We start from the raw sequence: 51256 nt of genomic DNA on the forward strand, positions 1-51256 counted from the left end.
TTTATCAGAACATTTATATACTAATTTCATATAGCTTTCTCTAGCTCTTTTAGAATTTTTGCTGAACATCCCCATTATAAAGCCATCATCAACAAGTTCATAGGGGTCATGTCTTAAGCCTAGATATATTGAAAGGCTTGAGAATTCATATTTCTCCGGGCATTTTTCATAACCCTTTATATCACAAGGGTTGTTGTGAACATATGCTGATAAGGCATAGAGATATATTTCACTCTTTACCATTTTGCTTTTAAATCTGTCTTGAAAAAGATGTCCATGTCTTTTATGTCTATGATTGAAATATTGTGCATAGGAGAAATTTATGCTATGCATTATTCTTGAAATATCTGCTCCATTTGCATCTATTATCAGATGTAGATGGTTATCCATAAGGCAGTAGCCATATACTCTGAATTCATAGGTTTTTTGATATTTTTTGACCAAAGCTAAATAATTAAGCTTATCCTCATTATCCTTAAACAAATCAACTTCGCTTATACTCCTTGCCATTACGTGAAAAATGGCGTCTTCTTTTTTCTGCCTTGCGATTCTTGGCATAAAAACATCTCCCTTCGAAGTTTATTTTAAAGTTAGTATTTCCTTTGAAAGGAGATGTTATTCATTGATTTTGAACAACACTTATATGTCCCATGTTAAAAAATTTACATTTTTTAAAGATCCATATGACTTGCCTATAGAAATATATGAAAAATAAAAAAGCCTATCAATTTATCAAATAACTCACAATATAGCAGGCAGCCATGTTACTTATACTAGATTAACCTTTTTCTTTTACATACAATTCTATAAACATTTAAATATATAATCTATGTATATATAGACAATTTATAAAATTGTTTGTAAAATATACTTAAGATTATTTATTGAGAGGAGTTGGCCTTATGGAATCAAATAATAACGAATTATTTTGGAACACTGCCATAGAGGAAATTGAGAAGGGTTATGTTGAATCGGAGAAAGAATACATATGCATAGTTTGTGGAGAACATTTTGAAAAAGGACGAATTTTTGATATAGATTCAAAATTGTATGATGCAAAGAGAGCTGCAGAGCTGCATATAGAAAAAAATCATGGAAATATGCTTGAATATTTATTAGGTCTTAATTCTACCTTCACTGGGATTTCAGATGTACAAAGAGAAATTATAACCCTGATGTTTAAAGGATTTTCAGACAAAGAAATAGCATTAAAACTTGGTGTTGCACAATCAACCATAAGAAATCACCGTTATAAGTTAAGAGAAAAGGAAAAACAAGCCAAATTGTTCCTGACAATAATGAAGTTGCTTACTGATTCAACAAATAGGAAGATTACAAAATTGGATAAGGAAGAAATTTCTGATTTTCATATAACCGCAAAATCTATAGACGATAGATATAACATTACTGATAAGGAGAAGACTGAGACAATTAAGACTTATATGGAGGAAAATGGTGCTTTAAAGGCTTATCCTGCAAAAGAAAAGAAGAAGATAATTATATTAAATGAAATTTGTAAAAACTTCACTAAAGGAAAGACTTATTCTGAAAAGGAAATAAACAGGATATTAAAAAGAATTTATGTTGATTATGTTACAATCAGAAGAGCACTAGTTGAGTATGGATTCATTGACAGGACAAATGATGGAAGCAAATATTGGGTTAAAGAATAAATAATATTTTTCTAAGTCTTTTACAGTAAAATAGCAGTCCAATGTCCTAGCTACAAATAATCCTCTACTCTCTTACCAGAATTATAGTTATATGCTATAATGAGAAATCGAATGAAAATTAATCTTATATTTATTGTCAGAGGGAGGATAAATTGTGAAAATCTCAAAGAAAGATGCACTTATGTGGTTTGAATTTTTTTCAATGCTACCTGAAGATGAAGAAATTATGACAAAACAACAGGAAATCATTTACGCTACCTTTGCACAAATCGAGGCAGCTGTAGATTATAGACATGATAAGTTAAAGTCAGAAATTAAAAATTTAAAAACTCTTGATAATAGAACTTATTTTGTTGGAAATGAAAATAAGTTTTCTAAAGGATGTCGTTCCTGCTTGTCTGGAACTGGTTTAGGTGCAATAAGAAAAACAAATAAATGTAATTTAAAATGTAAGTTTTGTTATAACTATGGACAGTTTGAAGACATGCCTCCAGTTGGAGAAGGCTTATGGGAAATTGGGGGTACAAAATTTTACGAAAAAGATATTGACTTACTTTTATCAATTCAAAAGAAACCTACTGGTATTGCCTATGTTTATTTAGAGCCATTTATGGAGATTGAAAAATACTATTCTGTTATAAAAAAATTCAGTGATGCAGGGATTCATCAGCATTTATACACCAATGGTACTCTAGCTACTGAAGAGACGTTAATGGCACTAGGTGAAGCTGGTCTTGATGAAATACGTTTTAATTTAGGTGCTTCTGATTGTTCAGACAAAGTTATTGAAAATATTAGAATAGCAAAAAAATATATTAAAAGTGTAGGAATAGAAACACCAATGACGCCTGAGTTTTTTGAAGGGTTTTTTAATAAAAAACAAACTATATTAGACACAAAGCTTGATTTTATAAACTGTGCTGAATTACATTTAAATGAGAATAATATATATAATTATTATGGTGAAAATATGTATATTTCCCGATGTGGCTATATATCTCCAGTTTGGAGCAGGGAACTGACTTTAAAGTTTATGCAGATAGCTGATGATGAGAACTGGGATTTAGCAGTCCATGACTGTTCTAACTATACAAAATTTGCCAGAGGTTTGAATTTAGGCAGCAAAGAAGGCAAATGGTTTGGCTCCAGTAATTATACATGTGAGTTTTCAAGAATTCCATATGATGTGTTTTTACCAATACTTCGTGATGAAAATTTCAAATTTTTAAGTGAAGAAGAATTACCTGTAGGATATAAACCTGGTGAGCTTATTTTCTAAACGCTTGCAGCCATATCTCTTATAACTTTTAAAAAAGAGATATGCATGGCTCTCATATCGCTTATGAAGGGGGTTTAATAGTGAATAATATTAAAATTGTTCCATCAGAATTAGAAGGACATATTAGTATCCCGCCATCAAAAAGTATAACTCATAGAGCTATTATCTGTGCAGGATTAAGTAATGGTAAAAGCCATATTGAAAATATAATTTTCTCTGAGGATATATCAGCAACACTTGAAGGAATGTCATCCTTTGGAATTAAATATGAAAAATTTAAGGAAGACAGAGATAGATATAGTTTAATTATTGAGGGGAAAACTCCTTTAAGAGCTTTAAGCACAACTATCGATTGCCGTGAATCTGGCTCTACACTCAGGTTTCTTATTCCAATTGCCTGTATACTAGGCAAAGAGATTACATTCACAGGAAAGGGAAAATTGATTGAAAGACCTTTAGATGAATATTATAAGATATTTGATAAGCAGAATATACCATACAAAAATTTAAAAGGTAACCTTCCTTTAAGGATATGTGGAAAACTTAAAGGAGATACATTCAGTTTAAGGGGCGATGTCAGCTCTCAATTTATTTCTGGACTGATGTTTGCACTGCCGCTTTTAAAGGAAGATTCAAAAATTATCATTTCAACTGATTTAGAATCAAAGGGGTATGTTGATTTAACCATTGATGTTTTGAATAGTTTTGGGATTAAAATTCAAAATAACGATTATCGAGAATTTTTTATTGAAGGAAACCAAAAATACATTCCTCAAACTTACAAAGTTGAGGGGGATTTTTCACAGGCTTCCTTTTGGCTTGTTGCAGGTCTGCTTGGAAATAAGATCACGTGCACAGATATAAATGTTTCTTCTTTGCAGGGAGATAAAGTTATATTGGACATCATAAAAAACATGGGTGGAAATGTAGAAATAAGTGAAACAGGTATAATAGCAAAAAAATCAAAAACCAAGGGCACCATTATTGATGTTTCACAATGTCCTGATTTAGTGCCAATACTTGCGACATTAGCCTCTTTAAGCCAAGGAACCACAAGGATTATTAATGCAGCAAGGGTGCGTATTAAAGAATCTGACAGGTTAAAGGCAATTTCTACAGAACTTAACAAGCTAGGTGCAGAGATAACAGAACTGGAGGATGGGCTTATCATCAAGGGTAAAGAATTCTTAAATGGTGGTGAAGTTGATAGTTGGAAGGACCATAGAATTGCAATGGCACTGGCGGTTTCATCCATAAGATGTTTAAATCCAGTTATCATAAAAGACAGCAGCTGCGTTTCAAAATCATATCCAGGATTTTGGGATGATTTTAGAGCTTTGGGTGGTAAATTTAACAACTAAAAAGTGATATGGAATCCATATCACTTTTTATTGCTGATTATTCACGTACTCTGTCCCTGTCTGACATTTTGCTTGCAGTGTAGATAAGATATAGTCCGCTAATTCCTACCAAGGTGTATATGATTCTGCTTAGCCAACTTCCTACCCCAAATAATGTATCAACCAGATTGAAATTGAATAAACCGATAAGTCCCCAGTTTAGAGCTCCTATTATAGTTAGAGTAATAGCAGTCCAGTCTAAGCCGTCTAGTCTTCTCATAATTTAAACCTCCTCAAAGATAATAAATTAATATTGGTTTCATAGTTAATATGTGCTATTTTTTTGAGTTTATACATTTAGAATAAAAAAAGCACACCATTTGGTGTGCAGGTGTAGAAACAGTTGCCGTAACTTCTTAACGGCCATAGATACTATGAGTATTTACTTTACTTTTAAACTTTATTCACTATTTTCCAAAAGTCTTTTTAACTTCCTTAAGCATTTTTCTGATAGGCAGATTATATGGACATCTTTTTTCACATATTCCACATTCTCTGCAATCTCCAGCAAAGGCTTTCATTCCATTATATCTTTCTATTGCCCATTCCTTTAAATCATAATTATCGTAATAAGCTTTTAGTAAGAAATTAAATCCAATATCCAATCCCTGTGGGCATGGAGCACAATATCCACATCTTCTACAGAAGGTCTGCCCCATTTCCTCAGCTATTTTTCTACACAATTGTTTCTCTTCTTCTGTAAGTGATTCTTCCCCCATTACTGCTTCAGCATTTTCTTTTACCTCATCAAAATTTGCCATGCCTGGAATTATCACCGACACATTTTTGTTTTGAAGTATATATCTCATTGCTAAAGAACCATCTGTTAAAGCTCCACCTGCCATAGGTTTCATGGCAATAACACCAATATCTTTACTAGCAGCCAATTGAAAAAGTTCTTCCGCCTGATTTTCTATTATATTGTATGGGTACATAATCGTTTCAAAAAACTCGCTTTCTATTGCAACTTTCAAAGTATCCAGTGAATGTGCTGTTATACCAATATGACCAATCTTACCTTCCTTTTTAGCCTTTAATAATGCTTCTAGTGCACCATCTTCAGCAATAACTTGTTTATATGTTTCCATCTCTTTGACATTATGTATCTGATATAAATCTATATAATCCGTTTGAAGATTATTAAGACTTATTTCTATATCCTTTTCCATTGCTTCCTTTGATCTTGCCATAGATTTTGTTGCAATTATCCATTTATCCCTTTTTCCTTTTAATGCCTCACCAATATATTCTTCACTTACTGTGTAACCCCTTGCAGTATCAATAAAATTTATACCCATTTCTTCAGCAAAATTTATTACCTTTATAGCCTCTTCTTTTGATATTTTCTGTATTGGAATACCTCCAAAGCCTACAGCAGAAACCATTAAATTTGTTTTTCCAAGTCTTCTTAATATCATCTTTATTCCCCCGTAATCAAATTTTAGCAGAACTTATATATGAAAATAAAATGGCATATACTTCCTAACATTATAAATATATGAAATATTTCGTGAAATCCAAACCATTTTGGAATAAAATTAGGCTTTTTCAGAATGTATATAATTCCACCGGTAGTATAAAATACCCCACCTACAACAAGCCATAATACTGCTGTAAGTGATGAAGCCTTTATCAAGGGAACTATGGCTATAACAACTAACCAGCCCATTATTATATATATGGTGGTATATATCCATCTTGGAATATTCATAAAAAACATTTTGCATACTATTCCTGTAATAGCTAAAAACCATATAACAGATAACATTATATAACCAATTTTACCCCTTAAAAGTATAAGGCATATCGGCGTGTATGTACCAGCTATAAGCACATAGATCATGCTGTGGTCAAGCTTACGCAAAACCTTTATCACCTCGTCAGGAGCATTAACTATATGATACACTGAACTTGCAGTGTATAACATAATTAAGCTAGCCCCAAAAATAGAAAATGAAACTATTTCCCAAACATCTCTTCTTTCAATAGCTGTAAAGAGCATTACTACAAGTGCAATAACAGATACAACAGCTCCAATTAAATGACTAAGACCACTTCCTGGATCTCTAAACCCCTTTGCTAACATATACATCCCCCCTGTTGTACTTTATAAAGTACATTGTTTAAGAATATTATACACTTCTGGTTTTATTTTGTTTAGACTTATTGGCTTTAATTTATCAGTTGTAAAACCATTTACAGTATATCCCTCTACCAGAAGTTCGTCAAATCTGAAAACCCTATATCCAAATTTTATTTTTACCCTTGAGAGTTCCATAATATATGTTTCAACGGTTATTTCATCATCATATTTTGCCGGACTTTTATATTTGCACCCCACTTCTAATATTGGAAGCCAAATTCCCTCCTCCTCCAACTGTCTGTAAGTAAAACCTAGACTTCTCAGAAATTCAGTCCTACCAATATCAAACCATATAATATAATTGGAATGATAAACAATACCCATTCTGTCCGTTTCTTCATATCTAACTCTGAAACTAAATTTATAACTGTACAAAGTATCATCTCCTTTATAAGCATTATTATAACAAACTTTAGTTAAAAATGCTTTAAATAATAAAAAGGAAGCCGATATGACTTCCTTAATTATAAGAAATTAAACATTTGCCTTTCCGCTATATACCATGCCATTGTTGGTATCCATTGTTATTAATGTTCCTGTTCTTATTATGCTTGTAGCTCCTTCTGCTCCAACAATTACAGGTATACCCATACTCATACATTCAACAGCAATATGAGATGCTAATCCACCCTCTTCAGTAATTACACCACTAGCTCTGTCTAATACAATATGCATATGTTCTTTTTCTATATTTTTAATAACAAGAATATCTCCTTCGTTCATATCCTTTTCAAGTTTTGAAGCATCCTTTATTACACAGGCATTACCATAAGTAGATAAGCCCATTCCTTTTCCCTTTACAAGAACATCTCCAACTATATGAACCTTCATAAGATTAGTTGTTCCAGTAAAACCAACTGGAACACCAGCAGCGATTACAACTAGCTCTCCCTTATTCACATAACCCTTTTCAAGGGCAACGTTAACTGACTTTTCCATAACCTCATCAGCTGAAACCATTCTTTCTGCTATAATTGGGTAAACTCCCCAGACTATCGAAAGTTTTCTAGCAGTTTTTTCTGATGGTGTTACTGCTATTATAGGTGCCTGTGGTCTATATTTAGAAATTTTCTTTGCTGAATATCCAGATTGAGTTGCTGTTATTATAGCTGAAACATTGAGTTCCATAGCCGTTGTAACTGCAGCAAGGCTTATTGCATCTGGAACATTAGGAACGTGGTGCCTTTTTCTTTTAGCAAGTATTGACTCATAATTAAGTGCAGTTTCAGCTTTTTCAGCTATCCTAGCCATTGTTGCAACTGCCTCAACTGGATATTTACCATTTGCAGTTTCGCCGCTTAGCATTATGGCGTCTGTTCCATCGAAAATAGCATTTGCAACATCGCTTGCCTCTGCTCTTGTAGGTCTTGGATTTCTCATCATTGAATCAAGCATTTGAGTAGCTGTTATTACTGGTTTTCCAGCTTTATTACATTTTTCAATTATCTTTTTCTGAACTAATGGTACCACTTCAGTTGGAATTTCAACTCCAAGATCACCTCTGGCAACCATTATACCATCAGAATGCTTGATTATTTCATCCAGATTATCAACACCCTCTTGATTCTCTATTTTAGAAACTATCTGTATTCCATCTCCACCATTTTTTTCAAGAACTTTTCTTATTGCAATAACGTCACTTGCCTTTCTTACAAATGATGCTGCAATAATATCTATTCCCTGCTCAATACCAAATTTAATATCTGCTATATCCTTTTCTGTCAGAGCTGGAAGATTAATTTTAACGTTTGGAACATTTACACCCTTATGATTGCTTACAGGTCCTCCATTTTGAACTCTACAGTAGATATCCTGTCCTTCAATCTTTTCAACTTTAAGCCCAATTAATCCATCATCTATTAGAATTGTATCCCCTGGAACAACATCTTCATGAAGCTTGTCATATGACACTGAACATATTGTGTTATCCCCATCTACTTGTCTTGTTGTAATGATAAACTGTTGTCCCTCTACAAGTTCAACCTTACCCTCTTTAAAATTTCCTGTTCTTATTTCTGGCCCCTTTGTATCAAGAACAATTGCAATTGGTTTTTGCATTTCTTCTCTTAACTTCTTTATAACCTTGATTCTCTCCCCATGTTCTTCATGAGTTCCATGGGAAAAATTAAGTCTTGCTGCATTTAATCCATTTTCTATTAGTTTTTTTAACACTTCTTCATTTTGACTTGTTGGACCTATAGTACAAACTATCTTTGTCTTTCTCATAATTCCACCTCATTAATATGATAATATTTTTGCCAGCTCATAAAGTTCTCTATTTGACTCTCTCTTCATAGCCAAAGCTTCATTGATATCGATATCAACAATTTTATTATCTTTTATTCCCACAACTCTTTGGCTTTTACCTTCACATAGAAGCTCAACTGCCCTTGCTCCCAGTCTTGAAGCTAATACCCTGTCAAATGCACTTGGACTTCCTCCTCTTTGGATATGTCCAAGGACTGTTGCCCTTGTGTCTATTCCTGTTACATCCTGAATTTTCTTTGCCATCTCCTCTGCTCCACCAACGCCTTCAGCAAGAAGAATTAAGTTGTGAAGCTTTCCTCTGACTTTACCTTCTATTATAGTCTTGCACAATTCATCAAAATTATAATCCTCCTCAGGGATTATTATACTTTCAGATCCTCCTGCAAGACCTGTATATAAAGCTATATCACCACATCTTCTTCCCATAACTTCAACAATGCTTACCCTTTCATGTGATGTTGAAGTATCCCTAAGTTTATTGATTGCATCTAAAACTGTATTCTGTGCAGTGTCAAATCCAATTGTATAATCTGTATAAGCTAAATCGTTGTCTATTGTTCCTGGGATTCCTATTGTCTTTAACCCAAATTCCTGAGAAAGTTTTTGTGCACCAGTAAATGAGCCATCCCCACCTATAACAACTAAACCCTCAATTCCAAAAACCTTCAATACATTGTAAGCTTTTTTTCTACCTTCTTCTGTTCTAAACTCTTCACTTCTTGCAGTTTTAAGTATAGTTCCTCCTCTTTGAATGATATCCGATACAGTGGCTCTGTTCATATCGTATATCTCTCCATTTATAAGACCGTTATACCCTCTCTGTATTCCCATAACCCTAAGTCCCTTGTGAATTCCCATTCTCACAACTGCTCTGATTGCTGCGTTCATTCCTGGAGCATCTCCACCACTTGTTAAAACACCAATTGTCCTCATGATTACACCCTCCTTGTCCATAGGGACTTTATTTGTCCCACCTTTAAACTAAAGAACCCTATAATCTTTATTTTTTATGTAATTATTAGTATGTAATTGAAGTTAATATTATACAAGCATCATCAACTTCTGATTGTGGAACCAAAATTTCAAAAATCCCCTGACCATTTTTCCCTTTTCCTATTTGTCTCACCTTTACTAATAGTCCCTGCTCAGTTAATGCATTATATATTTTGTCTTTTTCTTCAGAGTTTTGAGCAACATGTATAACAGTCCACATTTAGTGCAGGCCTCCTTGTATATTCTAGAAATAATTTTATGAAATTTCAGAATAAAAATCAACACAAAAGGACAATTTTAACTAAAATTTATATTTTAATTACTAATTTTATCATAAAAATAAGAGTGTTTAAAGTATATAATTAATGTGAAGACAGGATTACCCTATCTTCACATTTTCAATACCTATCTTGTTACTTAATTCTGTTATTAATTCTTCAGAAATATTAACCCACAAATCCCTTGAAGCCAGCAGTTTTTTGTTGGACTTAGCCATAAATAGATAAACAGGGCAGCTGCCGCTATGATTTTTTAATATCGTTTTAATTTCTTCCTGCATCTGCGCTTTTTCATCTAAAATCCTTATAAATAGTTTTTTGACCTTAACTTCGTTTATCTTCCCGTCCTTAGTTCTTTTTCTTAAAGGTTCTATTTCTTCAACAATTACCTTTGGCTGTTCTTCTTCCCTTATACTTATTCTTCCTTTTACTAAAATAATATTATCTTCTACTACGAAGCCTTTAAACCTATCATGAACCTTTGGAAAAAGTAAAAGCTCAATATTTCCATACATATCCTCCAGGTTTACAAAGGACATTATTTCGTTTTTCCTTGTGGATTTTATATTTATACCTGAAATTATTCCACCAATAATAACTTTTTGACCATCTTCAACCTTATATTCAACTCCAGCTCCTTCATCATGTTCAATATTAACTATTTCAGAAATTTTATAATTAGTTAGTGCTTCTATCTCATCCTCATATTCGTCAAGAGGATGTCCACTTATATAAAGCCCTAACATTTCTTTTTCCATAGCTAACAGATATTTTTTGTCAAATTCCTTTATATCCGGAAAGTCATCTTTTTGTATTATTGGTGCTGTTTCAATACCAAATAATGATAATTGGCCATCAATATTTTTCTTTCTATTGTTAGAAACCGAATCCATTATCTTATCATAAACTGCCATAAGCTGTGACCTTTTAAAGCCGAGGGAATCGAAGGCTCCTGATTTTATCATACTTTCAACAGCCCTTTTATTAACCTCTGACAAATTCACTCTTTCACAAAAATCAGTAAAACCAGTAAATGAACCTTTATTTTCCCTTTCCTTTATTATAGAAAGTATTGCAGCCTTTCCAACATTTTTAATAGCAGCTAAACCAAATCTTATTTTATTATCTATAACAGAGAAATTTACATAACTTTCATTTATGTCTGGTGGCAATACTTCTATTCCCATTTTTCTGCAGGCATGAATATAAAAAGCTACTTTATCGTTACTTCCCATTACGCTAGTTAAAAGTGCTGCCATATACTCAACAGGATAGTGCTTTTTTAAATATGCCGTTTGGTATGCGACAACTGCATAAGCTGCTGCATGGGATTTATTAAAGGCATAACTTGCAAAATCCATCATTAAGTCAAAGAGTTTATTGGCAACCTCAGCACTTACACCATTTCTTACAGCTCCCGGAACAATTACATTACCATTTTCATCCTCTAATCCATAAATAAAATTCTTTCTCTCCTGCTCCATTACTGAATGTTTTTTCTTGGACATAGCCCTTCTTACAAGGTCAGATCTTCCAAGTGAGTAACCTGCTATATTTCTTACTATCTCCATTACTTGTTCCTGATAGACCATAACTCCATAGGTTACATCAAGTATTGGCTTTAGTTTTTCATCTAGATATTCAATATTTTCTGGATTGTTCTTATTCTTTATATAGGTAGGAATCTGATCCATTGGACCTGGTCTATACAAGGATATCCCTGCTATAATATCTTCTAAATCAGAAGGTTTTAACTCCTTCATAAAGTTCGTCATCCCAGTTGATTCAATTTGAAAAACACCTTCTGTATGTCCCTGGCTTATCATTTCATAAACCCTTTTGTCATCATAATCTATATTATCTAAATCTAGTTTAATCCCTCTGTTCTTATTTATCAAATCAACTGCATCTCTAAGCACAGTAAGTGTTCTAAGACCCAAAAAGTCCATTTTTAAAAGTCCAAGTTCCTCCAGGGTTCCCATTGGAAACTGTGTAACTATTGTTTCTTCGTTTTTAGATACCGGCACATACTCTGTTATTGGTGCTGATGATATAACTACACCAGCTGCATGGGTAGAGGAATGTCTTGGAAGACCTTCAAGGGATTTTGAAATATCTATTAAGTATTTAACCCTCTCATTTTCTTCATATTCTCTTTTCAGCTCTGGATTCATCTCAATGGCTTTGCTTATAGTCATATTAAGTTCCATTGGAATCATCTTTGCAATAACATCAACCTCAGCATAAGGATAATTAAGGGCTCTACCAACATCTCTTATTACCGCCCTTGCCGCCATCGTTCCAAAGGTTACAATTTGTGCAACTCTATCCTTTCCATACTTAGATACAACATAATCGATTACTTCCTGTCTTCTTTCATAACAAAAGTCAGAATCTATATCAGGCATAGAAACTCTTTCAGGATTTAAGAAACGCTCAAATAATAGACTATATTTCAATGGATCTAGTTTTGTTATATTTAGTGTGTAAGCAACGATAGAACCTGCCCCTGACCCTCTTCCTGGACCTGTAATGATGCCATTTTCATTGGCATATCTTATAAAATCCCATACAATGAGAAAATAATCAACATATCCCATTTTTTCTATAACAGAAAGTTCATAGTTTAATCTATCTATTGCTTTTTGGCTTGGTGTACCGTATTTTTTATAGAGCCCTTCAAAGCATAGCTTTCTTAAGTATTCCTTTGAAGTCATGCCCTCAGGAGTTTCAAACTTTGGAAGTTTTGTAACGTTAAATTCAAAATCTACATTACATTGTTCTGCAATTTTAACAGTATTCTCAATTGCAGTTGGTGAAAACTTAAATAAATCCTTCATTTCTTCAGGAGATTTTAAATAAAATTCATCCCCAGGAAACTTCATTCTTTCAGCATCATCCACTGTTTTTCCAGTCTGAATGCAAAGTAATATCTCATGGGCATTAGCATCCTCTTGTTTTACATAGTGAACATCATTTGTAGCAACAAGGGGTATACCTGTTTCCTCCGATAATTTCAAAAGTTCCTTATTTACCCTTCTCTGCTCCTCCATTCCATGGTCTTGAAGCTCAAGATAAAAATTTTCATCTCCAAATATATCACGGTATTTTATTGCTTTTTCCTTTGCTTTTTCATAACTGCCATTTAAAAGTAAACTTTGAATTTCACCTCCAAGACAAGCACTTAAAGCAATTAAATCACCTGCATTTTCCTTTAAAAGTTCATCATCCACCCTTGGTTTATAATAAAAACCATCCACAAAGGCCTTTGAAACTATTTTCATGAGTTTTTTATAGCCTTCGTTGTTTTTGGCTAATAGAACAAGATGATAATTTTCACCATCTATACCAGATTCTTTTTTATAAAGGCTTCTTGGTGCAACGTATACTTCACAACCGATTATTGGCTTTATCCCCTCTTCTTTACATACCTTATAAAAATCTATGACACCAAACATTACACCATGGTCAGTTATTGCTAAAGCATCCATACCAAGTTCTTTTGCTCTTTTTACAAGATTTTTTATTCTTCCTGACCCATCAAGGAGACTATATTCTGTATGGACATGAAGATGAACAAAATCTGCCAACTTTTCACCTACTTTCTTAAAAGTTTCGCACTTAAAATAGCTTTACCAATAAGTTCTTTATCTTCATTAGATATCATTTCTATTTCTACCTTTGAAAAATTTCTTCCCATATGAATAATTTCAGTATTTATTGTAATATCTGCATCCACCTGAGCAGGGTTAGTATAGAAAACAGAAAATGAGTCTACTGCGACGTTTAAGTGATTTTTTTGTCTTAAAGCAAAGGTACCAACCGTTGACATCACTAAGGTCAATGCATTCCAGCTGGCTGTTCCAATTATATTAAGCATTTCTGTTAATATCTTACCAGTAAAAACCGCTCCTTTTTCAGTAATTGAATATGTGAAATTCTTTAAAACCATCTCATCTATTGTTTCACCAACCTGTGGCTGCCTGCTTACATACTGAAGAGCTTTAATAACATCCTGACGGCTTACAACTCCAATCAATTTTTTATTGTCAACTACAGGAATAAGTTCAATTCCTTCCCATACCATTATGTGAGCTACGTAAGCAATTGATGTCTTGGGTGTTACAACAATTGGATCCTTAGTCATATATTTTCCAACTAAGGAATCCTCTGAAACATCTCCTGTTATATCCTTTAAAGTTATAATTCCAACTAATTTATCATTATCATCAAGGACAGGAAATTTACCATGTCTTGTTTTTCTCATAACGTCCTTCAGTTCCGATATCTTGTTGTTAACCCTTACAAATGAGGTTTCTTCCTTCATTATATCTTCAACAAGTATTATATCTTTTTTAATTAAATTCTCAGAAATAGCTTTATTTATCATTGTAGCCGTTGTAAATGTATCATAAGTACAGGATATTAAAGGTAGCCTTTTTTCATTTGCTAATGCCCTTATCTCATCGCTGCAGGTGAAACCGCCAGTAATAAGAACAGCACATTCATTTTCAAGGGCAAGTTTTTGTACTTCTTCTCTATTTCCAACAATTAAAAGATTTCCTGGGGCTATATATTTATCCATTACATCAATTGTCATTGCACCTATTATCAATTGATTTAATGTTTTATGCAGTCCGTCCTTTCCTCCTAATATGGAACCATCTACTATGTTTACAACCTCGGCAAATGTCAGATTTTCTATGTTTCTTTTTTCAACCTTTTCAATCCTTACTGTTCCAACCCTGGGGATTGTACTAACCAAACCTATATTTTCTGCATCCTTTATGGCTCTATAAGCAGTACCATCGCTTACCTTCAATTCATTGGCAATGGATCTAACAGAAATTTTACTTCCAACCTTTAGAGTTTGAATATATTTTATTATTTCTTCATGCTTTGACATCCTCTCAACTCCTTATCGTTACATAACATAATACAATCCACTTTACTCCCCACTATAAAATATCTGAATAATGAAATTTATTTATATCTTAATTACATATCCTATTATAGCAAAAAAAGCGGGCTGTTTTAATACCCGCTATCCCTTAATTCTTCTGCAATTTTTTCAATCTTTCTCAATCTATGATTAACACCTGATTTACCAATTGGAGGATTAAGCATTTCACCAAGTTCTTTAAGTGAAACATCTGCATAGTTAACCCTAAGTTCAGCAATTTCCCGTAGGTTTGGAGGAAGCTTTCTTAGCCCCACCTTTTGCTGTATAAATTTAATTGATTCAATCTGTCTTACAGCTGCGTCAACTGTTTTATTCAAATTGGCAGTTTCACAATTTACTAACCTGTTTACGTTGTTCCTTACTTCCTTATATATTCTTACGTTCTCTAAATCCAAAAGTGCTGAATGTGCTCCTATGATATTTAAAAGGTCAATTATTTGCTCCCCTTCCTTAAGATAAACAACATAGCTGTTTTTTCTTTGAATTACCTTTGAATTCAATCCAAAAGAATTTATAAGCTTCATCAGTTCCTCTGCATGTTCAATGGTGTTTGTAACAAATTCCATATGGTATGTTTTTTCAGGATTGCTTATGGAACCTCCTCCTAAAAATGCTCCCCTGATGTATGACCTTTTGCAGCAATTTTTTTTAATTAAATCATTATGGATCTTGTTATTAAAACCAATCTTGCCGTCTTGATATTCTTTTAAGATACCTGCTTTAATCAATATTTTTTTCGCTCCCATTTCACTTGTTATAACAAGTATATATATATTGTTTTTCTTAAGGGAGTTATTTTTTTTCACAAGTATATCTGTATGAACGTTAAAGACATTCTTCAATAGAGTAAATGCCCTTCTTGCAATTGCCGGATTTTCAGTTGATATTCTAAAACTGATTCCCTGCTTTCCGTTTAAATGAATAGTGCCACTCATCCTCATTATTGCAGAGATTTCCGCTAACTGGCAACATTCCTTTTCTTCAGTAATTCTACATATTTCATTCTTAGCTACAGCTGAAAATGACACTATTTCACCTCCCGCTTTTTATCCTTTATTCTTTCAGATAAATAATAATAATCAAGTATCTTTCTCCTATTATATGGATAAAAATATTTTAAAATTAAAGTCATTATAGTAACTGATAATTTTTTCGTATTGTGGCGTAAAAGATTATTTTTTATATGAATCAAATCCTCTGTTATTATTTTTATATTCCTTGGAATATTTTCTTCATCAATTTCAACCATATTCTGACCATCATTTTTATATATCTCATAGTATTTTTCAGGTATCTCTCCATTATTAGCTATTATAAAGTCCACCAATGTATCTCCACAATGTTTTTTTATTACATTTAAATGATCAGATAATCTGAAACCATCTGTTTCTCCTGGTTGTGTCATTATATTTGATATATATATTTTAATTGCAGAGGATTCCTTAATTCTGTTTGTTATTTCTTTTATAACTAGATTAGGAAGTATACTTGTATAAAGACTTCCTGGGCCAATGACAATACAGTCTGCATTATCTATTGCATACAGTGCTTCTTCAATTGGAGCTGCGTTATCTGGTTCTAAATAAACCCTTTTAATTTTCGATTTATTTTCCAGACTCATAACAGGTATATTGGATTCTCCCTTAATTATGTTCCCATTCTCCAGCTCTGCACACAGAGTAACGTCTTCTAAGGTTACTGGAACAACCTTACCCTTTACTGCAAGTACCTCACTCATTTTTTTTATTGCTTCCTCAAAATTAGAAGAAATTCCAGACATGGCGGCTATAAACAGATTCCCAAAACTCTGTCCCTTTAAATTTCCTTCTGAAAATCTATACTGCATCAGCTCCTCCATAACTGGTTCAGTATGAGCTAAAGCAACCAGGCAGTTTCTTATATCTCCTGGTGGCAACATCCCTAAAGTTTCCCTGAGCTTTCCAGAACCACCACCATCATCAGCAACTGTAACTATTGCTGTAATATTTGATGTGTATTCCTTCAGACCTCTCAGCATTGTGGAAAGACCTGTTCCACCACCAATAACCACAACCCTTGGACCTCTTATTAAAAGCCTTTGTTCATATAATAAGTCCCCAATTCTTTGTCTATTTGTACTGGAAGTATTGTTTGTACCAGATACTAATGTTAGTATACTCTGAAATCCAAGCTTTAATGACCCATACATCAGAGCAATTCCAACAAAAACCATATAAATCAGCATAAATGTATATGCTCCAAACACAGGTCCTCTAAAAAGAAGTTTAGATACTCCTAAAACAAAAACAGAAAGCCCCAAAGCACCCATTACAAGCCAGCGTTTTATTCGTATCCCTGGCTTAAACCAATCAAGAAAATTCATCATTTACCATCCCCTATAACATCCTGTGAAATATCTCTGTGACTAATTATTACTGTATGCCCTTTATCCTTTAAATGTTCATACACTAAATTCGCCATGACAACAGATCTATGTCTTCCTCCAGTACATCCTATTGCAATTACTAACTGAGATTTTCCTTCCTTAATATAGTTGGGAATCAGAAAGTCCATCAAATCCTTTATTCTAGTTATAAATTCGTTTGATTCAGGCCATTTTAAAACATATTCCTTTACAGGCTGCTCGTTACCTGAATGTTTCTTCAGTTCTTCTACATAATATGGATTTGGCAGAAACCTTACATCAAAGACAAGGTCTGCATCAATAGGAATTCCATATTTAAAGCCAAAGGACATAACCGTTATTACTATATTGTCTGTTGTTCCATCTGATGCATAAATTCGCTGAATTTCTGCCTTAAGCTGTCTTGTTGAAAGATTAGAGGTATCTATTATGTGATCAGCCTTTTCTTTGACTTCCGATAATTTTTTTCTTTCTTCTAAAATCCCGTTTATTATCCTTCCATTGTTGGCAAGCGGATGATTTCTTCTTGATTCTTTATACCTTTTAACTAATACATCATCTGAAGCATCAAGGAATAAAATCTCATAACTGTATCCCATGCCGCTTAAAATTTTTAAGCTTTTAAACAAATCATTAAAAAATTTACCTCCTCTTATATCTACAACTAATGCGATTTTCTGAATTTTACCATCAGTCTGCATAGTCACTTCTGCAAATTTTGGTATTAATGCTGGAGGTAAATTATCTATACAAAAATACCCTATGTCTTCTAGACAGCGTATTGCCTGGGTTTTACCAGCCCCTGACAACCCTGTGACAATTACGAACTTCATACTATCCTCTACCCCCTTCTTTTATGGCATTTATTATTCTATCAACAGGCAATCCTGCCTTTTCTGCAGTTTTTATTCCTTCTTTAAAATCCCCAACTCTATCCGGTGTGTGGGCATCACTATCTATCACAAAATTAACATCCTCTACCATTGCTATTTTAACATATTCAGCAGTCAAATATCCATGGCTTGAGTTAATTTCAAGGGCTGTTCCCTTTTTTGCAGCAGCTTGGCAAGTCTTTTGGTATCAATAGAGACCTTTGCACCAGGGTGGGTTATTATATCAATGTTGTGCTTTTCAATAGCCTTTATCATTGCCTCAGTATTTGTTTCCCTGCATTTATTTCTAAGTGACGGAAAACATTTAGCTAAATAGTTTCTCACAAACAACATATATCCATCCCTTAGAGTCTTTGGTTTTGCACCGTTGTGAAAGCCAACTAATAATATATCAAGTAATTTCATATCCTCAGCTTCTACATCAATATCACCCTCACAGCTTATCAGGTTTCCTTCAACTCCAAGGAGTATTTCTATCTCAGGATATTTTACTTTTAAATCATCTATTTCCTTTCTCATCTTCTTTAGATTTTCCCTCTTTACTCCGTAGGTTAAGTGCCCAGGTCCATGATCAGATATTACTATTTTTTTTAGACCTTTTTTAATTGCTGCCTTTACATTTTCTTCTATTGTACCTTTACCATGGCTATAAACAGTATGTGTATGAAAGTCTCCGTATAATTTCATAATTTATTACTCCTCTGAATTACATATTACTTTTACTTTATCCTAAAATATACCATACTACTTAAATTCCTTCAACCAAAAACAATTTTTTGAAAGATGCTACAAACCTTTATGCATTTGTATCTCTATTTTTACTTATCTGCAAATAAATAACAGTTAAAATATATTCAATTAGAATTATACAATTTACTAACTTTTTTTGATATAATATAACTTAATTATATAAAATCTAAATTTTCATTAATAATTTTTTAATAAATTTGTCATAATAAGAATAGTGTTTTACGATAGTGTAATATACTGCAATAGATATATACCTAATTTTCTATAATTTTCGACTAATATCAACATTTTCTATTGCAAAGTTGTAATTATCATGATATTATCTTTATATCACTTCACAGTATTGAATTTGTAAGAATACTGAAATTATTGTTAAAGGAGGATGCAAAATGAATAAGAATCTTAAAGACTGTATCGTTATAGGTTTCGCTCTGTTTGCTATGTTCTTTGGAGCTGGTAACTTAATATTTCCACCATATCTTGGTAAGCTGTTTGGAACTAACTGGTCAATAGCAATTATAGGATTTTTAATAACTGGTGTTGGTCTGCCACTTTCAGGAATTATAGCATCAGCAAAGCTTTCTGCTGGAATTGAAGCTATGGCTGGAAAAATCAATAAGAAATTCGCACTAATAATGACTACTGCACTTATAATTACACTTGGACCACTTGTAGCTATTCCAAGAACAGCAGCTACAACATTTGAATTAAGCGTTAAGCCATATATGCCAAACGTTGATTCACTTATACCAATAGTTATATATATGTTAATCAACTTAGCTTTTGTAATTAAGCCATCATCAATTATAGATACTATCGGTAAATTTTTAACTCCTGCACTTTTAGCACTTTTAACATTTATCATAGTGAAGGGAATTATATCACCGATAGCGCCAGTTGAACCTACAACTACTGCAGATGTATTCTCAACATCATTACTTCAGGGATATCAAACAATGGATGCCCTTGGTTCAGTAATATTTGCTTCAATTATAATCAGTTCAGCAATGGCTAAGGGTTATACTAAGAAAGAAGATATTATGAAGGTTACAATTAAATCAGGTATAATCGCAGTAGGTGGACTTGCTTTCGTTTACGGCGGATTAATGTACCTTGGTGCACAGACTGTTAAAGCTTTCCCTGATGGTTTAGCACTTACTGAACTTGTTACTAGAATTTCAAGAAGTGTTGCTGGAAACTTTGGTAGTGCAGCCCTTTCAGGTGCAGTTGCACTTGCTTGTATGACAACATCTATAGGTCTTACAGCAACAGCTGCAGAATTCTTTGACAGAGCAACTAATGGTAAGCTTTCATACAAGGTTAATTCAATAATCATAACAATAGTAAGTATATTCCTTGCAAAGATGGGTGTTGGATCAATCATCAAGTTTGCTGGCCCAATCCTTGGAATACTTTACCCACCAATAATAACTCTTATATTCTTAACACTTGCAAGCAAAATTGTTAAGAACATTAAGGTTTACTCAGCAGCAACAATTGTAGCTCTACTTGTTGCAGTACTTGACACATTAGCTCATTCAACAGTGGCATTCTTACCACTTGCTGATAAAGGATTTGCTTGGTTAGTACCAACTGTAGCTGTATTTATACTAGTTTCACTAGTAACTAAGAAGGAAGATCTTCCAATTACAGAAGAAGAATTAAAGGCTGCTTAATTATAAAAATGAAAGGTAGATGAGGTTATCATCTACCTTTTGTTATTATTCCTTTAACAGGTTTTCAAGTTCATTTATGAATCTTTCATTCTGATCCATTGTCCCAACGCTTACCCTGAGCCAATTATTCATTCCAAATAAATGTCCAGGTCTTACTATAACACCTTTTCTTAAGAGTTTATTAAATACATCTTTATCGTCTCTTCCTACATTCACCATTACAAAGTTTGCCTGACTTATTATGTATTCTAATCCTAATCTGTCAAACTCTCTATAAAAATACTCTCTGCCTGTGGTATTGGTTTCAACCGCTTTCTTTAAGAAGTCCTTATCCTTTAATGCTGTTATTGCTGCTGCTTGAGCTATAAGATTTGTGTCAAATGGTCCTAAGATAGAATTAATGTATTTTGTGATTTCTTCATTGGCTATTCCATAACCAACCCTTAAACCTGCCAGACCATAAGCCTTTGAGAATGTTCTTAGAATTATCATATTTGGATATTTATCAATTAATGGAAGTGTCTGTGGATATTCTTCGTCTGTAACATATTCATAATAGGCCTCATCCATAACTATTATAACGTCCTCTGGTATTCTATCTAAAACACTGAAAAGCTCTGATTTTGTCACCATTGCACCTGTTGGATTGTTAGGTGTGCAGAACCAGATGATTCTGGTTTTTTCATTTATTGCATTAACCATAGCCTCAACATCAAGCCTGTGATTTTTCATTGGTATCTTAACAGTCTTTGCCCCCATAATCTGGGCACTATCTTCATATCTCTGGAATGAAACTCCTCCCATTATAATTTCATCTCCAGGATCTAAAAACAAGTTACATATTACCCTTATTAAAAGGTCAGAACCTGTTCCGCAGAAAATCCTTTTTGTGTCTACCCCTAGATGTTCAGACAATGCTCTTTTAAGTTCAAAGTTTGATGCATCAGGATAAAGGTTTATTTCCTCTGCTGCCTCCATCATTACTTTTTTAACCTTTTCAGAACAACCTAAAGGATTTTCGTTAGATGCTAATTTAATGACATCAGTTAGCCCTAGTTCCCTTTTAACTTCACTAATAGGTTTACCTGCCTGATACATATTCAGCCCTTTAATAGCCTCTCTTATTTTCACTAAAATCCCCCCTATTCGTATTAATATTTAATTTCTACATAAATTAACAAATTCCTTTTTAATTTGTTTCAATTTTTCAAACATTCTTTTTATTTTGTCTTTTCAATATATTAATTTTTTATTAGAAATATTCCAAAAAAAATAGATGTGGGTTACTCCACACCTATTATCTTAACCTCAGGTTCAAGCTCAACGTTAAACTTTTCTTTTACAACAGATTGAACCTTTTTTATTAAATTTAGTATGTCTGAAGCAGAAGCATTATCATAGTTTATGATAAAACCTGCATGTTTTTCAGAAACCATAGCACCTCCATAGGAAGCACCCTTTAATCCAGCATCTTCAATTAACTTACCTGCATAATATCCCGTTGGTCTTTTAAATGTACTACCTGCACTTGGGTAATTCAGTGGCTGTTTTGCTACCCTTCTGCCATTTAAATCATCCATTAATAACTTTATTTCCTCAGGATTTCCCTCCTGCAATCTAAATACTGCTTCAACAACAATATAATCTTTATCATGGATAACACTGTGTCTGTAACTTAAATTAAGCTGTTCATTGCTCAATATGATTATGTTTCCACCCTTATCTAAGACAGTAGCAGATTCTATTATATCCTTTATCTCTCCACCATATGCCCCTGCATTCATAGCAACTGCCCCTCCAACAGTACCTGGTATACCTGAGGCAAACTCCATACCTTTTAAGGAGTTTCTATATGCTTCAAAGGCTGCCTTGGATAAGAAGGCCCCTGCTTTAGCAGTTAATTTGTTACCTTCAATGGTTATATCATTTAATGATGTCAGCTTTATTATTACTCCTCTGTATCCACCATCTTTAACTATCAGATTACTTCCATTTCCCATTATAAAGTAAGGGGTATTGTTTATATTACACAGCCTGATAATATTAGAAATTTCAGATATTGTTTCTGGAGTAACAAGTATATCAGCAGGTCCACCCACTTTGAATGACGTATGGTTTTTCATAGGTTCATCATATCTAATTAGATTACTGCCAACTATGCTCTCTAGTTCTTGCTTTATTTTGTCTAAATTCATATATTCATCTCCCTATGATTACTAGCAAATTAATACGTTTTATTTGATTTCACTTTAAACAATTACAGTATATATATAAATAATGCATAAATCAAGAAAATTGTTACCCTAAAAACTCCCCTGTTAAACTAAATTATCTTTCCTGAAGCTTCCCCTTGCTTTTTAAATAATCCTTTAATCTGTTCTCATCTGTGTTTATTATGTAATTTTCATTAAAGCCAACAGATTCCAACATTTTTAAAGCATTTTGAAATTCACCTACATGATAACAAATATGAGCATCGCTTCCTAAAGTAATCATATTATTTAATTCAGCAGCTTTTTCAGCTATTCTAGTGCAGTTTTCAAAACTTCCTGGCCTTGAAAAACCTAAGGAGCTGTTGTTAATTTCTATGAGAACATTATATTCCTTTGCTGCCTTTAAAACTTCCTTAACATCAATTTCAAAGGCTGGATTTCCTGGATGGGCTATAATATCTACATATTTATTTTTCATTGCCCCTATCAAAGCATTTGTATTATCCTTTTTACTGCCTGGAGTTATACACACATCATGTAAACTTGCCACAACTATATCCAAATTCCTTAGTCTTCCTTCATTTAAGTCTATTTTACCATTGAAATCCAATATATTTACTTCCGCTCCCTTTAAAACTTCAACTCCGTGTATTATATCTGGTATAACCTTAAGATTCCCAAAGTGAAAAATATGAGGTCCTCCTGGCATAGCTGGCCCATGATCTGTCATTGCAATCAATTTTATTCCCTTTTCAGATGCTTCAAAACAATTTTCTATCAATGTACTATACGCATGCCCGCTTGCAATTGTGTGGGTATGTGTATCAACAACCATTTTTTTCATAACATCACCTCTAAAACTTAATGCTTTTAATTATTTTCATCCCTGAAAAACTCGTATACTGCCTTTGCTGATGCCTCGTTCATCCCATCAACTGCTTTAAGGTCATCAATTGTTGCTTTTTTAATTTCTTCAATACTGCCAAAATGTTTCATAAGTGCAATTCTTCTTGTTTTTCCTATCCCCTTTATTTCATCTAATACTGATGCTACACTTCCCTTATCCCTTAAGCTTCTATGATAAGTTATTGCAAATCTGTGTACTTCATCCTGTATTCTAGTAATAAGCTTAAAGGCATTGGATTCTTTATACATTGAAATTTCTTCACCATTGTAAATAAGTCCTCTGGTTCTATGCTTACCGTCCTTAACCATTCCACAAACAGGTATATTCAGCCCTAGTTCATTTAATACTCTCTTTGCAGCTGTAACCTGTCCCTCACCACCATCTATCATTATAAGATCTGGCATTTGTGCAAACTTTCCTTCTGCTAGTATTCCTTCATCAATTTCTTTTCTCTCTTGGATTCCTCTTTTATATCTTCTTGATATGATTTCCTCCATACTTGCATAATCATTTGGTCCTTTAACAGTTTTTATTTTAAACCTTCTATAATCTTTATTTTTAGGTTTACCACTTTCAAAAACAATCATAGAACCAACCGGATCTGTTCCCTGAATATTTGATATATCAAATGCTTCAATTCTGAAGGGTAAATCATCTAATCCTAAAATAAATTGGAGCTCCTTTATGGAATCCTCAGTCATTTCCTTTTCCCTTAAAAATTTATATTTCATCTGTTCTAGTGCCGCCTCTGCGTTCTTCTTTGCCATTTCTATCAATTTCGCCTTATCGCCGCGTTTAGGTACCTTTATATGTACCTTGCTGCCTTTTTTGTCTGAAAGATATGATTCAATTATACTTATCTCTGATATTTCATCCTGAAGAATAATATCCCTTGGTATAAAATCTCTATCTGAGTAGAATTGCATAATAAATTGAGATAATATTTCTTCCTCCACATCATCAACATCAAAATAGAAATTCTCTCTTCCTAAAAGTTTTCCTCCTCTTATGAAAAATACTTCTATGCAGATACCATCATCACCCTTTATATATGCTATTACATCTTCATCATCCAGGGCCGATGATATTATCTTTTGTTTCTCTGATATTTTTTCTATTGATAGTATTTCGTCCCTAATCTCTGCCGCCCTTTCAAAGTCAAGTTTCTCTGAAGCCTTAATCATTCTGGTTTTTAACTCACTTACAAGTTCCTCATGTTTTCCTGAAAGAAACAGCATAATATTCTTTATTATTTCCATGTAAACTTCTTTATCCACATTACCCTGACATGGTGCTAGACATCTGTTAATGTGATAATTTAGACATGGCCTATCTATTGTTTTGCCATAGGCAACTGTTTTCTTACAATCCCTTATTTTAAATAGTTTTTTTATTATACCTATTGTTTCCCTTACTGCTGAAACGTCAGTATATGGACCAAAATATTTAGCTCCGTCTTTTACATGTTTTCTTGTAACCATAACCCTTGGATATTCTTCATTTATTGTCACTTTAATATATGGATAATGTTTATCGTCCTTTAAAAGAATATTATATCTTGGCTTATTCTTTTTTATCAGATTACATTCAAGAATCAGCGCCTCCAATTCACTGTCGGTGATAATATATTCAAATTCAGAGATATGGCTTACCATGGCTCTGACCTTTGGGGAGTGATTTTTAGAATTTTGAAAGTACTGTCTCACTCTATTTTTAAGAGAAACTGCTTTACCAATATAAATTATTTCTCCCTTTGAGTCTTTCATAATATATACACCTGGATTATCCGGCAGCTTTTTTAATGCATCTTGTAAATCAAACATATTAAACCTCCAAGTTACATTTGATATTTATATCACCTATTTTAGCCCTGTTATTATTATGGGAAGTCTAAAAGTCAGGTATATTAGTCCCAGTGCCATAATAAGACCTTCTATCAGGTTTCCCCAACCTGAACCAACTGTGAATGTCAATGGCATCTTATATTTTTTCTTTTTAAATGGATAAAATAGAGGAATGCCCCTTGATGTAAACATATCTGCAAATAAATGTAATCCATAGCCTATGGCAAAGGGTATTACGCACTCTTTAAAATTATATATTACAGCTGCATATCCGAATATACTTAGAAAGCTCAATAAACCTGAAAGACTGTGGGTTATTCCGTTTCTATGGGAGGAAATACCTATTAAAACTAAAAAAACTCCCAGTGCCTTTAAATATGCAAGGTTAAAATAAAAATAATTTACTAAAAATATAAAAACACCAAGTGTTATATATATGGTAACCTTCACTGGTTTATTTTTAACAGGAAGAATATATTTATTAATTATACTTTTAGGATGATCTATATCTGGAAGTATAGAGGCCAGAGCACATACCCCAAGTACTGGTAATGACAATTTTACTGGTAAATACTCAGATAATATTACAGTAGCCATAACCCCTATACCAAAATGGGTCTTGCCTGTCATAATAATTCTCCTTTATGTTAACTTTATATATAGTATATACCAGCATTTTTTGTCGAACAAGTGTTTGTCAGAAATTCATATAAAAATAACAATAATTTGAATTAACAATAAAAAGAAACAAGCCCATGTGTCTAGATTGAATTAACAACTTTGGGCTTATTCTTTTTATTATATTTTTATCAAAGCGTTGCAATATTATTTTGATGTATTGTGGAAATAAGCTCTTAATATCTGCCTGGTTATATCAGCAGCTTTTCCTCCACCTATACCACCATTTTCAACAATCACCGCAATTGCAATTTTTTTCTCATTTGATTTTGCAAATGAAACAAACCAAGAATGTGGCTCCTTCCCTTCAGCATTTTCTGCTGAACCTGTTTTGCCACCTACCGTTATGCCTTTAAGCTTAACTTTTTTCCCTGTACCCTTCTCAACAGTAGATATCATGTATTCTTGAATTTTTGCTGCCACACTGGCATCTAAGGCATTTTTCAGGACTGAAGGTTCTGTTTCATAGACAGTTACCCCATATCTATCCTTTACCCTTTTAACGATATAAGGTTTCATAATTTTTCCATCGTTGGCTATTGCAGAGGCAACTAGTGCCATATGAATTGGATTTGTACTTACGTCATGCTGTCCAATTGCATCCTGAGCTATTAAGGATTTATTGTTTTCATCCTCAACTTTTATTTTTCCTGTTTTAACATTAAAAACAGGAAACTCATCCCTTGTTTCGATGCTTTTATTGAACATAAAGTTCTCTGCTGTTCTAACCAGATTAGTTGAACCTAGTTCCATTCCTATTGTTCCAAAAGTGTAGTTGCAAGAAACCATAAATGCCCTTTTAATGTCAATGCTGCCATGGGACAAATTGTTATGATCTGTTAAGATATAATTTCCAATTTTTAATTTTCCAGTACAATTAAATTTTCTGTCTTCGATATCAGGTATGTTTTCTAAAGCAGCTGTTGTTGTAATTATCTTAAAGGTTGAACCTGGAGGATAAAAACCTTGAACAGCTCTATTTAGTAATGGAACATCCTCCGTATCCTGATTATATTTTTGAAATTTTTCACTGTTATCCTCCCCAATAAACTGAGGATTAAAGGATGGTTTGGATACCATTACAAGTATTTCTCCTGTTTCAGGATCAATTGCTACTGCAGCTCCCTTGTTATTTCCAAAGGCATTATATGCTGCTTTTTGAAGCTTTGAATCTATTGTTAAATAGACATCGTTTCCTCTTTTGTCATCCTTTTGTAAAGTCTCCCTTAATGATTTGAAAATTGTTCCTAAGATATTATAACCCTCTGATTTTCCTTGTAATAAGCTGTTATATGCCTTTTCTACACCTGTTTTTCCAAAGGCATAGCTGTTATAACCTGTAACGTGCGCAAAAACATATGGATTATTATATATCCTTTTTTGTTTTTCTTGGCTGATTCTCTTGCTGTATACTATTTTTTCTCCATCTCTATCTACAATAGAGCCTCTTAATATCTCAGCTTCCTCAATTCTTAATCTCCTGTTTGAAGGATCTCCAACAATTTTGTTAGCTGTATTTGTGTAAAAATAAGTAAGATAAACAATTATACTAAAAAAACATAGAGAGAAAAAAATAACCAGGATTTTAATATTTCTAACAAGATTTTTATCATCCATTTGCTCTATACCCCTCCTCAGATATTTTTTGCAGAACTCCAAGGGAAGCAAAATTAAGTAGCATTGAACTTCCACCATAACTTACAAATGGCAAGGTTATCCCTGTGAGGGGTATCATTTTAATTACCCCCCCTATTATAACAAAAACCTGAAATGCTATCATACTTGAAATACCAACTGCTACTAATCTTGAGTAGTTATCCTTTGCATATATGGCTGTTCTCAGGCCTCTATATACCAGAATGAGATAAAGTAGTATTATAGCCATTGCACCAAGGAGCCCAAATTCTTCACATATTGCTGCAAAAATAAAATCGTTGTGGGCTTCTGGAATAAATTCAGGATGACCAAGTCCTAAGCCAGTGCCAAAAAGTCCTCCCTCAGCAATAGCAAACAAGGACTGACAAATCTGATGCCCCCAATCAAATTTATATTTCCATGGATTAAGCCAAATGAAAATTCTTTTTCTGACATGGGAAAAAAGAAAATAGCTTATAACTCCGCCTCCTGCAAAGCTTGTTATCCCAAGTAATATATACTTAATATCAGATGTTCCTATATAAAGCATTGTTATAAAAATTCCAAAGAATATTAAACATCCACCTAAATCCTTTTCAATAACTAAAAACCCTATAGCAATGAAAACTGGCAAAGCTACTTTAAATGCATCCTTTAAATCCTTGATTTTTTCAATGGAGCCAGCAAGATAAAATATTAAAAAAAGCTTTGCTATTTCTGAAGGCTGCATGGAAAAACTTCCAATTCTTATCCAGTTTTTTGAGCCCTTAATCTCTGATCCAATCAATAACGTTGAAGCTAAAAGTATTATTGAAATTATTATGTAAAAATTATAGTATTTATGAAACTTTTGAATATCCGGTAAAAACACAACCAGAAAAATAAATACTGCAATTCCTATAGTAAACCAGGTTATTTGTTTTATTGCCAATGATGTATCAAGTCTATAAATCATTACAAGTCCAAACTGTGCAAGAAAGGCAGATATTATAAGTAAATATTTATCTCCTTCAGGAAAAAAATGCTTAATTATAAAATTACTATAAGCTATAAGTATACATGAAGATAAACCAAATAATATTGGGCCAAAGTCTAGAAGCTTTATAGAACCACTTATGGATAAAGACAAAATTGTAAACATTATTAATATTACTGCATAGATTCCCTTTAAGACTGATTTTTCTGTATTACCCATATTATCCCCTCTTAACCTATTACTTTAAAAGTTATTCTTCCTATCTCAATTATGTCACCAATAAATATTTCTTCAGCTTCCTTTAACTTAAAGCCGTTTCTAAGAGTACCGTTTGTACTGTTAAGGTCCTGAATAATAAGTTCCTCATTGTCCAAAACTATTCTGGCATGATGTCCAGATACGAATGGATCGTCTAAAATCACATGGTTGTCTTCATTTCTTCCTATATTGGTTATTGGATGAATTGGGTATACACTTCCCCTTGAAATTTTTATATTCTCTGGAGCATCTATAACTTCAAGGGCATAATTTAACTCCAGACTCTTTTCCTTTCTGGTCTTACCTCCCTTTATTCCCTTTAAATCCATGTACATTATTCTTATTATCCTAAAAAGCACAAAATATATAAGACCAATAACCACAAATCTCATAACAAGAGAAATTTGCTTTATCATATAATCACCCTTTTTTATAAAATCATTATTATTATACCATAAAGATGAAATTGTTGGATATTCACTGAAGCAGGGTTAATATTAATTTAAAAATCTATCTATAATTATGAAAATAGTTTGTGGTTTAAAAGTAATATTTATAAAAAAAGACTGTGGCATCAGCAACTAGAAAATGCTAATTCCACAGCCCTTCATTTTTTAAGCTAAACCTAATGCAATTTCAATCATATTTGTGAAAGTATTTTGTCTTTCCTGTGCTGTTGTTAACTCTCCAGTAATTATATGGTCACTAACTGTCAGAATTGTTAAAGCATCAACCTTATACTTAGCAGCAAGAGTATAAAGTGCAGTAGTTTCCATTTCAATTGCCAGTGTTCCATACTTTGACCATATTTTCCATGAATTCGGATCATCATGATAGAAAGTATCTTCAGTTAAGACATTTCCAACCTTAACATCTAAGCCCTTTTCCTGTGCAATATCGTATGCTTTCTTTAAGAGCTTAAAACTGGCAGTTGGTGCATAATCCATTCCATTAAATCTCAGTTTATTTACACTTGAACTTGTAGATGCACTCATTGCGAATATTATATCTCTAACCTTAATATCCTCCTGAATAGCTCCACATGTTCCAATACGTATTAAATTTTTAACACCATAGCTCTCTATTAACTCATTAACATATATTGATATCGATGGCACTCCCATACCTGTACCTTGAACTGATACTCTTTTTCCTTTATATGTACCAGTAAATCCATACATACCTCTTACTTCGTTATAGCAAATTACATCTTCTAAGAAATTCTCTGCTATAAATTTTGCTCTAAGAGGATCTCCTGGTAGAAGAATTGTTTCTGCAATCTGTCCTTCCTTTGCTCCAATATGTACACTCATTGTAACCCTCCTTACTTCTTTTTTATAATTATATCATCTTTAGCAAATATAACAACTTTAAAGCTAACAAATGCATACACTTAATGTATATATACAACATAAAACTCCAAATAAAAAACTATTTATTTGCTCAAATAGTAAATGTCCCTTATGTTATGCATTTAGCGTGTTGCTAAACTCATTGTTTGAAGCTACGATATGCTTATAAGCCTTTAAGTCACTATGAACTTCTGTCTTAAATGGATTACGTCTATATTTAAATATCTTGTAATAATGGTAAATAAATACTGCTACGTTTGAAGCTAAGGAAAGGGTACTAACTACCCATAAAGCTGTTTCATTGTGTGATGATTTAACAGCAAACATTGAAGTATCCACAAATGATGGGAAACACATAACAAACATCATCCAAGTAGCCAGAGTTTGTGCACGATGTTGAAGCCAAGCACCTTTTTTTATAAAAAATGCAGAAATTGTACATGAAATTAATAGTGCTGCACCAGCATAGAATGCATGATCTGAAACACAATTGTAAACATAGGCAAAATTCCATAAATCATAAGCAATAATCCAGAACCATAGCATATCAGGCCAAATCATATCTTTATTTTTATCTCTGCTTATAAAAATACCCATCCAACCTGAAATAGTTATGATATTCAATATACCTGCAATACCATTCATAATATTCCATGGTCCACCAACCATTACAACTCCATCAACCAATCCATTTAAATTGCTACATTGAAAATCGCGAATAACAGCCTCAGTAATATTAAGTGCTAATATAAATGCTGGAAATGCCAACATAAACTTGTTGGTACTTAATTTCTTAATATAACGAATAGCCATAAATCCAAGACATCCAGCAAGGGCTGAGTAAACCTTTGCCCAATGAAACCATGTTCCAACACTTGAGCCAGGTCCTGCTGTTTTCCTCCAAACTGTAAAGGTAAGAATTATTGGAAGAACTAAAAATATGGCAATCGAAAACCCTTTACTCCTTCTTGCCATTTCATTTACAAGCATCAGCCCTCCTAAAACTACAAACCACATTAATACAGAATACCAAGGAATTGATTCAAATAAAAACATACATATCCCCCTTAACTTAGTTTTTATTGTCTTTAACATGTTTAAAGACAATTGATATATTAACAATTTACTGCTTATAGGAATATATGTCAATATTTTATCATTATTACAAATATGTTATATCATTACTGTTTTTTTACTTATCTTCAACTGTTCTTTATCTTCAGCTCCATGGAAAATAATAAACCTTACCCCAATATTTCATGAACTATTGTTGACCGTCCCTAAAAAAACATCTCATTTCAAGTATTTTCTTTTAAATTGAAGTTTACTATGAAATGAGATGTTATTTATTTTTATAATTTTAATTATATGTCCCTAATAAATTCCTACAGCCTCGAATGCTGCTTTTACTGCATTTGCCTCTACACTATTGACTCCGTAAAGGTCTACTGCTGATTGTATTAATGCTTCTTTAGCTGCCTTAAAGTCTGAGGATTGGGTCAAATAATTTACTAAGGCTCTATAATAGATTTGTTCTGTTTTTTCTATTGTCATGCCACTGGATGTAGCAATTAAATAGCAGGCTTTATTTGGGATGCCACAATTTGTATGAACACCACCATTATCTGAAGTTGTATAATTATAGTCATTCATATGGGCAGGATCTCCATATTTTGTTGGATCCTGAAGACTTCTAAGTGCATCATTGGCTATTTTAGGAGTCCATACATCCTCTCCCATTTCCCAATCAAATTTGTTCTTTTGGGCGAAATACTCTATAAATGTTCCAAAACAATCAGAGAAAGATTCATTTAAAGCTCCTGATTGATCTTTGTATATAAGATCAGCTTCATATTCGTCTACACCATGTGTCATTTCATGTGCGATAATATCAAGTCCACCTGATAATGCAAGTGAATTTACTCCATCACCATCACCATAAACCATTTGACTTCCGTTCCAGAAAGCATTAACATAATTTCTTGAATAATGAACAGTTGATTTTATTGTCATATTTCCGTTATCTATTCCATTCCTTCCAAATTTAGTTTTATAATAATCATACACGACTCCTGCATAATAATGTGCATCAACTGCAGCTGGGTCATTTATAATTTGAGATAATGAATAAACAATTGAGCCTGGAAGCCTTGTTGCATTATTTGCTGTATAGGTCGTAATAACCGCACTTCTAGTTAAATCATTCGTTTGGTATTGTGTTTCTGTTTTATTCCTTATTTTAACTGTAACTTTATCAAGATTTAAAGTTTTTGTGTCTCCAAGAACCCCTATTCCACTTCCTGTAACAGAAACTGTCCTGATTTTATTATATTTCTCTACTACCTCACCATTTAATGCATTAATAAAAATAAACCAATCTCCAGGAACAGGGCTTAAAAAGTTAATTCTGATTAGATATACAGGGATATATTCTTCATTTAATTCATACAAAAATAATTTAGGAACTAAATTGTCACTAAGATCTGTATTTAAACTTTCAGAATCAAAATTGACTTGGGCAATAGCAATTGCCACAGCATCTTTTTCCTTAATAAATTCCTTATTTCTCTTAAACTGTTTTGCCTTTACGTCAAAATTACCATTTACAGCATAAACCTCGTCTTTATTGTTGTAATGTATAATATATTCTTTACCATATACTGGGATTCCATCAACAACTTGCTGAAGTTTGACATGTGTATACCCTAGATTATCATTTTTACTATTCTTAAAAACAAGCTCTTTTTCCGCATCCTCAACATTAAATTCCTTCTTATAATCTTTAAAGAATTTTGCTATTCCCTTTATGTCTTTAGAGTATTTTCCCATATTTTTTACTAAAAAATTGTGGTTTGATTTTGCAGCACTAGAAGTTACTGGTATACAGACAATAAATGCAGTCACTAAAAATGTCAAAAATACTGACAAAAATCTTTTCATAATCCCCCTCCTTTTAAATGGTTAATTTTAACATAATATATTTTTACTATTTTAGAAGCACAAATATTCCATTAAATTGGCACTCATATAACTTATAATATATATATTATCGGTGTGTTTTTGCTGCCAGTTATTATGTGATATAATTATATTTAACACAATTTCAAATATTTGCTTTTATATTTATGAGGAGGGTACATATGAAACGTGAAGAAGCACTTATTTTATTAAAGGAACATGTTAAAACAGACCGTGTCTTAAGACACTCCCTTGCTGTTGAAGCTGCTATGAGAGCCTATGCTAAAAAGTTTGGAGAAGACGAGAATTATTGGGGATTATTAGGATTACTTCACGATATTGATTTTGAAAAATACCCTGATGAACATCCATATCATGCACCAGAACTCTTAAAACCTGCAGGTTTTGATGAAATTTTTATAACAACTATTTTATCCCATGCTTCAGCTTCTGAATTTCCTAGAGATACAAAAGAAAAGCTGTGTCTACATGCTGTTGATGAAATGGCAAGCTTTATTATCGCTGTTGCTTTAATGCGTCCAACCAAACTCGAAGGTTTAGATGCTAAATCAGTTAAGAAAAAAATGAAGGATAAGGCTTTTGCTAAAGCTGTAAACCGTGAAGAATTAACAGCATCAGCAGAAGCACTGGGAGTGGACTTTGCCGAGCATGTTGAAACTATTGTAAATGGTCTTATTGAACATGAAGCCCTGCTGCAGAAAGAAGGTTATAGCTTATTAGACTGATTGTTTTCATAAATAGTCAGCCATATCATATACAAAATATTGTATGTGATATGGCTGACATTTTCTATTTAAACAACTCTTCTAATTCTTCCTGGCTCATCGTTGATAAGATTACATCTGTGCTGTTATCTTCATCCAGTACATTTTTAATTATTTCCTTCTTTTTCTCCTGAAGTTCAAATATCTTTTCTTCTATTGTACCCTGGGCTAAAAGTTTAATTACTTCTACTGTTTTTCTTTGTCCAATTCTATGTGCTCTGTCAACTGCCTGCTGTTCTGCTGCAGGGTTCCACCATGGATCAAAGTGTATTACAACATCTGCACCTGTCAGGTTCAGGCCCGTACCTCCAGCCTTTAAGGATATTAAAAATACACTACCAGTTCCCTGATTAAAACTGTTTACCATTTCTATTCTCTTTTCTGATGGTGTCTGTCCATCAAGATACATGTATGAAATTTTATTTTTCTTAAAACGGATTTCTATATTTTTAAGAACAGATGTAAATTGAGAAAACAACAATATTCTATGTCCTGATTCTATGCTTTCCTCTAGTAATTCATCTAGTGCCAGCATTTTTCCACTTTCACCTTCATAGTTTTCAAGAAAACTTGAAGGATCACAGCATATCTGTCTTAATCTTGTCAGAAGTGATAATATTTTAATCTTACTTTTATTAAATCCATTGTTTTTTATTTCTTCATCAATTTCTTCCTTTGCTGAAGCTAAATATGCTGCATAAAGTTTTTTCTGTTCTTCTGTCATTTCAACAACTATTTTATGTTCAATTTTCGGAGGAAGTTCCTTTACAACTTCCCTCTTGAATCTTCTTAAAATAAAGGGTTTTATATGTTTATTCAGCTCCTCCAATGCTTCTTTACTTTTGTTTTTTGCAATAGGTGTTTCATATTGCTTTACAAATTTTCCATGTGACATTAAATACCCTGGCATTATAAAGTCAAATATTGACCATAACTCTGTAAGTGAATTTTCAATTGGAGTTCCTGTTAATGCAAATCTTCCCCTTGCCTTTATGTCTTTTACAGATTGGGCATTTAATGATGCTGGATTTTTTATCTGCTGAGCTTCATCCAATATGCAATAACTGAATTCAATATCCTTATATTCATCTATATCCCTTCTTATTAAAGGGTAGGATGTAATTACCATATCTGCTTCTTCTATTTCCTTTAAGAGACTTTCCCTTTCTTTTTTATTTCCGGATATAACAACTGCCTTCAGGTTAGGAGAAAATTTTTCCACCTCGTTTTTCCAGTTATAAACAAGGGACGTTGGTGCAACTATCAATGCTGGCTTTTTATTTTCTCCCTGTTCTTCTACCTCTGACGCTAAAAAAGCTATTGTCTGAAGTGTCTTTCCAAGTCCCATTTCATCAGCCAATATTCCTCCAAATCCACATGCTGACAAGGTCTTAAACCATTTAAAACCTGTTTTCTGATAACTTCTTAATATACCCTCAAGGTGCTTAGGAACTTCAAAGTCAGCATCTTTAATATCTTTTACTGTATTAACCAGTTCTTTAAATTTTTTATTCCTCTCAACATAAAGCATTTCATTTTGAACTATACTTTGATCCAAGTACATTGCATTATATTTTGAAAGAAGAACCTTATCCTTTTCAAGTTCAGAATCTTTAATATCGAGATAGCTAATAAGGTCTGCTACATCATTTAATTCCTTAGTATCAAGCTGAATAAAGCCTCCATCCTTCAATCTGTAATATTTTCTTTTTTCCTTTACAGCCTTAAATATATCCTTTAATTCTCTGTTATCTACACCCTCTATTTTAAAGCTGAACTCAAGTAAATCATTTTCATTTAATCTGACACTTGATTTAAAACTTGATTTTGTATATATTTTTATATTTTTAAACTCATCTGAATAATAAACCTCTCCAAGTTCCTGAAGCTTTGGCATTCCCTCTGATAAAAACTTTATCATTTTTTCAGTATCCTTTAAAATGTATTTATCATCATAGACTTCAAATCCAAAGCTCCTATAAATACTATTTACTTGTATTTCACCCTCAGCATCCCTTACTAATATACGTCCTGATGCATCATTTGAAGAATCTTTAAATGGGTTTACACTTATATCTCCATATATAAATTCTACCTTTGAAGACATACCTTCATCATACTTATCAAAATAAAATTTCAGCTTTAAGGGTTGCTGATAAAAATTTTTCTCCAGTTTTTTATCAATTGAAACTGCCTTTCCAATCTTTTTAAGGTTAGGTATTACATAGGATGCAACCTGATTCATAAGACTTTTATCAAAAGTTATTGCCCTCTCCTTTGATTCTACTAAGGCATTATAAATTGGTAAATAAAGTTTTATCTGTTCATCAGATGGCTTGTATATCTTATTTTCAAAGAAAAAGTAATCCCCATTCTTTGTAAGAGGTACAGGAATGTTATCTTCCTGCTCTAATAAAATCTCCTCTTTTTTCCTTTTTAAATTAAATTTTAAGGGTATATCATCATTGATAATGTAAGTATCTGTTGCCTGTTGATTTCCAACTTTTACACTACTTATCTGTCTGCCTGCCATAAGCTCAAAAACCCTTTTAAACTGTCTTTGTGATAGGTATATTTTCTTGCCATCAAAAAATTTACTCATGTTGTAATTAAAATCCCCAATCCTCATGGCGGATTCATATATCTCCAATAGTACCCCTATAATCTTTTTATCACTGTCATTAAATACATGTTTGTCAGTATCAAAGGTAAAACCCTTACCAAATTCAATTGATTTATTGAAATTAATATCACTTAAAAATGATTTCATATTCTTAACAACGTACATTTTATTTGTTCCTATTTTAAGTTCAAGAGCTGCTACTCTTTCATAACCAAATTGAAAATCAAAATAAAACTCTAATTTTACTTCTTCCTTTACAGAATTATCATCAATGTAGCTTGTTTTTATCTGTTCTATAATTTCAAGTCCTTTTTGTTTTGTCATGGAATAATTTTGATTTTCACTGTCTCTGTATATCTCTAAAAATTTGAAAATGACAGCTACTATATGCTTACAGATGGGATAAGAGTAAGAAACGCTGAAATAAGCTGGACATTCACAGTTGTGTTCAAGAATACCTTTTTTTTCGCTTATTACAAGTTCTACAGTATATGAATCAAAAAAAGAAGAAGACTCAACTTCTGCCCCAACATAAAATATATTATCCTCTTCATCATATTCAATATCAATTATGTTAACCATACCTTCTTTATATATGCTGTAACCCTTTCTGTATGCAGCTTCTCCGGAAGCCCTTCTTATATCTAAATCATTGAGTTTAATCACGCAAAACACTCCAATATAGTAAATTTTATCTTATTTTTACACAAAAAATTTAATACACAGCTAACATTATATCACTATCACTTTCATTTTTACAATTCTGCCCACCATATGGATTTGTATTCATTTTGTTTGGAAATTTATGATATTTACAAATGGACTTCAAAAATTCTGATTGTCCAAATACTGTTAACTTTGCATCCTTTTATATTAAATTAAACATTCTCATTCCTATCAAAATAATAGCCGAGTCAGCTAAAATATGGACTATCCATGAGTTTATGAAGTTATTTGATTTCGTATTAAGCCAATTGAAAATAATTGCTACTCCAATAAGTCCTGATAAAGCTAACAATATAAGTTCAATATTAAACCATGTCTTAAATATAGCTATATGGTATAAACCAAATAAAACTGCAGAAAATACATATGCTGTTTTCTTGTATCCCTGCTCGTATAGGTTTAAAAATATATATCCTCTAAAAAAGAATTCTTCTAAAAATGAGTTTCCAATGGTTATATACAGCCCAACAAATATAAAGTTTCCTGGTGTTATTTTTGACTTACTCTGAAGTTCTGATGCTATACTATTTAGATCTATGTAATTTCTCAAAATCAAAAATGCTCCAAAAACAATTAAAAAAGAAACTACTCCAAACAATAACCCTAACTTAAAGTTATTAATATCCATCTTTTTAAGATTTAAAGCTTCTCTTAATGATTTCTTTTTAATGAATTTAATATATAATATCGGTACTAATGTAAACAATAAAACCTTAGTTAACGTCTTTGTTAAATAATCAACCATCATTATCTGTTCAACAAAATACAACAATGCACATACTGCTAATGAACTTAAAAATATATATTTCTTCTCCATAACATTCCCTCCATCACATATGTAGTCTATTAAATGTTCTCTAATGGTTCTTAATTTTTTTATAGTTAAATATCAAAACTCCAATTACCATTTTATCATTTTAGCTTTCTTTGAATGGGGATGTTATTTATTTGTTTATAACACTACTTATATGTCCCTCATCACTTATTCATTGGTTTGTAACACTACTTATATGTCCCATATGATGATATGTCCCATGTGATGATCAAGCGAAATGATCAAATGATGTCATAATTAAATATAAGCAACTCATTTATTTCTCCTCTTCCACTCCCTTTACTATTAATATTTCTTGTTGCTTTTACCCTCACTATATTATAACCTTTATAAATATCTTCGAAAAAATTATCATTTTGATCTACATTTTTAGGATCGGAATTACTCAGCATAAAACAAGCACCTTTTTTATCAACTACCATTCTTGCCCAATTTGCAAGTCTCTTTTGACTTTCATCATCAAAAGGTATTTTTGAATAATCCGTAAAACTTGACGTTTCATTCAATGGTCTATATGGAGGATCTATATATAAAAATGAATTCTCATCTACATAATTAGTTATATTTTCAAAATCCCCTATTAATAATTTTGCTTTTTTTAAAGCATAATTAACTGCTAATAAATTATCCTTATCACATATAGCTGCCTTTTTCCTTTTCCCAAATGGAACATTATACTCTCCTTTTTTATTTTGTCTATATAAACCGTTGAAACATGTTTTATTTAAAAATATCATTTTTGCTGCATGACCAATCCACTCATTCGAAAATACATTATAATTTAATGTTTTCTTTTCCAAATTAAATAATTCCCTCTGCCCATAATACACTTCTTCTTTCTTTATCATATCCCCTTCTAAATATGTGCTCTCTAATATTTCCAGTTGTTCAATTAGCTCTTTAACATTATTTTGAACAACATAATATGTTAATATAAGCTCTTCGTTTATATCATTTAAAATTATTTCTTCGAAATTATATTGGGATTGCAAATAGAAAAAAACTGCTCCCCCACCTAAAAAAGGTTCAATATATCTTTTTACGTTACCTTTTAATAATTTTTGTGGATAATAATTTTGGAATTGGTCTAATAGCTGACTTTTACCTCCTGCCCACTTTAAAAATGGTTTCGCTTTTAAATCTAACAATTCTATTCCTCCTAATGTATCTGCTGTATTCGTTTTTTTGTTAATTCCAAATACACTTCTTCAATATCTATTCCTATAAAGTTTCTTTTATTTTCTACTGCAACAACTCCAGTAGTTCCCGAACCACAAAATGGATCTAATATCATGTCCCCTTCATCAGTAGATGCCATTATACATCTAAATAGTAGTTGCTTTGGTTTTTGTGTTGGGTGTGCACCAAAAGTTTTTTCCCTTTTAGGAGTAGTTGGTATTTCCCAAACACTTCTCATTTGTTTCCCACCATTAAATTCTTTAATAAAATCGTAGTTAAACTTATGCCTTGCATTTTTTGATTTCTTTACCCATATCAAAACTTCATGGCTTGCAGTAAAACATCTGCGACTCATATTGGGAGCTGCATTGGGCTTAAACCAAACTATTTCATTTATGATATGATAACCTAGCTCCATCAATGCAAATGCAATCGTGTGAATAATATGATATGTTCCCGATATCCATATAGAACCAGTATCTTTTAATACCCTATCACATGCCTCTAACCATTTTCTATTAAAATTATAATCATTTTCAAAACCGCCTGAACGGTCCCATTCGCCCTTATTTACACATGCAAATTTTCCTGATTTACATGTTATTCCATCATTGCTTAGTCTATATGGTGGATCTGCAAATATCATATCTACACTTTTTTCATTTAAATCCATTAATTTTTCAATGCAATTACCTAATATCAATTCTACATTTTCATCTTTATAAAACTGCATACGCTAACATCCTTTGTTTTTTATATACTTCTTCAATTTTATCACAAATATTATGCTATAAAAATCATTATTTTTGGAATACAAACAAATACTCATGGGCAATAAGATAAAAATTATTTTTTATGCTAATTTCTTTCCAATATTCTGTTTTTCTGCAATTATGTTGTTCTTTTATAATTATCTCCTTTAGTTTAAAGCTTTGATTTAAAAATTTATTCAGTGTTTCATAACCTAAAGGTTTAATGTACCCGTTTTTTCTTATATCTCCAATCAATAAAGCACAATATTTTCCCTTTTTTAATACCCTATAACATTCACTTGCTACTTTTACAATTTCATTTAAAAATTTGTCATACTCTAACAAAGATATATCTTCTTCTATATCTTCACTATATTTAATTGCATTACTATATGGGGGATGTGTACAAATTAAATCAATTGAGCTATCTTTTATATCATATAAATTTCTTGCATCCCTTTTCAATAAAATAGTTTTACTTTTTGATTGAATGCATTTTGTTCTTTCCCATGCCATTTTAAGTGCAACTTCATTTACATCACAACCGACACCTATTCTGTTAAGTAATCTACACTCTATTAAAGTAGTGCCACTACCTGCAAACTGATCAAGAACAACGTCATTCTCCTTTGAATATCTTAATATTATATTTCTAGGTACATATGGGCTCCAATTACCAGGATAATCACCTTTATGTGTATAATAATTACCTCTGTCCTTAAAACTCCATATTGTTGTAGTTTCTAGCTTGAAATTATCTAACATAAATACTCTCCCTTCTTAAACTATTGAAAGTTTATCCAAACTTAGAATTATTAAACATAAAATTTTAAATATTAAAAGGATAAAAATATTATTTGTAGAATATATAACTATGTATTAAATACCTTCAGGAGGATTTTTATGGAAAACACTAAAGTTTTAGTTTACAATAAATCAGAAACTACATTTTCATTCTTAATTGATACTCTAAAAGATTCCATTAAAAGCTGGGATTATTTCGTTGATTGGAAAAAAGTAAAAAACAATATTAGAGATATAGAAATTGAACTAAATATTTTAAACTATTTAATTGGAAAAGAAAATATTAAAGAGGAGCTTACATATCTTTTAAACAAACATCCTGAAGTAATTAAAGCATTTCCTTATTTATTGGCTAGCAGAGAAAACAAATTTAAAATTTTATCTTTAGATAAAAACGATAAATTTGATTATAAAATTTTCGATTTCAATAAAAAACATTTTGATTCCAAAGATATCGAAAACATCATAACTTTTATAGAAAATACCCAACTGATAAATATATTCATGGATAAAAACATAAAAAGTTTGGTTGACTATGTATTTGGTGTAGAAGTTGGCTTAGATAGTAATGGTAGAAAAAACCGTTCAGGTACTGCTATGGAAAATATCGTCGAACACTTTATTCAAAGAATCTGTTCTAAGAACAATTATCAATATATAAAACAAGCTACTGTGACAAAAATAAAGGAAAAATGGAACTTTAATGTAACTGTGGACAAATTAGAAAGAAGATTTGATTTTGCAATTAATACAGGCAGCAAACTATTTTTAATAGAAACTAATTACTATAGTGGTGGTGGTTCTAAACTAAAAGCAACAGCTGGTGAATACAAAACCTTATTTGATTTGTTAGAACATGACGGACATGAATTTATATGGATAACTGATGGTAAAGGTTGGCTAACTGCTAAAAGACCATTAGAGGAAACTTTTAACCACAATAGATATATTTTAAATTTAAAAATGATAGAACTTGGCGTTCTAGAAAATATTTTAAAGGATTGTAAATAAATCTGTTTATCTTATGGTGAGTATCTCATTAAAGACGAATCCGTCTCTGCGACCTAGTGCTAAATTAATCAATCAGACTCCTATCCCAAAAGTACCACAACAAAGCATATCTGCAAATATAACAATAATGGTCTGAACTGCTCAATTCATTTCAGACCATTATTGTTATATTTTATCTTTATAAATTGTATTTATCTTATACTCATTCTACTAAAATTAAATAACTAAAACCTATAATATCAAATCGACCTTACCTACCGCTATTTCCTTAAAATCACCTTATCTTGTCTTTTTCTCGTGTCTGCCAGTGTATTTGCTATTTGGTTTTACCAAGGTAAGCTTCTTTGATGCTTTCGTCTGCCAGAAGGTCCTGACCCGTTCCTTGCTTTGTTATTGTACCTGTTTCCAAGACATATGCCCAGTCAGCTGCCTTTAGTGCCATATTGGCATTTTGTTCAATCAGAAGAACAGTGATACCTTCCTTATTAATAGTCCTTATAATATCAAATATTCCCTGTACAACAATTGGTGCAAGTCCAAGGGATGGCTCATCCATCATAATGAGCTTAGGGCGGCTCATCAATGCTCTTCCAACTGCCAGCATCTGCTGCTCTCCTCCTGACAAAGTCCCTGCAAGCTGCCATGAACGCTCCTTTAACCTTGGAAAAAGTTCATATACATGGTCAATGTCTCTTTGAATGTTGTCCTTACGGAGATATGCACCGATTTTGAGATTTTCCAAGACAGTGAGATTTGGAAATACACGTCGTCCTTCAGGAACCAGTGTAATGCCCTGTGAAACTATATAATCAGGCTGTTTCCCTGTTATATCCTTTCCCTGAAAGGTTATTTTTGCCCGTTTAGGCTTAACAATTCCAGCAACAGTACGAAGGGTAGTACTTTTCCCTGCTCCATTTGCACCTATTAAGGTTACAATTTTCCCCTCCTCAACATGAATTGAGATATTTTTTACAGCTTCAATCCCTCCATAGTTAACAACAAGATTCTCAATTTTTAAAATATCACTCATCTCCGCTCACCCCCAGATATGCTTCTATTACACGGGGATTGTTCTGAATTTCTGCTGGAATACCTGTTGCAATCTCCTTACCAAAATCAATTACATATATGCGGTCAGAAATATCCATAACAAGATTCATATGATGTTCAATCAAAAATACCGTAAGTTTAAAATCATCCTTTATTCTTCTGATAAACTGAGTAAGCTCCATCGTTTCCTGAGGATTCATCCCCGCAGCCGGCTCATCTAAAAGAAGAAGCTCAGGACTTGTGGCAAGGGCCCTAGCAATTTCAAGTCTTCTTTGTTTTCCATAGGGCAATGAGCTTGCAACTTCATCTTTAAGATCTGCAAGTCCTAAAATTTCAAGAAGCCTCATACAATCCTCTCTATTTTTCTTCTCTTCGGCATAATTTATCATAAAGGTAGCCGAAAAAAGATTTGCCCTCTGTCGCATATGTTTTGCAATAAGAACATTTTCAAAAACACTTAGTTCCTTAAAAAGGCGAATATTCTGAAAGGTTCTTGCAACACCTAGTTTTGTAATTTGATCTGGTGTCTTCTCAATGGTATTTTTATATTTTCCATAATTTTCACTGGCATATAATTTTCTCATTTTTCCCTTTGGATAGTTTTCTATTATTTTTTCACCTTTAAAGTATACTGCTCCATTAGTTGGTGCATATACTCCTGTGATTACGTTAAAGGCAGTTGTTTTTCCTGCTCCATTTGGTCCTATAAGTGATACTATTTCACCCTTATTGACCTCCATTGAAAGATTATTTACAGAAACAACTCCTCCAAACTGCATAGTAACATTTTCTAAACGAAGCATGCTTTCTCCTTTGACATTCTCATGCATTCCTCTGCACCTCCCCTTTTCCTTTTTGCCTGGAAATCAGTCCAAAGGGATCTTTGAAGAATTTAGCAATCCCATCCCATGAGAATTCCTTTGTTCCCATAATACCCTTACGCCAGAAAAGTACCACTGCCATTATAACTATGGAGAAAACCACCATTCTAAATCCTGTTCGAAGGAAAGGGACCTGAAATCCACCAATATACATAGGCTCATCAAGGAATCTCATCCACCATTCACTGCAGGCAACAAATAGGAATGCTGCAAGAATACTTCCTGTAATAGATCCGATTCCTCCTATTACAACGATAAGGAGTATTTCATATGTCATTGCAGCAGTAAAGGCCATTGCCTGTACAGTAGTTTGGAACATTGCAAGAAGTGCTCCACTGATACCTGCAAAGAAAGAGCTGATAATAAATGACATCATTTTATGTTTAAACAGATTTATTCCCATAGCCTCTGCAGCAACCTCATCCTCACGTATTGCCTTAAAGGCACGTCCATAGGTTGAACGTATCAGAAGAATAATCATAGCAATACATAATGCCGAAACTCCGAAAGGAAAAAGTATCGAATCATATGTGTAAAAATTACGCAGGAGGTTAGACCCATTTGTCAGTGGTCCTATTTTATTCCACTGAATTATAGCCCTTATAATTTCCGCAAAACCTAATGTTGCATGGCAAGATAGTCACTTTTTAGCTTTAATACAGGAAGCCCTACTAAAAATGCTGTCAACCCCGCCATAAGTCCTGCAATTATTATTGCAACAGGTACTGGAAGTGTAAACTGTACTATTCCCCCACCAAAGTACTGATACACTGATGCACGCTGTGCTACGGGAATAGTTAATATTGCATAGGTATATGCCCCTATAAGCATAAAGCCCGCCTGTCCCAGTGAAAATAATCCAGTAAAACCATTGAGCAGGTTCATTGATACAGCAACTAGTGCATATATGGCACCCTTTTGAAGAACCGTTGAAAGCATGGAGCTCTTTAACGAAGAATTATCAATATAGAGTAAAAAACCTACAAGCACTGCTGTAAGAATTAAAGATGCTGTTAATTTTGTTCCTTTCTTCATATCTCACACCTTCTCCGATAATTTTTCTCCAAACAAACCGTTTGGCTTAAGCACTAATATTATTATTAATAATGCAAATGTAAAAGCATTACTGAATATTGAGTAATCGCTATTTGATTTTATAAAAGTTTCACAGACACCAATTATATATGCACCTATTACAGCCCCTGGAATAGAACCTATACCTCCGAATACGGCTGCAACGAATGCCTTGAGTCCAGGCATGGCCCCAATAGTTGGAGTTACCTGCTCATAATATGAGAAATAAAGAATAGAGCCAACAGCTGCAAGGAATGAACCTATTATAAATGTCATACTAATAACACTGTTAATTTTAATCCCCATAAGCTGTGAGGTTTCAAAATCCTTTGACACGGCACGCATTCCCATACCTATTTTTGTACGTTTAATTAAAATTACAAGGGCAATAACCAAAAGTATTGTAAGAATAGGAGTAATTATTGTTATAACCTTTGTTGATACCCCAAAAACAGTAATCCCATTAGATATGAAGGGTATTGTAGGATATGGCTTTGCCAATCCTCCTGTAAAGTATGTTGCGAAATTCTGTAAAAGATATGAAACCCCTATTGCCGATATCATTATTGACATTCTTGGAGCATTTCTTAATGGTTTATATGCCACACGTTCAATAACAACGCCTAAAACTACTGTTAGAATCAACACTAATGGAATTGAAATATACATTGGTATTCCTGAAGACACAATATAAATCATAAAAAAGCCAGCCATCATGAAAATATCACCATGGGCAAAGTTTATCAGTCTTAATATACCGTAAACCATTGTATAACCTATTGCAATTAAGGCATACAGACTGCCAACAGTTACCCCTGACAGCAGAAGCTGTAAATAATAAGATAAATTTTGCATAGAGAAAACCTCCATCCATATAGTTGAGTAAAGGTGAAAGAATTACTGAAACTTTTTGCCAGACCCTCCTGGATTATATGTCAAAAACTGCAAGTCTCTTATTGGATTATTCTTTCACTAAGTAAAAGTCTTCAATTGTTATATCTTAAATAATAAGCACAGTAGGTAAATATATTACCAACCGTGCATATTTTAATAACCTTCAACGTTCTACTTTTGTACTGATTGAGTTCTTAAAAACTTGAATGCACCGTTTTCTATTGTCTTTATATATGCCATTGACTTATTGGCATCTCCGTTTGAATCGAATGTTATGTTTCCTGTAACCCCATTATAATTAACTTTTGATATTGCCTTACATATGTCCTCGCCTTTAACACTGTTAGCTGCTTTAATAGCTTCAACAGCAACCATATATGCATCATAGCCAAGGGCTGAAACTGCTGCAACACCTTCAGTTCCACCATTATTTGTTAGGTTCTTTGGATCTGCCTTTAAGAAATCCTTAAAGCCTTTAACGAAATTAGCTGCAGCTGCGTTGGAAGTATCATTTTCATCAAAGAAGGTGGATAAGTAAATATCCTTTGCTGCATCCCCAGAATTTTTTATTATAGTTTCATTTTCCCAAGTATCTCCACCCATGATTGGGCACTTTATTCCAGCTGTTCTTGCCTGTTTGATAATAAGGGGAGCAGTTTCAATTGATGATGGAGCAAATATTACATCTACATTCTCCTTCAAGAAATTAGAAACTATTGCTGAAAAGTCAGTTTCTCCACCTTGGAAATCAGCCTTAACAACTTTTCCGCCAGCCTTTTCAAAAGCTTCAGCAAAGTAGTTGCCAAGACCTGCAGAATAGTCATCTCCTGCCTGTGTTAAAACTGCTGCCTTCTTGCATCCCTTTTCCTTTGCGAAGTTTGCCATAACAGTTCCCTGGAAAGGATCAAGGAAACAAACACGGAAATAATATTCATTTCCTAATGTTACCTGAGGATTTGTACATGAAGCTCCTATTGCGGGAATCTTTGCATCCTTGAATATTGAGCCAGCTGCAATAGAAACACCTGAACCGTAAGAGCCAAGTACTACTGAAACATTCTCACTAACAAGTTTTTGAGCAGCTGTTTTTGCCTTGCTGGTATCAGACTGATTATCCACTTCTACTAGTTCAATTTTATAGGTTTCACCATTTATAGTTACTGTTGGTGTAACTGTGTTAGCATAACGCATACCAAGAACTTCCTGCTTTCCTCCACCAGCATTCTGCCCTGATGCTGGTTCAAAAATACCTATCTTAATTACCTTACCGTCTTTACCTGAAGTAGATGTGTTGCTTGTACATCCTGTAAACATAGCAAATGTCAAAACAACAGCAATTGTCAAAGCTAAAATTTTTTTCATCTTCCTCCCCCTTTTTTAAATATTTAATAATTATATATTATCAATTTTTACCATCAAAGTCTATATATTTATCAAAATATTCAGAAATATGAATAATTTAAAAAATGTTTCTGCAAAATATTCATAAAATTAATTATATAAGCATATATATAGTATTTTAATGCAATTTTTAATTAAAAAATAATCAGCCATATCACTTAAAAGTTATAAGTAATATGGCTGACATTTTTATCTATTGACAAAATCAATAAATTGTTATATCGTAATATTATGATATTATTATTTAATTAATTTCTTATATATTGGAGGTGTTACTTTGACTAATAAAGATAAGCAAACTATCATCGGGGTTCTTGGTCTTATGGCTTTTTTAGCAAATGGAGATAACTATGCAGCTGCTCCACTTATTATAAATATCGCAAAAGACCTGAACCTTACATTAACCACAGCTGCAGTCTCTGTTACTGCATATATGCTGTCTTTTGGCCTATTTACAATTCTATTTGGACCACTTGGAGATAGGTTTGGAAAAACGAAAATAATAAATATAGCTGCATTTGGTACTGCAATATTCAGTATGTTAGGAGCTTTTGCTTTTAACTTACCATCACTAGTATTCTTTAGAGCCGTAAATGGTGCCTTTGGTGCAGGTATTTTCCCAGTAACTATGGCACTTGTTGGTGAAGTTTTTGAACCTCAAGAAAGACAAAAATCAATAGGTAAGGTTATGGGGATGATGTTCCTAGGAGGTGCTTCTGCTACTTTTATTGGTGGTGTTTTAGCTTACTTTGGTTCTTGGAGAGCAGTTTACTTTATATACGGTCTAGGTGAATTTATTCTAGCTATAATAATGTTAAAGAAACTACCAAAACTTCCAGGAAAAATTAATAAGTTAAATATAACTAGTGTATATAAACAAGCTCTTTCAAATGGAAAGCTTGTAGCTGTTGTATCAACTATTATGCTTGTAGGATTCAGCGTGTTTGGCAGTTTCACATACACTGGAAAACTCATTCAATCTAAAACAGGATTTAATATATTAATCGTTGGTATTGTTTTAACTTCCTTTGGAATTGCAACAGTTGTTGGTGGAAGAATTGCTCCAAAACTTCGTTCAAAACTTCAAAATAAATTCCTTTTAGTTTTAGGATTACTTGGTTCATTATCCTTGTATCTGTTATCAGCCACATCAAACACTGCATTAATAGTTATTGCTTTGTTTGGATTTGGTTTAGCCTTTGTTTCTCTACAATCAACTTTGGTTTCAACATCACAAGAAACTATGCCAAACCTTAGGGGTACAGCCATGTCACTTGCCTCATTCAACATGTTTGTAGGTGGAGCTATTGGAACAAGTGTGAATGGCAAAATAATTAACTTATACAACAATTACAATTACGTATTTATCGGTGCTTCTATTGCAATGCTTTTAGTGTCTTTTATTGCAACATATACTGTAAAAAAAGCATTAAAATAATTCTTGTCTTTGTGACATATATTTCAACTAAATAAATAACATCTCCCTTCAAAGGAAATATAAATTTCAAAATGAACTTTGAAGAGAGATGTTTTTATTTATTTATGACATCACTTATATGTCCCTTATCATTTTGATTGATTACTATCTAAATTAAATGTATTTACAGTGTAAAAAACACTTCCATTTTTCGCTAAACTTCCAACACGTTGAATTATATAATTGATTATTTTCTTCTTATCCTTCCATTTATATGCATATCCCCTTGGATCAGGGGCATACTGTTTACATATAATCTTTAACTCTTCTAAATTAATTCTATATAATGCATCTTCTAGTTCTTTTACCCCATTATCTCTATAAAAATCAATCGGATTCATTATAGATTCATTATTAATTTGATATTTTGCTGACTTCTTGCTTTTTTTTCTTCCATTCTTCCAACTTAACTTAACTTTAAACTCTATATCACTTATATTCTGGATATTCTCCTTTAAGCATATCAATAATTGTTCTATATCATTCATATTATTTAAAATAAATTGCTCATTGCCATCATATTCATAATTTCTATCTTCCTGATCATCAATCTGCCTCTTTGAATTTAACTGTTCATCATCTTTAATTTGATTTTCATTGCTTCTAAGACCATTATTTTTACATTCCCTTATTATCTGTAATATATACTTTTTATTAAATCCCAAAGCCACCATTTCCTCTATCGATTTACCTTCCTTAAATAAGTTTTTAATTTGTTCTTTTTTATTCATCTTAAAATCCCCCATAGCTATTTTGCTCTTTGTATAAACTCACATGTAAGTCCTTTAAATGCTTCGTATACTTCCCTTTGATATCCAAATTTCTGCTTCAAGTTATTAACACTGATACTTAACTCTGCAGCTTCTGAAACCTTTGATGTTTCCTTAATAATATTATTAAATACCTTTGGATACTCTCCCCTATTTCCCCTTGAGATTAAATCCTGAGTAGTTTCTCTGTGCATTCTATTATTACTTCTATACTTTGTGATAATAATGCCAAGTGGCTTGATATCGTACCCCCTATTTATTTGCTTTATATCATTTGCACATCTAGTTATCCTATCCAATATTTGCGGAATTCCCCAGGTTGAAAGTATATCAGGTATTACAGGAATCAAATAATAATCACTTAAATAAATCCCATTTAATGTCATCGTACCTAAATTAGGAGGACAATCAATAAGAATATAATCATAGGAATCAATTACTTGCTGGTTTAAGTATGATGCTAATACTGTAATAGGATTTTGAGTAAAAGTTGATGTTTGCACTATGTAAGCTAGTTTATCCTGAATTTCAATAAGATCTACACTTGAGGGCAAAAGATGTAGATTTTTAATACCACCACCTACATTAGATACCCCTTTAATAATAGATTTATCAAGATCGAAATGTTTTGTTCCAGACAATTTATCACTAAACATTTGATGTATAGTATTTCTATCATCATTTGCTTTCTTCCACTTATTTTGTTCAATTAACATTACTGTTGCATTTGTTTGAGGATCCAAATCAATTACCAAAACCTTCTTACCATACTCCCCAGCTAAAAATTGAGCCAAAGTAACAGTTGTAGTTGTTTTCCCAACCCCACCCTTTAGATTTATAACGCTTATTATTTTCCCCATGGCACCTCCATATAAAAAATTTAATCCACATAAATTATATGTTACAAAGAAAAAAAAAATTAACATATTTGCAATTTATAAATAGTAAAGTTAAAGCCTTATATCTGCTATAAGCAGCTATAAGACTTATCTTTAAAATTCTAGTAATTTATTTTTATTCTAAAAATACGGGACATATAAGTGTTGTTCAGAACCAATGAATAACATCCCCTTTCAAAGGAAATACTAATTTAAAATAAACTTTGAAGGGAGATGTTTTCTTATGCCAAGGTTAGCAAGACAAAAAACAGAAGACGCCATTTTTCATGTAATGGCAAGAAGCATTAGCGAAGTTGATTTATTTAAGGATGATGAGGATAAGCTCAACTATTTAGCTCTAGTTAAAAAATATCAAAAAACCTATGAATTTAGAGTATATGGCTACTGCCTTATGGATAATCATCTTCATTTAATAATAGATGCCAACGGAGCAGATATTTCAAGGATTATGCACAGCATAAACTTCTCCTATGCACAATATTTCAATCACAGACATAAAAGACATGGACATCTATTTCAAGACAGATTTAAAAGCAAAATGGTAAAGAGTGAAA

Annotated in this window: 47 protein-coding genes; 8 read left to right on the forward strand and 39 right to left on the reverse strand. The window is 32.5% G+C overall.

Translation table 11 applies throughout. The annotated features are described in order from the left end of the window. On the reverse strand, positions 1-558 hold a 558-nt coding region (locus Q428_RS06670; RefSeq protein ID WP_035379367.1), incomplete at its 3' end, for a transposase. Between the two features lie 344 nt (positions 559-902). Between Q428_RS06670 and Q428_RS06675 the strand changes: the two genes are divergently transcribed. The 3 genes from Q428_RS06675 (at position 903) to aroA (ending at position 4313) form a co-directional block, all read left to right on the forward strand. Beyond that, positions 903-1673, forward strand: a complete 771-nt coding sequence (locus Q428_RS06675) for a DUF2087 domain-containing protein (protein ID WP_035379369.1) — start codon at positions 903-905, stop codon at positions 1671-1673. Between the two features lie 154 nt (positions 1674-1827). Then, a complete protein-coding gene (locus Q428_RS06680; protein WP_035379371.1) occupies positions 1828-2952 on the forward strand; it encodes a radical SAM protein in 1125 nt (374 codons plus the stop codon). A gap of 80 nt (positions 2953-3032) precedes the next feature. Further along, entirely contained in the window at positions 3033-4313 is a 1281-nt protein-coding gene (aroA, locus tag Q428_RS06685) for a 3-phosphoshikimate 1-carboxyvinyltransferase (protein WP_035379373.1), read from the forward strand. Positions 4314-4350: 37 nt separating this feature from the next. On the opposite strand, the gene Q428_RS06690 is transcribed toward aroA, so the two are convergent. The 14 genes from Q428_RS06690 to Q428_RS06750 form a co-directional block, all read right to left on the reverse strand. Further along, positions 4351-4572, reverse strand: a complete 222-nt coding sequence (locus Q428_RS06690) for a DUF378 domain-containing protein (RefSeq protein ID WP_035379375.1) — start codon at positions 4570-4572, stop codon at positions 4351-4353. 187 nt (positions 4573-4759) lie between these two features. After that, the gene (locus Q428_RS06695) at positions 4760-5770 is read right to left on the reverse strand and encodes an aldo/keto reductase (RefSeq protein ID WP_035379377.1); all 1011 of its coding nucleotides are present in this window, start codon (positions 5768-5770) and stop codon (positions 4760-4762) included. A gap of 23 nt (positions 5771-5793) precedes the next feature. Continuing rightward, a complete protein-coding gene (gene trhA / locus Q428_RS06700) occupies positions 5794-6438 on the reverse strand; it encodes a PAQR family membrane homeostasis protein TrhA (RefSeq protein ID WP_035379379.1) in 645 nt (214 codons plus the stop codon). Between the two features lie 21 nt (positions 6439-6459). Beyond that, the gene (locus tag Q428_RS06705) at positions 6460-6870 is read right to left on the reverse strand and encodes an acyl-CoA thioesterase (protein ID WP_035379381.1); all 411 of its coding nucleotides are present in this window, start codon (positions 6868-6870) and stop codon (positions 6460-6462) included. Positions 6871-6969: 99 nt separating this feature from the next. Next, a complete protein-coding gene (pyk, locus tag Q428_RS06710) occupies positions 6970-8721 on the reverse strand; it encodes a pyruvate kinase (protein ID WP_035379383.1) in 1752 nt (583 codons plus the stop codon). Positions 8722-8733: 12 nt separating this feature from the next. Then, on the reverse strand, positions 8734-9696 hold the full coding sequence (gene pfkA, locus Q428_RS06715; protein WP_035379385.1) for a 6-phosphofructokinase: 963 nt from the start codon (positions 9694-9696) through the stop codon (positions 8734-8736). Between the two features lie 85 nt (positions 9697-9781). Continuing rightward, on the reverse strand, positions 9782-9976 hold the full coding sequence (locus Q428_RS06720; RefSeq protein ID WP_035379387.1) for a hypothetical protein: 195 nt from the start codon (positions 9974-9976) through the stop codon (positions 9782-9784). A gap of 159 nt (positions 9977-10135) precedes the next feature. Next, positions 10136-13624: a DNA polymerase III subunit alpha gene (locus Q428_RS06725; protein ID WP_035379389.1), complete on the reverse strand. Its 3489-nt coding sequence runs from the start codon at positions 13622-13624 to the stop codon at positions 10136-10138. 8 nt (positions 13625-13632) lie between these two features. After that, positions 13633-14940 carry a DRTGG domain-containing protein gene (locus Q428_RS06730; RefSeq protein WP_035379390.1) on the reverse strand — a complete coding sequence of 436 codons (1308 nt, stop codon included), beginning with the start codon at positions 14938-14940 and terminating at the stop codon, positions 13633-13635. 128 nt (positions 14941-15068) lie between these two features. Next, positions 15069-16025, reverse strand: coding sequence for a DNA-binding protein WhiA (gene whiA / locus Q428_RS06735; RefSeq protein ID WP_035379392.1), 957 nt, complete (start codon positions 16023-16025; stop codon positions 15069-15071). Continuing rightward, a complete protein-coding gene (locus Q428_RS06740; RefSeq protein ID WP_035379439.1) occupies positions 16025-17359 on the reverse strand; it encodes a gluconeogenesis factor YvcK family protein in 1335 nt (444 codons plus the stop codon). The genes whiA and Q428_RS06740 overlap by 1 nt, the downstream gene beginning before the upstream one ends. Next, positions 17359-18234: an RNase adapter RapZ gene (gene rapZ, locus Q428_RS06745; protein ID WP_035379394.1), complete on the reverse strand. Its 876-nt coding sequence runs from the start codon at positions 18232-18234 to the stop codon at positions 17359-17361. Before rapZ ends, Q428_RS06740 begins: the two co-directional genes overlap by 1 nt. Position 18235: 1 nt before the next feature. Then, positions 18236-18412: a PHP domain-containing protein gene (locus Q428_RS15950; protein WP_242847789.1), complete on the reverse strand. Its 177-nt coding sequence runs from the start codon at positions 18410-18412 to the stop codon at positions 18236-18238. Beyond that, positions 18409-18981, reverse strand: a complete 573-nt coding sequence (locus Q428_RS06750; protein WP_242847790.1) for a PHP domain-containing protein — start codon at positions 18979-18981, stop codon at positions 18409-18411. The genes Q428_RS15950 and Q428_RS06750 overlap by 4 nt, the downstream gene beginning before the upstream one ends. Positions 18982-19433: 452 nt before the next feature. Between Q428_RS06750 and brnQ the strand changes: the two genes are divergently transcribed. Continuing rightward, complete coding sequence (brnQ, locus tag Q428_RS06755; RefSeq protein WP_035379396.1) at positions 19434-20720, forward strand: branched-chain amino acid transport system II carrier protein; 1287 nt, start codon at positions 19434-19436, stop codon at positions 20718-20720. A gap of 45 nt (positions 20721-20765) precedes the next feature. Here the strand turns inward: brnQ and hisC are convergent, their stop codons facing one another. The 11 genes from hisC to Q428_RS06810 form a co-directional block, all read right to left on the reverse strand. Continuing rightward, positions 20766-21851 (reverse strand): histidinol-phosphate transaminase, encoded by a 1086-nt coding sequence (gene hisC, locus Q428_RS06760; RefSeq protein WP_201769261.1) that lies wholly within the window; start codon positions 21849-21851, stop codon positions 20766-20768. A gap of 152 nt (positions 21852-22003) precedes the next feature. After that, positions 22004-22915 carry a UDP-N-acetylmuramate dehydrogenase gene (murB, locus tag Q428_RS06765; RefSeq protein ID WP_035379399.1) on the reverse strand — a complete coding sequence of 304 codons (912 nt, stop codon included), beginning with the start codon at positions 22913-22915 and terminating at the stop codon, positions 22004-22006. A 133-nt stretch (positions 22916-23048) separates the two neighbouring features. Beyond that, a complete protein-coding gene (locus Q428_RS06770) occupies positions 23049-23777 on the reverse strand; it encodes a phosphatase (protein WP_035379401.1) in 729 nt (242 codons plus the stop codon). 26 nt (positions 23778-23803) lie between these two features. After that, positions 23804-25663: an excinuclease ABC subunit UvrC gene (gene uvrC / locus Q428_RS06775; RefSeq protein ID WP_035379403.1), complete on the reverse strand. Its 1860-nt coding sequence runs from the start codon at positions 25661-25663 to the stop codon at positions 23804-23806. 36 nt (positions 25664-25699) lie between these two features. After that, positions 25700-26314, reverse strand: a complete 615-nt coding sequence (locus Q428_RS06780; protein WP_035379405.1) for a metal-dependent hydrolase — start codon at positions 26312-26314, stop codon at positions 25700-25702. Between the two features lie 195 nt (positions 26315-26509). After that, positions 26510-27979: a peptidoglycan D,D-transpeptidase FtsI family protein gene (locus tag Q428_RS06785; protein ID WP_035379407.1), complete on the reverse strand. Its 1470-nt coding sequence runs from the start codon at positions 27977-27979 to the stop codon at positions 26510-26512. After that, entirely contained in the window at positions 27972-29192 is a 1221-nt protein-coding gene (locus tag Q428_RS06790; protein ID WP_035379409.1) for an FtsW/RodA/SpoVE family cell cycle protein, read from the reverse strand. The genes Q428_RS06785 and Q428_RS06790 overlap by 8 nt, the downstream gene beginning before the upstream one ends. Positions 29193-29203: 11 nt before the next feature. Then, a complete protein-coding gene (locus tag Q428_RS06795) occupies positions 29204-29647 on the reverse strand; it encodes an FHA domain-containing protein (protein ID WP_035379411.1) in 444 nt (147 codons plus the stop codon). A 198-nt stretch (positions 29648-29845) separates the two neighbouring features. Beyond that, positions 29846-30544: a purine-nucleoside phosphorylase gene (gene deoD, locus Q428_RS06800; RefSeq protein ID WP_035379413.1), complete on the reverse strand. Its 699-nt coding sequence runs from the start codon at positions 30542-30544 to the stop codon at positions 29846-29848. 153 nt (positions 30545-30697) lie between these two features. Next, positions 30698-31639: a DUF5692 family protein gene (locus Q428_RS06805; protein ID WP_035379415.1), complete on the reverse strand. Its 942-nt coding sequence runs from the start codon at positions 31637-31639 to the stop codon at positions 30698-30700. 318 nt (positions 31640-31957) lie between these two features. Continuing rightward, positions 31958-33523 carry a M4 family metallopeptidase gene (locus Q428_RS06810; RefSeq protein ID WP_051515019.1) on the reverse strand — a complete coding sequence of 522 codons (1566 nt, stop codon included), beginning with the start codon at positions 33521-33523 and terminating at the stop codon, positions 31958-31960. 200 nt (positions 33524-33723) lie between these two features. Between Q428_RS06810 and Q428_RS06815 the strand changes: the two genes are divergently transcribed. After that, positions 33724-34287, forward strand: a complete 564-nt coding sequence (locus Q428_RS06815) for an HD domain-containing protein (RefSeq protein ID WP_035379417.1) — start codon at positions 33724-33726, stop codon at positions 34285-34287. Positions 34288-34351: 64 nt separating this feature from the next. Here Q428_RS06815 and Q428_RS06820 read toward each other — a convergent pair whose 3' ends face one another. From Q428_RS06820 to Q428_RS06840, 5 genes are all read right to left on the reverse strand, one after another. Further along, the gene (locus Q428_RS06820; protein ID WP_423219580.1) at positions 34352-37612 is read right to left on the reverse strand and encodes an SNF2 helicase associated domain-containing protein; all 3261 of its coding nucleotides are present in this window, start codon (positions 37610-37612) and stop codon (positions 34352-34354) included. A 205-nt stretch (positions 37613-37817) separates the two neighbouring features. Next, positions 37818-38492 (reverse strand): CPBP family intramembrane glutamic endopeptidase, encoded by a 675-nt coding sequence (locus Q428_RS06825; protein WP_051515020.1) that lies wholly within the window; start codon positions 38490-38492, stop codon positions 37818-37820. A 239-nt stretch (positions 38493-38731) separates the two neighbouring features. Then, positions 38732-39658 (reverse strand): DNA adenine methylase, encoded by a 927-nt coding sequence (locus Q428_RS06830; protein ID WP_035379419.1) that lies wholly within the window; start codon positions 39656-39658, stop codon positions 38732-38734. A gap of 11 nt (positions 39659-39669) precedes the next feature. Continuing rightward, a complete protein-coding gene (locus tag Q428_RS06835) occupies positions 39670-40422 on the reverse strand; it encodes a DNA-methyltransferase (protein ID WP_035379420.1) in 753 nt (250 codons plus the stop codon). A gap of 67 nt (positions 40423-40489) precedes the next feature. Continuing rightward, complete coding sequence (locus Q428_RS06840; protein ID WP_035379422.1) at positions 40490-41206, reverse strand: TRM11 family SAM-dependent methyltransferase; 717 nt, start codon at positions 41204-41206, stop codon at positions 40490-40492. 138 nt (positions 41207-41344) lie between these two features. Between Q428_RS06840 and Q428_RS06845 the strand changes: the two genes are divergently transcribed. After that, the gene (locus Q428_RS06845) at positions 41345-42256 is read left to right on the forward strand and encodes a type II restriction endonuclease (protein WP_035379424.1); all 912 of its coding nucleotides are present in this window, start codon (positions 41345-41347) and stop codon (positions 42254-42256) included. Positions 42257-42572: 316 nt separating this feature from the next. Here Q428_RS06845 and Q428_RS06850 read toward each other — a convergent pair whose 3' ends face one another. The 6 genes from Q428_RS06850 to Q428_RS06870 form a co-directional block, all read right to left on the reverse strand. After that, on the reverse strand, positions 42573-43277 hold the full coding sequence (locus Q428_RS06850; protein WP_035379447.1) for an ABC transporter ATP-binding protein: 705 nt from the start codon (positions 43275-43277) through the stop codon (positions 42573-42575). Position 43278: 1 nt separating this feature from the next. Then, positions 43279-44136 (reverse strand): ABC transporter ATP-binding protein, encoded by an 858-nt coding sequence (locus Q428_RS06855; RefSeq protein ID WP_035379425.1) that lies wholly within the window; start codon positions 44134-44136, stop codon positions 43279-43281. Next, positions 44129-44794: a branched-chain amino acid ABC transporter permease gene (locus Q428_RS16535; protein WP_341349014.1), complete on the reverse strand. Its 666-nt coding sequence runs from the start codon at positions 44792-44794 to the stop codon at positions 44129-44131. The genes Q428_RS06855 and Q428_RS16535 overlap by 8 nt, the downstream gene beginning before the upstream one ends. 11 nt (positions 44795-44805) lie before the next feature. Further along, complete coding sequence (locus Q428_RS16540) at positions 44806-45222, reverse strand: ABC transporter permease subunit (protein ID WP_341349013.1); 417 nt, start codon at positions 45220-45222, stop codon at positions 44806-44808. Positions 45223-45225: 3 nt separating this feature from the next. Then, positions 45226-46116: a branched-chain amino acid ABC transporter permease gene (locus tag Q428_RS06865; RefSeq protein WP_035379427.1), complete on the reverse strand. Its 891-nt coding sequence runs from the start codon at positions 46114-46116 to the stop codon at positions 45226-45228. 210 nt (positions 46117-46326) lie between these two features. Further along, a complete protein-coding gene (locus Q428_RS06870; RefSeq protein ID WP_035379429.1) occupies positions 46327-47517 on the reverse strand; it encodes an ABC transporter substrate-binding protein in 1191 nt (396 codons plus the stop codon). A gap of 316 nt (positions 47518-47833) precedes the next feature. On the opposite strand from Q428_RS06870, the gene Q428_RS06875 reads away from it, so the two are divergent. Continuing rightward, on the forward strand, positions 47834-48994 hold the full coding sequence (locus Q428_RS06875; protein WP_035379431.1) for an MFS transporter: 1161 nt from the start codon (positions 47834-47836) through the stop codon (positions 48992-48994). 128 nt (positions 48995-49122) lie between these two features. On the opposite strand, the gene Q428_RS06880 is transcribed toward Q428_RS06875, so the two are convergent. Further along, positions 49123-49764 (reverse strand): hypothetical protein, encoded by a 642-nt coding sequence (locus Q428_RS06880; protein ID WP_035379433.1) that lies wholly within the window; start codon positions 49762-49764, stop codon positions 49123-49125. A gap of 17 nt (positions 49765-49781) precedes the next feature. Next, on the reverse strand, positions 49782-50663 hold the full coding sequence (locus Q428_RS06885; RefSeq protein ID WP_035379435.1) for a ParA family protein: 882 nt from the start codon (positions 50661-50663) through the stop codon (positions 49782-49784). Positions 50664-50925: 262 nt separating this feature from the next. On the opposite strand from Q428_RS06885, the gene Q428_RS06890 reads away from it, so the two are divergent. Next, positions 50926-51256 (forward strand): transposase (locus Q428_RS06890; RefSeq protein ID WP_035379437.1); only part of this gene is annotated, 331 nt, incomplete at its 3' end.

The organism is Fervidicella metallireducens AeB, from assembly GCF_000601455.1.
GTDB classification, from domain to species: Bacteria; Bacillota; Clostridia; order Clostridiales; family Caloramatoraceae; genus Fervidicella; species Fervidicella metallireducens.

Excerpts from the sequence above, each read along its gene's own strand:
- uvrC (WP_035379403.1), bottom strand. The coding sequence starts at position 25,663 with ATGTTTGATTTACAAGATGCATTAAAAAAGCTGCCGGATAATCCAGGT.
- Q428_RS06855 (WP_035379425.1), bottom strand. The coding sequence starts at position 44,136 with ATGCATGAGAATGTCAAAGGAGAAAGCATGCTTCGTTTAGAAAATGTT.
- Q428_RS06695 (WP_035379377.1), bottom strand. The coding sequence starts at position 5,770 with ATGATATTAAGAAGACTTGGAAAAACAAATTTAATGGTTTCTGCTGTA.
- Q428_RS06785 (WP_035379407.1), bottom strand. The coding sequence starts at position 27,979 with ATGGATGATAAAAATCTTGTTAGAAATATTAAAATCCTGGTTATTTTT.
- Q428_RS06840 (WP_035379422.1), bottom strand. The coding sequence starts at position 41,206 with ATGTTAGATAATTTCAAGCTAGAAACTACAACAATATGGAGTTTTAAG.
- Q428_RS16540 (WP_341349013.1), bottom strand. The coding sequence starts at position 45,222 with ATGAAGAAAGGAACAAAATTAACAGCATCTTTAATTCTTACAGCAGTG.
- murB (WP_035379399.1), bottom strand. The coding sequence starts at position 22,915 with ATGAATTTAGACAAAATAAAGCAAGAACTAGAGAGCATAGTTGGCAGT.
- Q428_RS06815 (WP_035379417.1), top strand. The coding sequence starts at position 33,724 with ATGAAACGTGAAGAAGCACTTATTTTATTAAAGGAACATGTTAAAACA.
- Q428_RS06740 (WP_035379439.1), bottom strand. The coding sequence starts at position 17,359 with ATGAATTTTCTTGATTGGTTTAAGCCAGGGATACGAATAAAACGCTGG.
- brnQ (WP_035379396.1), top strand. The coding sequence starts at position 19,434 with ATGAATAAGAATCTTAAAGACTGTATCGTTATAGGTTTCGCTCTGTTT.
- Q428_RS06880 (WP_035379433.1), bottom strand. The coding sequence starts at position 49,764 with ATGAATAAAAAAGAACAAATTAAAAACTTATTTAAGGAAGGTAAATCG.
- Q428_RS06865 (WP_035379427.1), bottom strand. The coding sequence starts at position 46,116 with ATGCAAAATTTATCTTATTATTTACAGCTTCTGCTGTCAGGGGTAACT.
- deoD (WP_035379413.1), bottom strand. The coding sequence starts at position 30,544 with ATGAGTGTACATATTGGAGCAAAGGAAGGACAGATTGCAGAAACAATT.
- trhA (WP_035379379.1), bottom strand. The coding sequence starts at position 6,438 with ATGTTAGCAAAGGGGTTTAGAGATCCAGGAAGTGGTCTTAGTCATTTA.
- Q428_RS06795 (WP_035379411.1), bottom strand. The coding sequence starts at position 29,647 with ATGATAAAGCAAATTTCTCTTGTTATGAGATTTGTGGTTATTGGTCTT.
- Q428_RS06805 (WP_035379415.1), bottom strand. The coding sequence starts at position 31,639 with ATGTTTTTATTTGAATCAATTCCTTGGTATTCTGTATTAATGTGGTTT.
- Q428_RS06690 (WP_035379375.1), bottom strand. The coding sequence starts at position 4,572 with ATGAGAAGACTAGACGGCTTAGACTGGACTGCTATTACTCTAACTATA.
- Q428_RS06730 (WP_035379390.1), bottom strand. The coding sequence starts at position 14,940 with ATGTCAAAGCATGAAGAAATAATAAAATATATTCAAACTCTAAAGGTT.
- Q428_RS06750 (WP_242847790.1), bottom strand. The coding sequence starts at position 18,981 with ATGAAATTATACGGAGACTTTCATACACATACTGTTTATAGCCATGGT.
- Q428_RS06675 (WP_035379369.1), top strand. The coding sequence starts at position 903 with ATGGAATCAAATAATAACGAATTATTTTGGAACACTGCCATAGAGGAA.
- Q428_RS06825 (WP_051515020.1), bottom strand. The coding sequence starts at position 38,492 with ATGGAGAAGAAATATATATTTTTAAGTTCATTAGCAGTATGTGCATTG.
- Q428_RS06780 (WP_035379405.1), bottom strand. The coding sequence starts at position 26,314 with ATGACAGGCAAGACCCATTTTGGTATAGGGGTTATGGCTACTGTAATA.
- Q428_RS06810 (WP_051515019.1), bottom strand. The coding sequence starts at position 33,523 with ATGAAAAGATTTTTGTCAGTATTTTTGACATTTTTAGTGACTGCATTT.
- pfkA (WP_035379385.1), bottom strand. The coding sequence starts at position 9,696 with ATGAGGACAATTGGTGTTTTAACAAGTGGTGGAGATGCTCCAGGAATG.
- Q428_RS06790 (WP_035379409.1), bottom strand. The coding sequence starts at position 29,192 with ATGGGTAATACAGAAAAATCAGTCTTAAAGGGAATCTATGCAGTAATA.
- Q428_RS06720 (WP_035379387.1), bottom strand. The coding sequence starts at position 9,976 with ATGTGGACTGTTATACATGTTGCTCAAAACTCTGAAGAAAAAGACAAA.
- rapZ (WP_035379394.1), bottom strand. The coding sequence starts at position 18,234 with ATGAAGTTCGTAATTGTCACAGGGTTGTCAGGGGCTGGTAAAACCCAG.
- Q428_RS06770 (WP_035379401.1), bottom strand. The coding sequence starts at position 23,777 with ATGAAAAAAATGGTTGTTGATACACATACCCACACAATTGCAAGCGGG.
- Q428_RS06885 (WP_035379435.1), bottom strand. The coding sequence starts at position 50,663 with ATGGGGAAAATAATAAGCGTTATAAATCTAAAGGGTGGGGTTGGGAAA.
- Q428_RS06845 (WP_035379424.1), top strand. The coding sequence starts at position 41,345 with ATGGAAAACACTAAAGTTTTAGTTTACAATAAATCAGAAACTACATTT.
- Q428_RS06870 (WP_035379429.1), bottom strand. The coding sequence starts at position 47,517 with ATGAAAAAAATTTTAGCTTTGACAATTGCTGTTGTTTTGACATTTGCT.
- Q428_RS06835 (WP_035379420.1), bottom strand. The coding sequence starts at position 40,422 with ATGCAGTTTTATAAAGATGAAAATGTAGAATTGATATTAGGTAATTGC.
- pyk (WP_035379383.1), bottom strand. The coding sequence starts at position 8,721 with ATGAGAAAGACAAAGATAGTTTGTACTATAGGTCCAACAAGTCAAAAT.